We start from the raw sequence: 55,954 nt of genomic DNA, 5'->3' as shown, positions 1-55,954 counted from the left end.
AAACCATCAGAGAGCAGAAAATTCTGGCATGGACTATTTCGCTCCCTTTGCTCCTCGTGCCTCTTGCTGTACTGCAGGGAAGTCGCAGGCGGCGATACGCAATAGAGTTTCAAAGACGCAGCCAGAAAAAGCTCCGCTTTGGTGATAGTCCTCTTCCAGAATATGCAAGGTATTATTACGACTAGGCCAAGTGCTTCAGGTGATAGTTATGCCTGACGGAACGAGAGCCCGCTATTGCCTGTTCACCGGCAGAGTATGGATATGGGGGAAAAAGGCGGGGGAAAAAGGTGACGGATTTATTTATCAGCAAACAGCTAGACCGGTCACGACTCGACCAAATCCCGGGTACAAAAAAACGGCTATCAAGGCCGTTTTTTCTAATCCACCCCCAGCGCCTTATCCGGATTCGCCGAAAGATCCTTCTTCGCCTGCACCCATCTCTCGATCCTCAAATGCAGAACGTACGGCCTCCACGACGCGTCCCGCCATGCGCTCATCTTCAAGCTGCGGGTACCCTTTCTTTAGCTTGCCGGACACCACCCAGCCGTTCTCCTTGATGGAACGGATGATGCGGTTCGCATCCAGGTCCGGCATTTCCAGTACCTCTTTCAGCTGCTCCTGAGCTCGCTGAAAGATCACCAGTACTCGGGCTTCATCTGCCATTTCCTTTCGAATCGTGTGTTCAACGACGCGTGCGGTGTACAGGACATGTTCGGTCAGATCGGGATACCGCCAGGCAAAACACGCGTCTTCGTATTCATCGAAGATGAAGTTGCTGCGAGTCCCGTCCTCGTAGGTCACGAGTTCGCCGAACCGATAGGCCGCTGCGTAACGTCGCATGAACGGTCGCGAGAACACTTCGAGCGTACGGTCATAGCCGGCCCTGAAGTCGATCGAACTCGTGATTGTGGCTGACACCGGCAGTATCACGCCGTCGGGCACGGCCTTATCGCGAATCAGGGTGTCGTTGATCAGGAAGCGATGGATCCGGCCATTGCCATCGCGCATGGGATGGATGTACACGAAGCCAAATGCCAACACAGCGGCACGTGCCAATGATTCCGCACCACGCGTTGCAACTTCAAACTCGTTGAGTCCTGCCAATAGCTGTGCAAGATCCGCGAAATGGGGGGCAATGTAATGCACGATGTCCTCGCGCATCGTGGCCTGACCCACAAACACAGGGGAGCGCCGCAAGCCCAGGCCAATGGCATCACGCCCCAGAATGCCGGCTTGCAGGGATTGCAGGCTGTCGTTGCTCAACGGGTCTTTGATATGTCCGCAATACTGGGCGATGACATGGGCAAACCGCTGGATGCGATCGGCCTGGTCGGCTTCCTTTTCGATGAGAAAGCTCGCGCGCGATTCCTTGAATGTCAGCCAACTGGCGGTACGCATCAGGATGTCGGGGCCAAAGGCCTGATCCAATTCATCCAATGCCTCGCGTAGATCGAATTGCAGGGCCTCCTGCACTGGCGCTGTACGACGAACCAAGGGGCAGAACCCCGCCGTCCCCGGCAGGTTGTTATTGACTCGCCAACGCCGCGTTCGCAGTGCCTCGCGACGAGTCAGGTAATCTTTTGGCGAAAGTACATCAACATAGCCGCCATTGGTCACGTCTGGCACATCCAGACGTTGCCCTGTCAGCCATTCGTAGAGGAATCCCGTGCGACGGGCATACTGGCCGAATGGCTCCCGTCGACACCAGTCTTCGACAGGCTGCGGACCTATGGCCGCAAACAGGCGGGCGAAGAATTCGAGGTGGATCTCTTCGTACTTGAGGCCGAATTCGAAATGTCCTGCGAAATCGTCTGCGGGCCGATAGCTTGCCGGATACCGGTTCTCCACATTTCCGTCACTTTCTCGACTGACACGTACAGTGCCGATCATCGAGTCGACTCGTAGAGGCTGTGCCAGTGCGATGTCGTAACGGTTCGCGAGGGTCTTGAAACCGACTTGCATTGACGAAATCCTTTACTGGGGCAAGAAAAACGCTAACAGAACGTCGATCATATGCGAAAACGCTAATTTCCGTATATATGAAAATATTAACGCTTGATGAAATTTGATAATAAATCCGTATTTTTCGAAAAAAACGCTAACAGACTTCAGGGTAGTCGTTAACGCCCCGAGAGCACTTACTCATCGATCAGTGGGCAATGGACGAAAATGGGGAGATGCCTCAGAGCCTGATTCCACCAAACCCCAGACACAAAAAAACCGGCCATCAAGGCCGGTTTTTTCTTTACCTGCATCCCCCGTCAAAAAACAACGTGAGACTGAAATCTGATTGGAGCGGGTGAAGGGAATCGAACCCTCGTTATCAGCTTGGGAAGCTGGAGTAATGCCATTATACGACACCCGCTCAGAGCGGCTGACTTTGTACCAGATGTCGGCGTGAAAATGAAGTTTTTCTTTGCGCGCGATGGCTTTAGCACGGGTGAAACGAAAGCAGAGACCGCATTGCGGTCATTCGCGGGCAAGCCTCGCTCCTACAGGAATGCGCTTAACGCTGCAGGGCTGAGCTTGCTCGCGATGACTCTGTTTCAGATTGCAAATGCATGGTGGTCCTGGACGTACTGGTAACGCGGTCGGCTTTCGAGTTGCGCCGGTTTCAGGAAGCCCAGCAGTGCGTTACGGCTGTCTTGGCAAGCGGTTTTGTGTTCCATGTCGAGGAAGTGGCCGGTAGCCTGAAGGGTGCTGAAGGTGCTGTGCTCCACATGGCCGGCGAACAGCCTGGCATCGGCGGGGGCGGTGTACTCGTCCCATTCGCCGTTCATGAACAGCACTGGCACGTTGATTTTCTTCGCCGCGTTCAGGTAGCAGTTGCGATCGCTGTTGAGCACGTCGTTGATGTGAAAGTGCATCTGCCCGTATTCATGTTCGGCCAACGAACTGACGTGACGGTAATTGAAACGCTTGAACAGCGAGGGCAGGTGTTTGCCGATGGTGCTGTTCACCAAGTCACCGACCCGGTTACCGTCCCGGCTGCCGAGATAATCGACACCGCGCTCAAGATAGTCGAGCATGTGCTCGTTGACCACCGGCGAGAACGAGCTGATCACGGCCTTTTCGATGCGCCGTGGTCGTTGGGCCAGGGCGACGAGCGTGGCGGCGCCACCAAAGGAAAACGACAGTACGTGTTCGGCGGCGAAGTGGTCGATCAGCTCAAGGAGGATCTGCCCTTCGATTTCCTTGGTCAGCATTTTCTCATGCAGGTTGTGAGCCTTGGACTTGCCCGCATAGGGCTGGTCGTAGCACACCACATTGAACTGCGGATAAAGGTTTTTCACGGTTTGGGCAAACGACGCAGTCGTGGACATCGAGCCGTTGACCAGAATGATGGTCTTTTCTGCGGCGTCTGCGCGATAGAACTCCGTGTAAACCCGATACTGACCCTGTATATCCAGCACAGCGATTTCTGGCCTCATGACATAAGACTCCTGGCAAGCGGGTATGCGCGCAAATCAGATTGCACGAGCTTTGTGACAGGTAGGCATACGCCTGGAATTTTTGAAGGCCCATGTCGATCCATTGCACGCTGGTCGACGGGTATTGTTATAAGCGGGCAGTTTGCCGGGGGAAGGCGGAACCTGAGGGTTCTCTGCCGGCAAAAAGTTTCTTAGAGTAGTTTTGGTGACTCGTCGGTCACATTTCGCGCCGACGTCCTGATTCAAGCAGGGGTCACGTCATCGCGCAAGTATCTTTCGTAAATTGTTCAGCAGTTTTCTGCTGAGCGGTCATCCGCTTAGATCAATCGGATCTCTTCATTGCTCAACGGCCGGTATTCGCCCGGCTTCAACGCATCGTCGAGCACCAGCGGTCCCATGCGTTCGCGGTGCAGGCGCATCACCTTGTTGTCGAAGTGGCCGAACATCCGTTTTACCTGATGATAGCGGCCCTCGACGATGCTCAGGCGCGCCGATTTCGCCCCGAGCACGGCCAGTTCGGCAGGTTGGGTGGTGAGGTCTTCGAAGGCGAAATACAGGCCTTTGGCGAACGTGATCGCGTACTCGGCAGTGATGTCCTGCTGTGTCTCGACGTAGTAGACCTTGGGCAGTTTGGTCTGCGGTTGGGTCAGGCGTCGTGACCAACTGCCATCGTTGGTGATTAGCATCAGGCCGGTGGTGTTGAAGTCCAGGCGACCGGCGATGTGCAGGTCATCCTTGTCCGGTTCATGGATCAGGTCGAGTACGGTCGGGTGTTGCGGGTCGCGGGTGGCGCTGACACAGCCGGGTGGTTTGTGCAGCATGAAGTAGCGTGCCGGTTTGCCGACTTGCAGCACCTCGTTGTCGACTTCCACGCGGCTGAACTCAAGCACCTCGGCGTGAGGATCGCTGACGATAGTTCCGTCGACCCTGACGCGCTTTTCCACCAGCAACAGGCGTACCTGCTTGCGGTTGAAGCGGGGCAGGTTGCTGAGGAAGCGGTCAACGCGCATGGCTAGGGTTCGGTGGGAGGATTCGGTGGGAGAGTGCCGCGCATCTTACGTGATCGGCCAGGCGGCTGCTTGCAACTGCGCCTCGACCCGGGCGCAGGCCGGGCACAGGCAGGACTTGTCGCGCAGCTCTGCCGGCAGCGTTTCGAACACCGCCGGGTCGATGCTGACGCCGTAGCACCAGCACGCACGATCGACCGTTCGTGGGTCAGCCAGGCTGCAGTCGTTGGAGGCGCCGCAGGCCGGGCAGAGGTCAGGTTTATTCATCAAGGGGTCATTCGGTGATGGCCGGTTCGCTTGGCCCGAGCAGCGCATGATCGGTCGGCAGGCACTCATGTGCAAGCCGGCGCCTGCACAAATCACGCAGGAGCCGGCTTGCCGCAGATTCGAGAAATCAACCCAGGCTTTTCAGATACGCACGCCATCCACCCAAATGACTGATCTCCAGCGCGCCCTCCAACCCATACGGCTCACAGATAAACCCGCTTTCCCAGCGCCCATCCGCCAGTTGCACCTTACCCAGTCCCAGCGGCGCCGGGATCCCGGTCAGGAACGAACCCAATTCACTGCTCGGTAACTCCCACACTTCCACCGCTATTGCCATGCCGCCTTCTTTCACGCGGACCATGCCGGGGCGATACGGTGGGCCGCCGGCCAGGGCATACAGCTGATAGTTTGGCGAACTCTGAGTCGTTTCGACCAGCCGGGCTCCACGCTGCTTGAGCTGCCAGTTCAGTGCCAGGCCATCCAGATGTGCACCACAGACCACCAGCCGAGCCCGGTCATTGCGTGCGATGGCGGCCGGGGCAAGTGAAGCCAGGCCCTGCTGACGTTGCAGAGCATCCGCCACGCTCAACAGATACTGATCGGTAAACGCGCGACCAAACAAGGTCACGCCCCATGGCAAACCATTGCCCATCAATCCGCTGGGCACGGCGACGGCAGCGTAATCGAGCAGGTTCATGAAGTTGGTGTAGTAGCCCAGTTCCGAGTTGCGCAGTACCGGTTCGGCGGCAAGTTCCGCCAACGTCACCGGACGGCCAATGGTTGGCGTCAGCACGCAGTCGAGGCCCACCAATGCTCTGTCGCACAGCGCCTTCAAGGCTTGCAGCCGGTAGTGGGCGCAGAAGGTTTGCACGCCGGTCACCGCCGGGGCCTTGGCCAGCACCGCACGAATCACCGGCAGCACGGCTTGAGGATTTTGCTCCATCAACTTGCCGGCCACACTGTAACGCTCGGCCACCCACGGCCCTTCGTAGAGCAACCGCGCCGCTTCAAGGAAGGGCGACAAATCCAGTTCGACCGCTTCACCGCCCATGGCTTTGAGCTGGTCGATGGCATCGCCGAACAACAATGGGCCTTCAGGGCAGCCGAAGAACTTAAGGTCTTGCGCGCGCGGCACACCGAAACGAAACGCGCGCGGTGTGCCGAAAGCTGAGCCGTCATTCCATAGTGGGTTGTTGCGGCTGTATTCGTCCCGTGGGTCGAGATGAGCGGTCAGTGCCAACAACTGACTGGCTTCCCGAGCGGTTGAAGTGAAGGTGGTCACGCAGTCCAGCGTGCGACAAGCCGGAACCACCCCGGCTGTGGAGATCAGCCCCTTGGTGGCTTTCAAACCGACCAGATTGTTCAGTGCCGCCGGTACGCGCCCGGAGCCTGCGGTGTCCGTGCCCAGGGAAAAACTCGCCACGCCGAGTGCCACCGCCAGTGAAGACCCGGCGCTGGAACCGCCCGACGGATATTCCGGCAACACGCTGTTCGGGCAAGCGCCATACGGCGAGCGGCTGCCGTTGAGGCCGGTGGCGAACTGGTCGAGATTGGTCTTGCCCAACGGGATCGCGCCCAGCGCCAGCAGTTGTTCGACGATGGTTGCCGAACGCTCCGGCACGTAGGCAAACGCCGGACATGCCGCCGTGGTGGGAATGCCCGCCAGATCGATATTGTCCTTGATCGCGAACGGTACGCCGTACAGCGGCAGGCTGGCCGGGTCACGCTCGTCGAGCGCGCTGAGGTACGGTTCCAGCTCCTCGACACTGAGCAAATGGATGAACAGGTGATAGTCCGGGTTCAGCGCAGCAGCTTTTTCCCGCAGGCTCGGCAGCAGTTGCCGAGGCGTGATTTGGCCGTCACGGTAAGCGTTGCGCAGGGCGTCGAGTTGCAGATTGATGTTCATGCTTCAGATCCTTGTTGGAATGGCTTCAGTCGAGTTCAAGCACCACGACACGCTGTCCGGCGCGCACCGCCGAACCCGGTTGCACACGAATCTCGCGCACCACCCCGGCCATGGGCGCGAGCAGCGGGATTTCCATCTTCATCGACTCCAGAATCACCAGCACATCACCCGCGACCACTCGGCTGCCGGCCTGCACCTGAACCTGCCAGAGGTTGCCGGCGATGTGGCTGTCGATGCTCTGTTGACCGTCGGCCAACGGCGCCTCTTCAGTCACTTGCGATGCCAGTTCTTCGCTGTCGAAATGCGCCTGGCCGCTGGCGATCCAGCGTTCGCGCTCGGCATCGAACGCACTTTTTTGCTGATTCCGAAACGCTGCAATGCTCTGGGCTTCTTTCGCCAGAAACGCCTGGTAATCCGCGAGGTTCAACTGGCTGTGCTCGATGTTCAGAGCGAAGCGTCCGAGCGGGAAATCCCGTCGAATGCGCAGCAGTTCATCGGCGCTTACCGGGTAGAAACGGATCTGATCGAAGAACCGCAACAGCCACGGTTTGCCATCGAACGCGGCGACCTCGCGGTAGCGGTTCCACATCTGCAAGGTACGGCCGACGAACTGATAACCACCGGGGCCTTCCATGCCGTACACGCACATGTAGGCGCCGCCGATGCCTACCGAATTTTCCGCGGTCCAGGTGCGGGCCGGGTTGTACTTGGTAGTCACCAGACGATGCCGAGGATCGAGCGGGGTGGCGACCGGTGCGCCGAGGTAGACATCGCCCAGCCCCATCACCAGATAGCTGGCGTCGAACACCGTGCGTTGCACTTCGTCGAGGTTCGGCAGGTCGTTGATGCGCCGGATGAACTCCAGATTGCTCGGGCACCATGGGGCGTCCTTGCGCACGGTGGTCATGTATTTCTCGATGGCCAACTGGCAGGTCGGGTCGTCCCAGGACAACGGCAGATGCACGATGCGCGAAGGGACCTGCAAGTCTTTGGCGGCGCACACGGCGTCCCATTCACCGGCGACAATGCCCAGCAGATCGGCGAGCGGCAGTTGTTCGGGTTGGTAATGCACTTGCAGCGAGCGAATGCCCGGTGTCAGGTCGATCACGCCGTGCAGGTTTTTGCTTTCCAATGCCTGCATCAGCGCGTGGGCGCGGAAGCGCAGGACCAGGTCCAGTTCCGGGGCGCCGATTTCCAGTAACAAATGAGTATCGCCCGACAATCTCGCCACCAGCCGGGTGTCGTCCTGCCCGATATCCAACACCACAGGCGACACAACCCCCTGTGGGAACACATTACCTGTGGCGAGGGGGCTTGCCCCCGTTGGGTCGCGCAGCGGCCCCAATACCTGCAATCGCGCAGTATCAGATGTATCGAGTTGACTGATTGGCGACTGCTTCGCAGCCGAACGGAGCGATGCGGCGTTCCGACAAGCCCCCTCGCCACAATGGTTCTGCATTGCCAGAGAGCGAGCGGTTTTCAGATCGACCGGCAAAAACTGCACCTTGTCTCCAGCCTTCAGTTGCCCGAGTTGCCAAAGGTCCGCTTCGATCACCGTCACCGGGCAGACAAATCCACCGAGACTCGGGCCATCGGGACCGAGGATCACCGGCATATCACCGGTGAAATCCACCGCGCCAATCGCATACGGATTGTCGTGAATGTTCGATGGATGCAGCCCGGCCTCGCCGCCGTCGGCCCGCACCCATTCAGGCTTCGGCCCGATCAGTCGCACACCGGTGCGGCTGGAGTTGAAATGCACTTCCCATTGGGTCGCGAAGAAGGTGCCGATGTAGTTTTCGGTGAAGTATTCCGGTGCGCCGTGGGGGCCGTAGATCACCCGGATTTGCCGCACGGCCGATAACTCGCAGACCTGTTCTTCAGGCAATTGAATGCCCGCACTGCGGTCGCTCAAGGCTGGCACATGCAGCACGTCACCGGCTCGCAATGCACGACCGCCATGCCCACCAAACTGACCCAGCGTGAACGTACTTTTGCTACCCAGATAATCCGGCACTTGCAGACCACCGCGCAGGCACAGATAGCTGCGAGCGCCTGCACCGGCGATCGTGCCGAGATGCAATGTGGCACCGGCCGGAACCCGCAGCGTGGTGTTCATCGGCGCCGTTTCACCGTTCAGCGTCAATGGAATCTGCGCACCGGTCACCGCCACAACCGCATCACAATTGAAGCGCAACATCGGCCCGCTCATGGTGATTTCCAGCGCTGCGGCACCTTCGTCGTTACCCAGCAAAAGGTTGCCTGAACGCAAAGCTCGGCTGTCCATCGGCCCCGACGGAGGCACGCCGACTGCCCAATACCCGAGACGCCCCGGATAATCCTGAACGCTGGTCTGGGTGCCGGCGCTGATCACCTCAAAGGTGTTGGCCTGATAGACCAGCCCCTCCAGGCAACGGGTCCACGGCTGGCCGCTGGCGAAGGGCGCATCGAGCAAAATCTGCCGCAGGTAATCGCGGTTGGTTTCCACTCCGTACAACAGGCTGTCGCCCAAGGTTTGGAGCAGGTCAGCGCGGGCTTCTTCGCGAGTCGGCGCCCAGCGGATGACCTTGGCAATCATTGGATCGAAGTACGGCGGGATCTCGCAACCGGCCTCGACCCACGTGTCGATGCGCAGTTGTTTGCCATCGGCGACGGGAAAATTTACCGCTGTCAGCAACCCGGGACTCGGTTGAAAATCCCGCCCAGGATCTTCGGCGTAGAGCCTTGCCTGAATCGCGTGGCCGTCGGCTTGCAAACCTTGACTCAACTCGCTCAATGGCGGTAAATCTCCGGCCGCCAGCGCCACCATCCAGCGCACCAGATCCACGCCCCACACTTGTTCGGTGACGCCGTGCTCCACCTGCAAACGGGTGTTCACTTCAAGAAAATAGAAACGCTGGGTGTCGCTGTCGAAGACGAACTCTACGGTGCCGGCGCTGCGGTAATTCACTGCTTTGGCGAGTTTGATTGCTGCCGCGCAGAGCGCTTCGGCCATGCCGTCGGGCAGGTTGGGTGCCGGGGTTTCTTCGAGGACTTTCTGGTTGCGCCGTTGCACCGAGCAGTCGCGCACGCCCAGAGCAATCACCTCGCCCTGGCCGTCGCCGAATACCTGCACTTCCAGGTGCCGGGCGCGCTGGATGTACTTCTCGATAAACACGCCGGCGTCGCTGAAGTTGTTCTGACCGAGGCGTTTGACGGCTTCGAATGATTCGCTCAATTCAGCGGCGCTGCGGCACACGCGCATACCGATACCGCCACCGCCGGCGGTGCTTTTGAGCATCACCGGGTAACCGACCTGTTCGCTGGCGATCAGGGCTGCATCGAGGCTGTCGAGCAGTTCGGTGCCTTCGAGCATCGGCACGCCGTGTTGTTTGGCCAGGGCGCGGGCGGTGTGCTTGAGACCGAAGACTCGCAGTTGCTGTGGCGTCGGGCCAATAAAGGCAATGTTGGCGGCTTCGCAGGCTTCGGCGAAGGCGGCATTTTCCGAGAGGAAGCCGTAGCCGGGATGGATCGCCGTGGCGCCGGTGGCTTTGGAGATGGCGAGGATTTTGTCCACGGCCAGATAAGTGCCGGCGGCTGCGCCTTCGCCCAGGCTGTGGGCTTCATCGGCTTGCAGGATATGCAGGCTGGCGGCGTCGGCTTCGGAGTAAACCGCGACGCCCTTGACCTGCAATTCTTGCAGGGTACGCAGGATGCGGCAGGCGATGGCGCCGCGGTTGGCGATGAGGACTTTTTCGAACATGGCATAACCCCTGGAGGCGATAGCGCATCAGCCTCGACCTGGGATGCGGGCCGTCCCGCAGTTTTTTGAGATGCACCCGGGCCGTCCCGGATGAACAAAATTCACGCTTTTTTGTGGTGAGGGAGCTTGTCGGATCGCCACACCGTCCCGCTCGGCTGCGCAGCAGTCGCGAAACCTGCTGCTGCGGTCCGTCAGACATAGCGCTATTGCAGGGTTTGGGGCCGCTTCGCGACCCAGCGGGAGCAAGCTCCCTCGCCACAGGGATCAGCGTTGTTTGAGGCACTGGCCGGAGCGGGCCTGACACAAGGCAAACAACCACCGCCGTAAACGCGCCAATTTCAGTTCCATACCAAAAGCTCCGCAGGGGTGGGGTTGTAGGCGTTGCATGGGTTGTTCAGTTGCGGGCAGTTGGAGATCAGTACGATCACGTCCATCTCGGCGCGCAGGTCGACGTATTTGCCTGGCGCTGAAATCCCGTCTTCAAACGTCAGCCCGCCATCGGCCGTCACCGGCACGTTCATGAAGAAATTGATGTTCGGCCCGATATCGCCCTTGCCCAGTCGCCCGTCGTGGGCGCAGGCGCGCAGGTAATTGTCGCGGCAGCTGTGCATGTAGCGTTTTTCCAGGGCGTAACGCACGGTATTGCTCTCTTGCGCGCAGGCACCGCCGAGGGTGTCGTGACGCCCGCAAGTGTCTTCGACGATGGTCAGCATCGGCTTGCCGAGGTTGGAATAGAGCACGCTGCCAGTGCTCAGGTAGACGCTGTTCTGCCGCCGCAACGTGCGCTGCACGTCATAGCGCTCCTTGGGATTGGCGAGGCTGTAGAACAGAGTGTCGACCGCCTGATTGCCTTCCAGGTCGAGGATACGCAGGGTCTGGCCGGCCTTGACCTCCATCAGCCAGGGTTCGCCGGCGGGGATGGTGGCGCGGTAGACCGCGGTTTCTGGTTGCTTGTGAACAGTAGCGATTGCAAGTGACATGGCAGCGATCCTCAAGCGAACAGGCGGTCGGTGTTGATGAATCCACGCACGTTTTCCGGGCGCGAGGTGCGACAGTGTTCGGCGATGCTGGCGTCGGCGTTCATCCAGCTGAGCTTCAGCGGTTTGGGTGCGTACTCAGGCGCCGGATCCATCGGGTGTTGCAGCGCGGTGAGCACCACCAGGGTGTCCATCGGCGCATACAGCTCGATGTAATCCCCGGCCTTGGAATTGCCCTCCACAAAATGGAAGCGACCGGTCTCATCGACATTGACGCGGCTGAACAGGTTAAGGGTCATCAGCAGGTCGGACAGGCCCAACCCCCACTTGCCCAGCTCTACCAACAGGTTGTCGGTGCCGTTGCGAAAGAAGCCGTTGCGCAGTTCCTGATAACGGCCTGAGCCGTACTTTTGCGCGACTTCTTCAGCGCACAGCACGCCGCCGAGGCTATCGCTCCAGCCGCAGGTATCGGCCGTGATGGCCGCCAGTACGCGACCCATGTCCGAATACAGGCAATGGCCGCTGGTGAGCTTGGCGGTGTGTTGGCATTTGAGGCTGTCGGGCAGGTTCAGGCGTTCGGTTTTTTCATTGGCGTTGAGCAGCGTCAGGCTGACATTGGCGCCGCCGCGCAGATCGGTCAGGCGCAGTAATTGGCCGCGTTTCAATACAAAGGAGCGATGGCCGCCGCCGGGGAGCATTTCTTCTGCAAAGGGCGGGAACAGTTGGGTTGAGTCAGTCATGTGCAAATTCCTCTAGGCGATGCGAAGCGTGCCAACCAACTGAGCTGGCAGTGCGTCGACGGCGGCACGGTGGGCGCGGCGGTCGCTGTTCAAAGGGATGTCGTAGGTGATGCGCGCGCCATAGGCGCCGGGGGCGTGCGGGTCGACGCGGACCTTGTCGAATACCAGCAAACGGGTGCCGAGATTGAAACCTTCGGACAAGTCGTGGGTGACCATGAACACCGTCAGTTGCGTCTCGCGCCACAGCTCCAGCAGTAAGGCGTGCATGTCTTTGCGGATGCCCGGATCGAGGGCGCCGAACGGTTCGTCGAGGAGCAACACGCGGGGTTTCATGATCAGCGCCTGGGCAATCGCCAGTCGTTGCTGCATACCACCTGAGAGCTGCGCCGGGTACTTGTCCAGCGAATGGCCGAGACCGACTTTGTGCAGCAATACCGCCGCCTGTTCCCGAGCGTCTTTTTTTGCATGGCCGAACAACCGCCCGAGTAAGGGGGAGCGTGGCAGTTCGAGGCCGAGGGCGACATTGTCCAGCACGGTCAGGTGCGGGAACACCGAGTAGCGCTGGAACACCACGCCACGGCTCGAATCCGGTTCGCCAGCCAGCGCTTGACCGTCCAACAGAATCTCGCCGCGACTGGCGCGTTCCTGGCCCAGTAATAGCCGCAGGAACGTCGACTTGCCGCAACCCGACGCGCCGACCAAGGTGCAGAACTCACCTTCGTTGACGCTCAGGTTCAGTCCTTCAAGCACCACCTGATCGGCATATTGCTGCCAGACGTTTTTTACGCTGATGAAGCTCATGCCCGCGCCCCTTCATAACTCATTTGGAGGCACCTTGGTGCCAGGGAAAAGCGCGCTGGGTCAGGCGCTTGAGGCCCCAGTCCATCAGCCAGGCGAGCAGAGTGATCCACACCACGTAGGGCAGAATCACGTCCATCGCCAGGTAGCGGCGAACCAGGAAGATCCGGTAACCCAAACCGTCCGTGGAGGCGATGGCTTCGGCGGCGATCAAAAACAACCACGCCGAGCCGAGCATCAATCGCAACGAGATCAACAGGCGCGGCAGCAATTGCGGCAGCACCACCCGCAGCATCAAGGTCCAGGTCGAGGCGCCAAGCGTCTGCGCCTTGATCAGTAACTCGACGGGGATTTCCCGGGCGCGCTGTTCCAGATCACGGGCCAGACACGGGGTGATGCCGATCACGATCAGCATCACTTTCGACAACTCCCCCAACCCGAACACGATGAACAAAATCGGCAGGATCGCCAGTGGCGGCACCATCGACAGCACTGTCAGTACCGGCGATAACGGTGCGCCAAACAGCGGCAGCGTACCGGCGGCAATGCCCAGGCAGAGCCCGGCCACTGCACTGATACCGAGACCGATGGCCAGCCGTCGCAGGCTGGAAGCGGTGTCTTGCCAGAGCAGGTATTCACCGGTGCGGGTGTCGGCGGTGAAGGCCAGGCGTTTCACCGCGTCGCTCATCTGCACGGCACTGGGCAGCAGTTTGTCGTTGGGGTTGTCCGTCAACCGCTCGGCCGAGCCCATGAAGTAGGCGAACAGCACCAGGGCGAACGGCAGAATTACCAACAGCAAGCGACTCGGGCGATCCGGGTGGCGATTGATCAGGCGCATGGCCAGCTCCTCCTGTCTTACAGCTGGGCGTCGGCGGCCATCTGCACGTAAGTCGGGTCGAAGCGCAGCTTGAGGTTGCCTTTGTCGCCGCTGGTCACGCCATTGGCGAAGGCCATGCCGATGGCGCTGGTGTCCTTGGCGCCTTCACCCAGCAAACCGTGTTGGAAGGAGAACTCGGCGACTTTGCGCATGGTGTCCGGCAGTTGCTTGCTGGTGGAGAACGCCAGGGCTTCTTTGGGGGTGGCAAACAGTTTGGTGGTGTCCAGTTGGGCCTGGAAACCTGCCAGATCAGTGCCCGAAGCTTTGGCCATGTGTTCCAGCGCGGCTTTGCTCGCGGTGTTTTTCGCGTTCATCAACTCAACCACTTCAAACCAGGCTCCGGTCAGGGCTTTGCCCAGGGCCGGGTTGTCTTTGAGGGTGGCGCTGTTGACCACCATCATGTCCATGATTTCGCCGGGGACCTGGCTGGAGTTGAAGACTTCAGTCACGCCGGGCTTGGCCTTGATGTCCGAGAGCATCGGGTTCCAGGTGGTGACGGCGTTGACCTGATCGGTGTTGAAGGCGGCCGAGATGTCGGCGTCGGAAGTGTTGACCACTTTCAGGTCTTTCTCGGTGAGATCCACCGAATCGAGCGCCCGTGCCAAGAGGTAATGAGAGACAGAGAGCTCAACCAGGTTGACGTCCATGCCCTTGAGGTCGGCGACTTTCTTGCCTTCGCCCTTGAGCACGATGCCGTCGTTGCCGTTGGAGAAGTCGCTGACGATCAGCGCCGTGCTGTCGACGCCACCGGCAGCCGGAATGGTCAGCGCATCCATGTTGGTCATGGTGCAGCCGTCGAACTGGCCGGCGGTGTACTGGTTGATGGATTCGACGTAGTCGTTGAGTTGCACCACATCGATCTTGATGCCGTACTTTTTCGCCCATTTGTCGACGATGCCTTGGCTGCCGGCGTATTCCCAGGGCATCCAGCCGGCGTAGATAGTCCAGCAGACGCTGAAGTGGTCTTTCTGGGCGGCCTGGGACGAGATGCTCACGAGGGCTGCAAAGGCAGCGGCGAACAGGGCGGGTAAACGAAGTCGGGACATGGTGTGGTTCTCCAGTTGATCAAGGGCGGACAGGAAGGCAGCGGCACCGCGAACGGTGGCTTGTCTCCCGGGCTTTTGTCCCGCCGTGTAACCTCAACTGGAGGTCGCCAACTCTCGGACCAGCCACTCGCGATTGCGAGCCGGAACCCTAGTCAGCCATTGCAAATTGTGGTGCCGCGAACCTGTGATGACTCCTGCACGTCTTTGGTTAAGCGAGAGCCGTGCCAAGTTGGCTCGAGCCCTCTGGCTGGGGGCATGGAAGGGAGGGGGAGATAAACAGGGCAGGGCGCTTTGCCTTGTCATGGTGCGCTGGCGCCTGGACATGCACCGTAGAAGGACGGCTGGCCGCTGATCTGAAGGCCGGCGGGGTCTGGCACTCGGTGCAGGTTTGAAAGTCCAAACAGGTGTGAGTCGACTGCTGTTGCAGGTCTTTCAGGAGGCCTCCATGTTCTGTCAAAAAAAGCTCCGCCAAATATTGCTCAGTGTGTTTTTTGGTTTGGGCCTGGCCAGCTGTTACTACTATGTAGGTGGCGCCGATATTTATCCGACACCCTATTACTACCCCGGTTACTACTACTCACCTTACTACTACGGCGGCCCGCGTTTTTACGGCGGCTATCGCTACTATTATTTCAGTGGGCCCCGTCATTACCACGGTGGCCCCTATCGTGGGCACCACTGATCGGCCCATGAAGACAACGGCGCATCCGGCCTCCCGGACGCGCCGTTTTCTTATGGGGTAGATGAAAAACCTTTCATCGGCTACTTGTTTCAACTTGTTGCGAAAACGCACCAGATTCCGATTTCACTGTCTGATATTTCGACAGTCACCGAACCATTGACTGTCGCCTGCCAGCGTCGCTGGTATGGCTCACTCGCGGTCCAGGAGGCCGCCATGCTCTGTCGAAAAAATCTCCGCCAAATTCTGCTGATTGTTCTATCGGGATTGTCTCTTGGTGCGTGCGTGCCCTATTCCGATGGAGGAGACAGCTACTACCGTTCCGAGGTCTACACGTCCCCAGCGCCGTATTACTCCGGCGGTGGGGCCTACTACTCCGATGGTGGTTACTACACGGCTCCGCGCAGGTATTACTCACCGCCTGCACGGTATTACCAGCCATCGCCGCGTTATTACTATCAGCCGCGGGTTTATCAACCGGCACCGCGCTATTACGACTACCGCGGCTACCAGAATCGCGGATGGGACCGTCATGACCGCGGTGGTTGGGACGGCCATAACCGAGGTGGCCGGGGCGATGACTATCGAGGCCATAGTGGTCGGGATCACCGTGGCGGAAGAGGCGATCACGATGGCCGAGGAGGCCGCTGGTAAATTGTTCAATAAAAAGCGGCGCATGAAGCGCCGCTTTTTTTGTGCCCGATTTTCAGTATTCCGACAGATCGGCCAGAGGATGCCGACCTTCCCAGACCTTGTGAAAATGCGCCTCCACCGCGGCCTCCGGCACATTATTGATGTCTGGCCAGTGCCAGTGAGGTTTCTGGTCCTTGTCGATCAGCCGAGCCCGCACCCCCTCGCTGAACTCCGGATGACGACAGCAATTGAGACTCATGGTGTATTCCATCTGAAAGACTTGAGCCAGTGACAGATGCCGGGCACGGGCGATCTGTTCCCACACCAGATGAGCGGTCAGCGGCGAGCCTTCAACCATGGTCCTGGCGGCACGACTGAGCAGCAGGTCGGAGTGATCGCGCAGCCCGCCGATGGCCTTCCAGGCACAACAGACATCGCTGACATCCAGCAGCTCGTCGATGTGCTGGCGTCGTGGCAGCCATTGCGCGTCGGGCATCTGCGCGAGCGCTTCCTGCTGCAAGGCCTTGAGCAGGCTGTTGAGCTGCATGGGTGTCTGTTCCTGCCAGTTCAATTGCAGCAAGCCTTCGATCAGTTCCTGCTGTTGTTCATCGAGCAGAAAGCGGTCCGCCAGGTCCAGATCGATCGCATCGCGACCGTTCATCTGTGCGCCAGTCAGGCCGAGAAACAATCCGAGCTTGCCGGGCAACCGTGACAGAAACCAACTGGCGCCGACGTCCGGGTACAAGCCGATGCCGATCTCCGGCATCGCCAGCCGGCTGCTTGGCGTGACAATCCGAATGCTCGCCCCTTGCAGCAGCCCCATGCCACCGCCCAGCACGTAACCATGTCCCCAGCAGATCAGTGGTTTCGGGTAGGTGTGCAGTTTGAAGTCGAGGCGATATTCTGCGGCAAAGAAGTGTGCAGCCAAGGGCGGCACTTCTCCGGGATGGGCACGACACGCCTCCACCAGGCTGCGTACTTCACCGCCAGCGCAAAAAGCCTTGGCGCCATTGCCGCGCAGCAGCACGCAAACGATCTGTGGTTCCTTGGCCCAGGCATCCAGTTGATCGCGCAAGGCGTTGATCATCGGCAAAGAGAGGGCATTGAGGGTCTTTTCGGCATCCAGGCTGGCAATGCCGATGCGTGCGCCGTCGGTGCCGGTGAGTTCTTCGAAGTGCAGATTCATCGTGACCTCGATCGGGAATTTGAGCGTTCAGTATGATCGCTCTATAGGAAAATGCCGGATCTGCCTCAGATCAATTGACAAGGGAGATAGGGTTTCCTAGGGTTCGCCCCATTGTTTTTGCCGGATGTAACCATGACTGCTGACGACCGTATCAAACTCGAACCGAGCTGGAAGGAGGCCCTGCGTGCTGAATTCGACCAGCCCTACATGGCAGAGTTGCGCACATTCCTGCAGCAAGAGCGCGCGGCGGGCAAGGAGATCTATCCGCCGGGGCCGTTGATTTTCAATGCGCTCAATTCCACGCCACTGGACAAGGTCAAGGTGGTCATCCTCGGTCAGGACCCTTACCACGGCCCGGGTCAGGCCCATGGGTTGTGCTTCTCGGTGCAACCGGGCGTACCGGCGCCGCCATCGCTGGTGAACATTTATAAAGAGTTGAAACGCGACCTGAACATCGACATCCCCAATCACGGTTACCTGCAGAGTTGGGCGGAGCAGGGCGTGTTGATGCTCAACACCACCATGACCGTGGAGCGCGCGAATGCCAACGCCCATGCGGGCAAGGGCTGGCAGTACTTTACCGATCGGATTATCGAAGTGGTCAGCGAGCACCAGCCACATCTGGTGTTCCTGCTGTGGGGCGCACATGCCCAGAGCAAACAGAAACTCATCGATGCCACCAAACACCTGGTGCTGACCTCAGTCCATCCATCGCCGCTGTCCGCCTATCGCGGCTTCCTCGGATGCGGGCACTTCAGCCGGGCGAACAAGTTTCTGGAACAGAATGGCGAGACGCCGATCGAGTGGCGGTTGCCGCCAGTCTGAAGATTGTGGCGAGGGGGCTTGCCCCCGTTGGGTCGCGCAGCGGCCCCAAAACCAGCCACACCGAAGCCCTCAGATTTTACGACTGCTTCGCAGCCGAACGGGGCGATGCGGCGTTCCGACAAGCCCCCTCGCCACAGGACTCATATCAGGGAGAATCCGGCTCCCGGTTCCAGTACCGAAACAACGGCTCCGCCAGAAACAACACAAACAACAACCGCATCACCTGCATCGCCGTCACCAACGGTACCGACAATTGCAGGGTTTGCGCCGTCAAACTCATCTCGGCAATCCCGCCGGGCATCATGCCCAGAGTCAGCGAACGCAGATCCAGCTGGGTCAGCGCACTCAACCCCAGCGCCGCCAAGGTGGCGATCAACATGGTCAACACCGTGCCGAGCAGGGTCCGGCCCATGAAGGACGGTGCCCGCCGGAAGAACTGCCGATTGAAGTGGCAACCCAAGCCGCTGCCGATCAGCCACTGGCCGATCTGACTGCCGCCATTGGGCAACCCGATGTGCAAGTTCCAGCCAATGCTGACCGCCGCACTCACCAGCAGCGGTCCGAACAGCCAGGGGTTGGGTTGTCGCAGCCGTTCCCAGATCCAGGCGGCAAGGGCGCCCGCCGGGAACAGAATGGCCAGCCACCACCAGTCCACGGTCGTTGGATGCAAGACCGGCGCACCGTCGCCCAACAGATACTTGAAGGCCGCCGGCACACACAGCACCACCACCAGCACCCGCAGACTCTGCCCCGCCGCGACACGGCTGAGCACCGCGCCATTGCGGGCGCCAAGGTTGACCATCTCGCCGGAACCGCCGGGCATGCTGGAAAAGAATGCGGTGGCGCGATCCTCACCGGTACGCCGCATCAACCACACCCCGACTACAGCCGACAGGCTAGTGACCAACGCACCGAAGAAGATCAGGCCGAAGTGGCTCAGCACCTGCTCCATCACCACCGGGGTGAAGTGCAGTCCGATGCCGATGCCGACGACCCACTGGCCGCACTTGCGCCCGCCCGGAATTTCCGCCAATTGCCAGGGGGTCAGGCAACGCACCAGGATGATCGCCAGCAACGAGCCGACCATCCACGGTAGCGGCCAGCCGATCTGGCTGGCGAGGTAACCGCCCAGCAGACCGACCAGCGGTGTTCCCCACCAGCTTTTGAACGGGGGGCGATCAGACATCGGCAATAGCGCGCCGGGCGACCGAACGTTTGCGCCAGATACGCAGCAGTGGCATCAGCAACATGATTGCAGTCAGCACCCAGCAACCGAACGTGATCGGGCTCGACCAGAGGATTTCCAGTGCACCATTGGAAATCGACAGCGCGCGACGCAGGTTTTGCTCCATCAACCCACCGAGAATGAAGCCCAGCAGCACGGGCGACAACGGGAAGTCCAGCTTGCGCAGAATGTAGCCGAAAATGCCGATGCCGATCATCAGGAACAGGTCGAAGGTGGTGGCGTGCACCGCGTAGACGCCGATCCCGGTGATGATGGCGATCACCGGCACCAGCGCCCAGTTCGGCACGGCAAGGATGCGGGTGAAGATGCGGATCATCGGGATGTTGAGGATCACCAGCATCACGTTGGCAACGAACAATGACGCGATCAGGCCCCAGACGATGTCCGGTTGCTGTTGGAACAACAGCGGGCCCGGGGTGATGTTGTACAGCGACAGCGCGCCGATCATCACCGCCGTGGTCCCCGAGCCCGGAACGCCAAGGGTCAGCATCGGCACCAGGGCACCGCAGGCTGCGCCACCGATAGCGGTTTCCGGCGCCGCGAGGCCACGCATGTCGCCTTGTCCGAAAGTGCCCTTGGTGCCGGCGATACGTTTCTCGGTCATGTAGGCCACGGCGCTGGCCAACGTCGCGCCGGCACCCGGCAACACGCCCATGATGAAGCCCAGCACACCGCAACGGATGTTCACCACGAACACCGCCGAGGCTTCCTTGAAGTTGAACATCATGCGCCCGGTGGCTTTTACCGCTTCCTGGCCGTGATGGGTTTTTTCCAGCAGCAGGAGGATTTCGCTGATGGAGAACAGGCCCAATACCAGCACGACAAACTGAATGCCGTCGGTCAGATGAATGTTATCCCCGGTAAAACGGTATACACCGCTGTTGGCATCGATCCCGACACTCGACAGAAACAGACCGATCAGCGCCGCAATGAAGGTCTTGAGCGGTCGGTCGCCGGCCATGCCGCCGAGACAGACAATCGCAAACACCATCAGCACGAAGTACTCCGCCGGCCCGAAGGCAATCGCCCATTTCGCCAGCAGCGGGGCGAACAGCACCATGCCGCACGTCGCGATGAATGCACCGATGAACGAACTCCACGCCGACAGCGACAGCGCTACACCCGCCAGACCCTTGCGGGCCATCGGATAACCGTCGAGGGTGGTCATCACGGTGGAGGCTTCGCCCGGAATATTCAGCAGGATCGAGCTGATCCGGCCGCCGTATTCGCAACCCAGGTACACCGCCGCCAGCAGGATCAACGCCGACTCCGGTGGCAGGCCGAGGGCAAACGCGATCGGAATCAGCAACGCCACGCCGTTGATCGGCCCCAGCCCCGGCAACAGGCCGACGACGGTGCCGATCAGAGTGCCGCACAACGCGGTCACCAGGTTATACGGGCTCAGCGCGACGCCGAAGCCCTGACCCAAATAGCCAAGAGTATCCATGTCAGTTCTCCAGAACGTCGAGCACGCCCAGTGGCAGTGGCACGTCCATCAACTTGTCGAACAGCAGATAAAGACCGATAGCCATCAGGCTGATGATCACCGTACTGGGCAGCCAGCGGCCGCCATACAGGCGTGCCATCGGGATCCCGATCAGAATGCTGGCGACGATGAAGCCAAGGGGTTCGAAGGTCCCGGCAAACACCAGCAACAGCACGATGCAGAGGCCGATTTTGATCAGGGTTTCGCGGTCCAGTTGCGGCTCGTCGTCGCTGTGCACGATTGGCGCCGGCCGAAATACCATGTACAGCAAAGCCAGGCCCATCAGGCCAAGCATCAGCAAGGGGAAGGCCCGAGGACCGACAGGCTCATAGGAAAAAGGCGCTTGATACGGCCATGCCATCAGTGCCAGGCCGACACAGGCCAGCAACAGCACCGAAGCGAAAATGCGTTGTAAGAGCATGGGAAACTCCTGGGCCGCGACCCCGAGAACCGGGGCCGCAGCCGCTAGACAGAGGCGATCACTGGATCAGGCCGAACTCTTTGGCCAGCACTTTGTAGTCCGCGACCTGCTTCTTCACGTAGGTGTCCAGCTCCGGGCCGGTCATGGCGAACGGGAACAGTTCACGCTGATCGCGCAGCTTGGCGAAATCCTCGGAGGCCAGCAGTTTGTCGAAGGCGTCTTTCCACCAGGCGTAGTCTTCGTCACTGACTTTTGGCCCGAGGTAGAAGCCGCGAACCACCGGCCAGACGATGTCGTAGCCTTGCTCTTTAGCGGTCGGAATGTCTTTCATTTCCGGCTCGTCCAGACGCTTCTCGGAGAACACCGCCAGCAGACGCATGTCGCCGCTCTGGATGTGTGGCATGGAGTCGGAGATGTCGGTGCTGCCAACCTGGATGTGGCCACCGAGCAAGGCGGTGGCAATTTCGCCACCACCTTCGAGGGCCACGTAACGCAGGTCGCGCGGGTTGATCCCGGCCGCTTTGGCGATCAGGGCGGTTTGCATCCAGTCCTGGCTGCCGACGGTGCCGCCGGAACCGATCACCACGGAGCTCGGATCTTTCTTCAGGGCTTTGACCAGATCGTCCAGGGTCTTGTAGGGCGAGTCGCTTTTCACTGCGATGGCGCCATAACTGGTGCCAACGGCGGCCAGCCAGCGCACTGCACTTTCATCGAAACGCCCGAATTTGCCTTGGGCCAGGTTCAGCAGCGAACCGCTGGACCACGCCACCAGCGTGCCGGCATCAGCCGGGCGCTGGGCGACCACCGCGTTGTAGGCCACCGCGCCGACACCGCCGGGCATGTAGGTCACACGCATCGGTTTGGTCAGCAGTTTTTCGTTGACCAGCGCGCTTTGCGCCAGTTTGCAGGTGAGGTCGAAACCGCCGCCCGGCGAGGCCGGGGCGATGCATTCCGGGCGTTTGGGTTCGGCAAGCAATTGGCCGGCAAACAGCATGACGCCGGCGGCCAGAGCAACTTTACGCAGTGATAAGTTCATTCAAGTCTCCTTGGAGTTTTTGTTATGGACGTACTGAATTACCAAAGTGCAACGCTATAGCTCACCAGCAGACGCACTTCATCGGCATCGCGAGCGGAGTAATTGGAACGGTAGGTGGCATTGCGCAGGCGGACGGCGACATCCTTCAAGGCGCCGCTTTGTACGACGTATTTGATCTCGGTGTTGCGCTCCCACTCTTTGCCTTCGTCACCGTTCTTGAGCTTGATGTTGTCGCCACTCACATAACGGCTCATGAAGCTCAGGCCGGGAATGCCGAGTTTGGCGAAGTCATAGTCGTAACGCGCTTGCCAGGAGTGTTCTTCGGCGCCGGCAAAGTCATTGATCTGCACGAAGTTGACCAGGTATGGATCGCTGCCATCGACATACGGGAAGGCACTGTCGCCGGACATGTGCTGATAGCCGGCGCTGAGTTTATGCCCGTTCAAGGCGTAGCTCACCAGCCCGTTGAGGGATTTGTTGTCGATCTTGCCACCCCGGGCCGCGCCCTCGTCGTCACTGATGGCCAATCGCAGATCGGTGCCGAAAGTGCCAGGGCCGAACGGTTGCGAAGCGACTACGCCGAGGAAGTGCTGGTTGTAGACTTCATCGAGTTGGGCGAAGTGGTAGCTGCCGGTGATCTTGTCGGTGAACTTGTAGTCCACGCCGCCAAAGTCAAAGTGCTTGCCGGCCACGGTACCGGCGAAGCGGCTGTTCTTGTTGTTGAGGGCGATGTCCTCGAAGTCGGTGCTGTCGCGATCCTTGGCTTTCTCCAGACGCCCGCCGGTAAAGGTCAGGTTCTTGATCTCTTTGGAGGTCAGCAGGCCGCCTTCAAAGGTCTGCGGCAAAATGCGCCCGTCGTTGGGCTTGAGGATCGGCAGTTCCGGAATCAGGCTGCCGATTTTCAGTTCCGTGGCGGAGATTTTCACTTTGCCGGTCAGGCCGAGCTTGGAGTATTCGTCGGCCGCGCGACCGTCGTCATGGGTCGGTAACAGGCCGGTGCCGGTGCGGTCCGGACTCGAATCGAGTTTTACCCCCAACATGCCCAGCGCATCGACGCCGAACCCCACGGTGCCGTCGGTGTAACCCGATTGCAGATTGAGCATGAACCCCTGGGCCCATTCGTCTCGCTTGGATTGCTGGGCGCTGGTGCCGTCGCGAAAGTCGCGGTTGAAATACATGTTGCGGGTTTCGAAGGTTGCCGTACTGTCTTCGAAGAAGGCAGCCTGGCTCAACGGTGAAAAGCCGGCGAGGGCGGCGGCACTGGCAAGGGCGGTCTGGCTGAGGCGGGAAAAACGAACAGGCGGGCGAGCCTGAAGCTGCATGGACAGCATGGTGATCTACTCCGTTTATTGTTCTTATTGGCGAAAACGCTTCGGGGCGTTTTTCGTACAGCGACGGCAGTCGAAACTGTCCGTGGCTGGACTCTAACCGGCCAACCTTTCGCTAACCTTTCAGCTGACTTTCACGGTTTTCGGGCTTCACAGCGACGGATGCGGCTGTAAACTCCGCGCCAAAGAATGGCGTCGACCATCCCTGAATGAGGTAAAGATCCATGCGTGTTCTGCTCGTCGAAGACCATCTGCAGCTTGCCGAAAGTGTCGCCCAGGCGCTCAAGAGCACTGGGTTGACGGTGGATGTGCTGCACGACGGTGTGGCGGCCGACCTGGCCTTGAACAGCGAGGAGTACGCCGTGGCGATCCTCGATGTCGGCTTGCCGCGCATGGATGGTTTTGAAGTGCTGGCGCGCTTGCGGGCCCGGGGCAAGAACCTGCCGGTGTTGATGCTCACCGCTCGAAGCGACGTCAAGGATCGGGTCCATGGCCTGAATCTGGGGGCTGACGATTACCTGGCCAAACCCTTCGAACTGACAGAACTCGAAGCCCGGGTCAAAGCCTTGCTGCGCCGCAGTGTGCTCGGCGGTGAGCGCCAGCAGCGTTGTGGCGTGCTGGCCTATGACCTGGACACCCGGCGCTTCACTCTTGGCGAAGAGCTGCTGACCCTGACCTCCCGCGAACAGGCGGTACTCGAAGCGCTGATCGCCCGTCCGGGTCGAGTGATGAGCAAGGAACAACTGGCCGCCCAAGTCTTCGGTCTGGACGAAGAAGCCAGTCCTGATGCCATCGAGATCTACGTCCACCGCTTGCGCAAGAAGCTCGATGGTCAGCCGGTGGCCATTGTGACGTTCCGCGGCCTTGGTTATTTGCTGGAAAGCCGCGATGCATAAGCTCAGCAGCCTGCGTTGGCGGTTGCTGTGGAACCTCGCGCTGTTGCTGGTGGTGTTGATGCTCGCCAGTGGTCTGAGCGCGTACTGGAACGGTCGCGAAGCCGCCGACACCGCTTATGACCGGACCTTGCTGGCCTCGGCCCGGACCATCGCCGCAGGCCTGTCCCAACACGACGGCAGCCTCAGTGCCAACGTGCCTTACGTGGCCCTCGATACGTTCGCCTACGACAGTGCCGGGCGAATTTTTTACCTGGTCAACGACATCAATCAGAAACTGATCTCGGGCTACGAAAACTTGCCGGCACCACCGCCGGGAACGCCGCGCACCGATGACTACCCGGCGCTGGCGCGTTTCTATAACGCCACCTATCAAGGGCAGAACGTGCGAGTGGTCAGCCTGCTCAAAGCGGTCAGCGAACCGAACATGAACGGCATGGCGGAAATCCGCGTGGCGGAAACCGATGAGGCGCGGGTCCGCATGGCTCGCAGCCTGATGGCTGACACGTTGTTGCGCCTGGGCATGCTGTCGATCGGTGCGCTGCTGCTGGTGTGGTTTGCGGTCAGTGCGGCGCTGCGTCCGCTGGAACGCTTGCGTACGGCGGTGGAAGAGCGTCAACCCGATGACTTGCGACCCTTGCCGCTGGTGGAAGTGCAGCATGAGTTGGGGCCGCTGGTGCGCGCGCTCAATCACTTTACCGAGCGTTTGCGCGGGCAGTTCGAGCGCCAGGCGCAGTTCATCGCCGATGCCGCGCATGAACTGCGCACGCCGCTGGCGGCGCTCAAGGCACGACTCGAACTGGGCTTGCGCTCGAACGAACCCGAAATCTGGCGCAGCACCCTGGAAACCGCCGCCCAGGGCACGGATCGCCTGACCCATCTGGCCAATCAATTGCTCTCGCTGGCACGGGTCGAGAATGGCGCCCGGGCAATCGCCGAGGGCGGTGCGCAGCTGCTCGACCTCAGTCAGTTGGCCCGTGAACTGGGCATGGCCATGGCGCCGTTGGCCCATGCACGCGGCGTGGCACTGGCGCTGGAAGCCGACGAACCGGTATGGCTGCGCGGTGAACCGACGCTGTTGAACGAACTGTTGAGCAATCTGGTGGACAACGCATTGGCTCACACGCCGCCGGGCGGCAATGTGATCCTACGGGTCATGGCACCGGCGGTACTGGAGGTCGAGGACGATGGCCCGGGGATTCCCCTTGAAGAGCGGGACCGGGTGTTCGAGCGTTTTTACCGGCGTAACCAGCAGGTGGCCGGGTCGGGACTGGGCCTGGCGATTGTTGGCGAGATCTGCCGCGCCCACCTGGCGCAGGTCAGCCTGCACGATGGTGAGCGGGCGGGGCTGAAGGTGCGGGTGAGTTTTATTGCCGGAGAGTGAACACAGTTGCTGGTGTTCACAATCAGTAAAACATCGACCGCGACCCTTCCAGATCCTTGCATATCGCCTCGTTATCCGGATCGATCCCCAGCTTCTTGAAGGCCGGCACGCTGAGCGGGTCGATACGCGCCAGTGGATGATCAGTGTCCTTGTGGCAGTACAGGCTGGCCACTTGCACCAGATCGACATAATCGACCCGCTCCGATTGCCGCTTGAAATCCAGATACTGCCCAGGCAGTTGCACCAGCATTTCCGGAAACTCCCAGACCCTGAGCAATTTATCGCCGAGCAGCGGATGAATCCGGTCGATCACATGGTTGAGGCTGACCGGGTCAGACAGCAATTCATAGTGATCTTCGGCGTAGGTCAGGATCGGCAACACACCAATCTGATGCACCAGGCCGCCAAGGGCTGCCTGATCAGGCTTGAGTTGTGTGTAACTGCGGCACAACGCATAGCTGACGCCGGCGATTTCCAGGCTTTTGCGCCAGACCTCGCGCATTTTCTGTTCGACCACTTCGGAACGGGCATTGAAGATCTGTTCCATCACCAGGCCGATGGCCAGGTTGCTGCTGTAATTGACCCCCAGCCGGGTGATGGCCGTGTGCAGATCAGTCACTTCCTGGGTCGCGCGCAGCAACGGGCTATTGACCACTTTGATCAGTCGCGCGGACAGCGCGGTATCGCGACCAATCACTTTGCTCAGGGTGCTGACACTGATTTCCGGGTCTTCGGCGGCCTTGCGAATCTGCAGGGCCACTTCCGGTAACGTTGGCAGAACCAGGTCATCATTATCGATGGCCTCAACCAAATCCTGTTGGACCTTATCCGCCAGCTCACTCATTTCTTTTCTCTAGGGTATTGCGACAAGTGCTGCTGTTAACGCTGGATTTCGCGATCACGATCCAGTTGGTAAGGCAGGTCGAGCAGATGCAGGCCCGGACCTTCGAGTGCGCCAAGGTGCAGGTTGCCATCTTCTGCAGCTTCGGCTTGCAGCACCGCCAGGAGTTCAATGTTTTGCTCGGCGCGAGCAGCGATCACCACTTCACCGATCGAACTACCATGGGTCGGGGAGAACAGTGGGGTGCCGGGCTCCGGCAATTCGCTGGCCTCCAGTTGCAGACGATACAAGCGGCGCTTGAGTTTGCCCAGGTACTGCATGCGCGCGACGATTTCCTGGCCGGTATAGCAACCCTTTTTGAAGCTCACACCGCCAACGGCTTGCAGATTGAGCATCTGCGGGATGAACAGTTCGCGGGTGCTCGGCATGACTTGCCCGATCCCGGCGCGGATCTGGCCCAGCAGCCATTGATTCAGATCACCTTCGGCCAACAGGGCGGACAGCTTGCCCTTGATGGTGTTGGCTTGATCGGCACGAACCCAGAGTTCAGCGCGATCCGGCGAGACGCGAAGGGCGATCAGACCGTCATTGCGCACGACGCTGTCGGTTTCTGCCGGCAGCGCCAGGCCCAAACTGGCCAGTGCCGCATCGCCATGCTCGAGGCCGAAACGAATCCAGCCGGCGCTTTCATCGGTCAATTTGGATTTGGAGAACACTGCGTACTTCTTCAGGTCCGCCAGTTGCGGCTCCAGCAGTTCAGTGGCCATCGCCATGAGCACACCGTCGCCTTCCAGCAGAATGCGGAAACTCGACTGCATCCGGCCTTTCTGCGTGCAGCGCGCGCCAAGGCTGGCCTGGGTGTCGCTCAGGTAATTGAGGTTGCAAGTCAATTGGCCTTGCAGGAATTTGCTGGCATCCGCGCCGCGTACCGCGAGAACGCCTTCGTGAGACAGGGTGCAGAAAAAAGCAGAATCGGCCATGGGTCATCGCAGGGTAAAGAGTCCGAGGGACATCATAAGGGGGCGCCCTTGAAATGGGTAGTTCACAAAGGATCGTCGGTGCCTGACCAAAGCCGACTGTTCGGCTCGTCTTGGGGCTGTATACTTGCGGCCTATTTGAGGAGCGCTCCATGGTCGAAGATGTTGAACTGAATCGCCTCTACTGGCACAGCCGCCGCGGCATGCTTGAACTTGACGTGTTGCTGGTGCCGTTTGTGAAAGAAGTTTACCCGCACCTCAACGAGGTTGATCGCGCGTGCTACGTCAGGCTGCTCGAATGCGAGGATCAGGACATGTTCGGCTGGTTCATGGAACGCGCCGAATCGGAAGATCCGGAGCTTCAGCGTATGGTTCGCATGATCCTGGATCGTGTCCAGCCCAAGTAACGCGTTCGAATGCCGCTGGCATGCCTCACGGCAATTGCTGGCGGCCTATCTTCTGGCCCAGCTGTTCGCGCTGGGTTCGTTGCTTCTTCTTTCTATACCGCCCTGGGCCAGCCTGCTCGGCCTTGTGCTGTGCGTGGCTCACGGTTTTTGGGCGTTGCCGCGGCACATTCTGCTGACACACGCGCACGCCTTTCGCGGCTTGCGTCGCGATGCCGATGGCTGGCAGTTGTGGAGTCAAGCGGTGGGTTGGCAGCCCGTGCAGCTGCGGCCGGACAGCCTGGCGCTGCCGCTGATCGTGGTGCTGCGCTTTCGTCTGCGGGGCGAGCGACGCATCAGGGCGATATGCGTGCCGCGGGATTCGCAGGCGGCGGATGTGCACCGACGCCTGCGGGTTCGGCTCAAGTTCAGTCGGCGTAGGTGGGTGGCACCAGAATAGTGTCCAGGGCAACCGGCAACATGTTCGGGTAATCGAGGGTGTAATGCAGGCCGCGACTTTCCTTGCGCTCCATGGCTGACTGAATCATCAACTCGGCCACCTGCGCCAGGTTACGCAGCTCGATCAAATCCCGACTGACCTTGTAGTTGCTGTAGAACTCGTCGATTTCGTCCAGCAGCAGGCGTACCCGGTGCTGAGCCCGTTGCAGACGCTTGTTGGTGCGTACGATGCCGACGTAGTCCCACATGAATCGCCGCAGTTCGTCCCAGTTGTGCGCAATGATCACGTCTTCGTCGGAGTCGGTGACCTGGCTCGCATCCCAGACGGGCAGGGCGACCGGAATCGACACCTGTGGCAACTGTTCAAGGATGTCCGCCGCCGCCGAACGGGCGTAAACGAAACATTCCAGCAGCGAGTTGCTGGCCATGCGGTTGGCGCCATGCAGGCCGGTGAAGCTGGTTTCACCAATCGCATACAGACCCGGTACGTCGGTGCGGCCCCGCTGATCGACCATCACGCCGCCGCAGGTGTAGTGCGCCGCCGGAACCACCGGGATCGGTTGCCTGGTGATATCGATGGAGAATTCCAGGCAGCGTTCATAGACCGTCGGAAAGTGCGTCTTGATGAAGTCTTCGGGCTTGTGGCTGATGTCCAGATAGACGCAGTCGATACCCAGGCGCTTCATCTCATGGTCGATGGCGCGGGCGACGATGTCCCGAGGTGCCAGTTCGGCCCGTGGGTCGAAGCGCTGCATGAAGCGTTCACCATTGGGCAGCTTCAGATGCCCGCCTTCGCCGCGCAGGGCTTCGGTGATCAGAAAACTCTTGGCTTGCGGGTGATAAAGGCAGGTGGGGTGGAACTGGTTAAACTCCAGGTTCGCCACCCGGCAACCCGAACGCCAGGCCATGGCAATGCCATCACCGCAGGCGCCGTCGGGGTTGCTGGTATAGAGGTAGACCTTGGCCGCGCCGCCCGATGCAAGGATCACGAAGCGCGCGCCGTAGGTGTCGACTTCACCGGTGCCGCGGTTGAGTACGTAGGCGCCGAGGCAGCGGTCGCCTTCAAGGCCGAGGCGCTTTTCGGTGATCAGATCAACCGCGACCCGCTGCTCCAGCAGTTCGATGTTGGGACGCTGTTTAGCCTGGTCGAGCAAGGTTCTGAAGATCGCTGCGCCAGTCGCATCGGCGGCGTGAATAATGCGCCGATGGCTGTGGCCGCCTTCGCGGGTCAGGTGAAACTCGAAACCACCGTCTTCAGTGCCGGATTGTTCATCGCGGGTAAAGGGCACGCCTTGGTCGATCAACCATTGGATCGCCTCTCTGCTGTGCTCGACGGTAAAGCGCACCGCGTCTTCATGGCACAGGCCACCACCGGCGTTGAGGGTGTCATCGACGTGGGATTCGACTGTATCGGTATCATCCAGAACGGCAGCGACGCCGCCCTGGGCCCAGAATGTCGAGCCGTTGGCGAGGTCGCCTTTGCTCAATACAGCGATACGCAAATGACCGGGCAAGGTCAGCGCAAGGCTCAAGCCGGCAGCACCGCTGCCAATTACCAGAACATCGTGTTGAAACTGTTGGCTCATTTCAGGATTCCGCTCAAAGCGACCCGGATCGGGGTGGCGCTGGACATCTGGACAGGCGAGGTCAGACAACCGCACAGCCCCCTAGTATATAGAGGGGGGGAGCGGCACAATAGCCGGGCTCACATGGCATTGTGAAACTACTGTGACGGAAAAGGCTGGACGCTTCGTCGGAAGTTTTCTGGCTGCTTAGGCGACAAGGTAACTGTATCGTGGATTTAACAGTCTTTTTCTCTTCAAAGTTACACAATGTTGGATTGAAGCCGCTATAAATATGGAACTTTTGCCAAAGGCCCAAGATCAATAGACGGTTGTCTGAAACAAGGGACAGTATCGGTTTCGGTGCGGGACTTGCGGTTGGGGTCCTTGCTGATGAATCCGATGGACAAGATTATTCGCGCAGCCGGGTCATGCCGCACTGCGCTTTTCGTGCGTGCCAGGTCAGAGCCCGCAGGAAACTTGCTTGGAGGGGGAGAACTTTTGCGAAAAGCCCGAGTCTATGTTTGCAAGTCTGGTCTTTCAGTGATGCAAGCCTCCTCCGAGCTTATCGAGGAGTGTTCATGCTAACCCAGGAAGAGGATCAGCAGCTGGTCGAGCGCGTTCAACGCGGCGACAAGCGAGCTTTCGATCTGCTAGTGCTGAAATACCAGCACAAAATTCTCGGGTTGATCGTGCGTTTCGTGCACGACACCCATGAAGCCCAGGATGTCGCACAGGAAGCCTTTATCAAGGCCTACCGTGCACTTGGTAATTTTCGCGGAGACAGCGCGTTTTATACGTGGCTTTACCGTATCGCCATCAACACGGCGAAAAACTATCTGGTTTCACGCGGCCGTCGGCCGCCGGATAGCGATGTCAGTTCCGAGGATGCAGAGTTCTACGATGGCGATCATGGCCTCAAGGATCTCGAGTCGCCAGAACGTGCATTGCTGCGGGATGAGATCGAAGGCACCGTCCATCGAACCATTCAGCAACTGCCGGAAGATTTGCGTACGGCTTTAACTTTACGTGAATTCGATGGTCTGAGTTACGAGGACATTGCCAGCGTCATGCAGTGTCCGGTGGGTACCGTGCGCTCCCGAATCTTCCGCGCTCGGGAGGCCATCGATAAAGCCCTGCAGCCGTTGTTGCAGGAAAACTAAAGACAGCGGCGACAGCCAAGAGAGGAACGCCATGAGTCGTGAAGCCCTGCAGGAATCGCTGTCCGCAGTGATGGATAACGAAGCGGACGAATTGGAATTGCGTCGGGTGTTGAATGCCTTCGACGATGTTGAAACCCGTGAAACCTGGGCTCGTTATCAGATCGCTCGGGCAGTCATGCACAAGGACCTGCTGCTTCCTCGTCTGGACATCGCTGCGGCAGTCTCTGCTGCGCTGGCTGACGAAGCCGTGCCGGCAAAAGCCTCCCGCGGTCCATGGCGCAGCCTGGGTCGTCTGGCAGTTGCTGCTTCGGTGACCGTTGCCGTACTGGCGGGTGTTCGTCTGTACAACCAGGACGAGATCGCTGGCGTCGAGCTGGCTCAGCAATCCAGTCAACCGGGTCTGGCCGTTCCTCAGGTCAAGGGCCCTGCTGTATTGGCAGGCTACAATGAGAGTTCGGATGCCACTGGCCCTATGGCCAACGGTGTATTGCAAGGTCAGCCAGGCTGGCATGATCAGCGTCTGCCAGGCTACTTGCGCCAACATGCTCAACAGGCTGCACTGAAAGGAACTGAGAGCGCTCTGCCTTACGCTCGTGCAGCAAGCCTGGAAAACCGCTAAGGAGGATCATGCGCGCCATACCTCTACTTTCGCTTCTGCTTGGTGGCTGGTTTATTGTTCCAGCCCATGCCGATGAAGCCCAGGACTGGCTGAAACGTCTGGGGCAGGCCGAGCAACAGCAAAGCTTTCACGGTACTTTCGTCTACGAGCGTAACGGTAGTTTCTCTACCCATAACATCTGGCACCGCGTCCAGGATGGCAAGGTCCGCGAGCGCTTACTCCAGCTCGACGGCTCGGCACAAGAAGTCGTGCGCATTGATGGACATACTCAATGCGTGAGCGGCACCCTGATAGCAGGTCTGGGGGATTCATCCAACTCCACCGCTCGTGCGCTCGATCCTCAAAAGCTAAAGAATTGGTATGACCTTGCTGTCATCGGCAAGTCGCGTGTGGCTGGGCGTTCGGCAGTGATCGTGTCATTGACGCCTCGCGATCAGCACCGCTACGGTTTCGAGCTGCACCTGGACAAGGAAACCGGCCTGCCGTTGAAGTCGTTGCTGCTCAATGAAAAAGGGCAACTGTTGGAGCGGTTTCAGTTCACCCGACTGGATACTGCCGATGTGCCTTCCGAAGGCGATTTGCAGGCAGGTCCTGATTGCAAAGCCATTTCCCTCGACAGTGACCAGGCTTCCGCCGTCAAAACCGCGCAGGTGTGGCATTCGGACTGGCTGCCGCCAGGTTTCGAGCTGACCAGCAGCACTTCGCACAAGGATCCGGAGACCAAGGCGCAGGTCAACAGTCTGATGTACGACGATGGCCTAGCCCGATTCTCGGTGTTCCTTGAGCCATTGAATGGGGCGTCAGTCACCGACACGCGCACCCAGCTGGGGCCAACCGTTGCTGTTTCCCGTCGTTTGACGACTCCGCAAGGCGAGATGATGGTGACCGTGGTCGGTGAAATACCGATTGGCACCGCCGAACGGATTGCGTTATCCATGCGCAACGATGCCGCGGTTTCGAGCAAGCAGTGAGCTGATCAGCCATGCTCATCAATCGAGGTTTGGATTGGGTGGGGGGGCTGCAATGTCTGCCCCGCTATTGATGCCTCGAAATGTTTTGCCGAGCATTTTCATTTGCAAATATTCCGAAAATTTTTTATAGGTCAGAGCCCCTCGGCTCTGGCCTTGTTTGTTGTTCCCGGAACAAAAATACCGGCGTATCGTTTCCGGTGTTCCTTGCTCCATATCGCTTAACCATGCTCGTCGTAACGGGAGCCGTATGTCGATACCACGCTTGAAGTCTTATCTCTCCATTTTTGCCACCGTGCTGCTGCTCGGTCAGGCGGTCGCTGCGCAAGCGGTCGAGTTGCCTGACTTCACGCAGTTGGTCGAGCAAGCCTCGCCCGCGGTGGTTAACATCAGTACTACCCAGAAGCTGCCGGACCGTAAGGTCTCCAGCGAGCAAATGCCTGACCTTGAAGGCTTGCCGCCGATGCTGCGCGAGTTCTTCGAGCGGGGCATGCCGCAGCAGCCACGCTCCCCTCGCGGCGATCGTCAGCGTGAGGCTCAATCCCTGGGCTCGGGTTTTATCATCTCGCCTGATGGCTACATCCTGACCAACAACCACGTAATCGCCGATGCCGACGAGATTCTTGTGCGCCTCGCCGATCGCAGTGAATTGAAGGCCAAGCTGATCGGCACCGATCCGCGTTCCGACGTCGCTTTGCTGAAAATCGAAGGCAAGGACCTGCCGGTTCTGAAGCTCGGCAAATCGCAGGACCTGAAGGCCGGTCAGTGGGTCGTGGCCATCGGTTCGCCGTTCGGTTTCGATCATACCGTGACTCAAGGTATCGTCAGCGCCATCGGCCGCAGCTTGCCGAATGAAAACTATGTGCCGTTCATCCAGACCGACGTACCGATCAACCCGGGTAACTCCGGTGGTCCGCTGTTCAACCTGGCTGGTGAAGTGGTCGGCATCAACTCGCAGATCTACACCCGCTCCGGCGGCTTCATGGGCGTGTCGTTCGCAATCCCTATCGATGTGGCGATGGACGTTTCCAATCAACTGAAGAGCGGCGGCAAAGTCAGTCGTGGCTGGTTGGGCGTCGTGATCCAGGAAGTGAGCAAGGATCTGGCCGAGTCGTTCGGTCTCGAGAAACCGGCCGGTGCGCTGGTGGCTCAGATCCAGGATGACGGTCCGGCTGCCAAGGGTGGCCTGCAAGTGGGTGACGTGATTCTCAGCATGAACGGTCAACCCATTGTCATGTCCGCCGATCTGCCACACCTGGTGGGCGCGCTGAAGGCTGGCTCAAAAGCCGATCTTGAAGTGATTCGCGAAGGCAAACGCAAGAACCTCGAGCTGACCGTCGGCGCTATCCCCGAAGAAGGCAAAGAGCTGGAAGCCCTGCCGAAATCCAGCGTTGAGCGCAGCAGCAATCGCTTGGGTGTTTCCGTGGTCGAGTTGACCGATGAGCAGAAGAAAGCCCTCGACCTCAAAGGTGGTGTGGTTATCAAGGATGTTCAGGATGGCCCTGCTGCCCTGATCGGCTTGCAGGCGGGTGATGTGATTACTCACCTGAACAACCAGGCGATCGGCTCCGCCAAGGAGTTCACGGAGATTGCCAAGGCGCTGCCAAAGAACCGCTCGGTGTCGATGCGGGTTTTGCGTCAAGGTCGCGCCAGCTTCATCACCTTCAAACTGGCTGAATAAACCGGTTGTCGGCTGAATAAAAAAACCGCCTCGAAAGAGGCGGTTTTTTGTACCTGGATTTTTTGTTTCTGAAGCGGTCAGCCCATCATGTCCTTGACCATGCGTTCCTGCTCCATCAACTCACGTTGGCGCGCGTCGATCCGCGATGACAGCGGGAAGTTGCTGCCCGCCTTACGCTTGGCGAAGTCCAGTTGCTGGATTGCCTGGCGATAATCGCCGACCAGCGCAAAGTATTCCGCGCGAGCCTGATGCAGGCCGATGATGTTGCCTGACAGGCCACGAGTTTCGGCCACCATGTACCAGACGTCTGGATCATCGGGTCGGCTCTTGAGCAGGTTCTCCAGCGCTTTTTCCGCATCGGCTGCTCGATTCTGCTTGAGCAGCAGGTCGACACGTACCTGATTCAGCGGGTAGTTGCCTGGATACTGCGTGAGCATCCGGTCGACCCGTGACTGAGCATCGGGCAGGCGATTGTTGGTGATGTCCAGATCGACCTGGGCCAGGTTGTAAATGATTTCGTTCGGCGATTTGGCCAGTAGCGGCTTGAGGTTCTCACGAGCCTCATTCAGCTGGCCACCCTTGATCTGGGCGATCGCCAAGCCATAGCGCGCGACGTCGTTTTTCGGGTTTTCATCCAGTTGCGCCCGAAAGCGCTTGGCGCCAAGGCCTGGGGTTTCTTCATAGATCAGCTGCACGCGAGCACGAATCAGCTGATAACGCATGCTGTCTTCGATACCGCCCGGTTTAGCCTGTTCGGCGCGGTTGCGGGTGTCGGCGATCCGCGATTCGGTCACCGGGTGAGTCAGCAGGAATTCCGGTGGCTTGGCGTCGAAGCGGTACTGGCGCATCAGCCGTTCGAACATGGTCGGCATCGAACGCGGATCGTAACCGGCCTTTTCGAGGTTCATGATGCCGATACGGTCGGCTTCCTGCTCGTTCTGGCGCGAGAAGCGTCGTTGTTCCTGAATCGCCGCTGCCTGAGTGCCTGCAATGGTCGCGATACCGGCATCACCTGCACCGGCCGCGGCAATCACGATACCGGCCAGCAGCGCAGCCATCATGGGCACCTGCATGCGTTGCGAAGCTTCGACACCCCGTGCGAAGTGACGCTGCGACAAGTGAGCCAGTTCGTGGGCCAGTACCGAGGCATATTCGCCCTCGGTCTGGGCATTGAGGAACAAGCCGCCGTTGACGCCGACGATCCCGCCCGGGGCGGCAAAAGCGTTGAGCTGCGGGCTGTTGATCAGGATGAACTCCAGGCGCCGGTCATTGACCTGGCTGGTCTCCACCAGCCGGTAGACGCTGGATTCGACGTAATCCTTGAGCTGAGGATCGTTGAGCTGCGACACCTGGCTACGCAACAGCGCCAGCCAGGCACGGCCCAGTTGGTGTTCCTGTTGCGGTGAGACGATGGCAGAGCTGGCGTCACCGAGTGACGGCAAGTCGTCGGCGAAGCCCGGTGAGGCGAGCAGGCAAGCGAGCGTCAGCAGGGTAGGGCGCAAAAAAGTCATGCACAAAGCCTTAGTCGACAAAGACCTTACTGTAGCCGGACACTACGCTTGGGACCAGATATTCTAAGTGGCTCAACCCCCAGCCCCGGAGTGATTCGATGACTGACGCTGTAACCCACGACGCCGAACTGGACGCCAGCGGTCTGAATTGTCCGTTGCCATTGCTCAAGGCCAAACTGGAACTCAACCGATTGGCCAGCGGTGCGGTGCTCAAGGTGATCGCTACCGATGCGGGCTCCCAGCGCGACTTTCGCACCTTTGCCCGATTGGCCGGTCATACGCTGCTTCGTGAAGAAGATGAGGCGGGCGTTTACCGCTACTGGTTGAAAAAAGCCTGAAATCTGCTGCGCTCGTTTCTAAGGATTATTGATGTTCAAAGTGTTACGCGACTGGATTCAGCGCTACTTTTCGGATGAAGAAGCCGTTGTGCTGGCGGTGTTGCTGTTTCTGGCATTTACCGCGGTGCTTACCTTGGGGGGGATGCTTGCGCCGGTCCTGGCCGGGATGGTGCTGGCGTATTTGATGCAGGGGCTGGTGGTGACTCTCGAACGCCTGCGCGTGCCCGGTGGCGTGGCGGTAGGGCTGGTCTTCGCGTTGTTCATGGGGGTATTGCTGGTATTTATCATCGTCGTGGTGCCGTTGCTCTGGCATCAGCTGATCACACTGTTCAACGAATTGCCGGGCATGCTCGCCAAGTGGCAGTCGCTGCTGTTGCTGCTGCCCGAGCGCTATCCGCACCTGGTGTCGGATGAGCAAGTGTTGCAGGCCATCGAAGTGGCGCGGGGCGAGATCGGCAAGTTCGGCCAGTGGGCACTGACGTTTTCGCTGTCGAGTCTGCCGCTGTTGGTGAACATCATGATCTACCTGGTGCTGGTGCCGATCCTGGTGTTCTTCTTTCTCAAGGATCGGGAGATGATCGGCCAATGGGTCCGCGGTTACCTGCCGCGCGAGCGGGCGCTGATCACCCGGGTCGCCCAGGAAATGAACCGGCAGATCGCCAATTACATTCGTGGCAAGGTCATCGAGATTTTCATTTGCGGTGGCGTGACCTACATCGGGTTTGTGGCGCTGGGGCTCAACTACGCGGCGCTGTTGGCGTTGCTGGTGGGGGTGTCAGTGGTAGTGCCCTATGTCGGGGCCGTGGTGGTGACCGTGCCGGTGCTGCTGATTGCGCTGTTCCAATGGGGCTGGAGCGATCAGTTCATCTATTTGATGGCGGTCTACGGGATCATCCAGACGCTGGACGGCAATGTGCTGGTGCCGCTGCTATTCTCGGAAGCGGTCAACCTGCACCCGGTGGCGATCATCTGCGCGGTGTTGCTGTTTGGCGGCTTGTGGGGGTTCTGGGGAGTGTTCTTTGCGATTCCTCTGGCGACGCTGTTCAAAGCGGTGCTGGATGCCTGGCCGCGCAAGGAGCCGGTGGTGGCGCCGTTGCTTTAACGGTCGGTGCTGGTTATGCGGTGAGGCTGATGGCCACATCCCGAGCAGGCTCGGTCCTACAGGGTTTACGCAAATCCTGTAGGAGCGAGGCTTGCCCGCGAAGGCGTCCGAACAGACGCCAGAATAATCAGGCCTTGTTCAACGCCTGAGCAGCAGCCAAAACCGCATCCACATGCCCAGGCACCTTCACGCCGCGCCATTCCTGGCGCAGCACGCCGTCCTTGTCGATCAGGAACGTGCTGCGATCAACACCCATGTATTCCTTGCCGTAGAGCTTTTTCAGCTTGATGACGTCGAACATCTGGCACAGTGCTTCTTCCTTGTCGCTGATCAGCTCGAAGGTGAACGCCTGTTTGGCTTTGAAGTTTTCATGGGATTTCAGGCTGTCGCGAGACACGCCGAAGACTTCGGTATTGGCGGCTTTGAAGGCTTCAAGCTGATCACGAAAACCCTGACCCTGGGTGGTGCAGCCCGGTGTGCTGTCCTTCGGATAGAAGTAAATCACCACTTGCTTGCCTTTGAGGCCCGCGAGGCTGACGGATTGCCCGCTGGTGGCGGGTGCTTCGAAGTCGGCAACCGGTTGGTCGATGGCTACGGCCATGAAAGCTTCCTTACATTGGGTTTTGTGGGCGCCACGGTTCAATCAGTGCGTCCAGGTTCATGGCGTCGGCGAAATCCAGGAACTGGTCACGCAGCCAGCTGATCTGGGTGCCTGCCGGCAAAGTCACGGTGAACGTGGCGTTGAGCATGGTGCCGCCGGTCTGTGGGGCCTGATAGGTGTCGCAGGTCAGGTTCTCCAGCTCGACGTTGTGGTCCATGAAAAACTGGCACAGCTCGTTGATGATGTCCGGGCGGTAGGCCGAGCTGACGTAGGCGACGTACGGCAGGGCCTGGGGACGGTTCTCCAGGGCTGCGCTACGCACCACGTTGACGGTGAAGGCGTGCCGTTTGGCCAGCACTGGCAGGCTGCCTTCGAGGCGCGCCAGGGCGTCCCAGCTGCCGGAGATTTCGAGGATCAGCGCACTGCATTCGCCATGGCGCGTCAGGCGAGAGGTGACTACGGCGCAGCGGTTTTCATGGCTGGCGCGGCACAGGACGTTGGTCAGCTCCATGGGGTTGGCGCCGAGGGCACTGATGACAAGGAATTGTTCGCGAACTGTGGGGGTGGACATGCAGCATTCCTAAAGCGATGAGCGGTCGATACTTCTATGCGCTTTTTTACCGGGGACGAGCCAGCGGATGCGAATTCAGAAAACCCGGCCGAAGGTTGCAACGTGCTCCAATATGGCGAGAGCGAGGGGTGGCAACGTTGAATCGGGGCTTGTGATGCCGAAAATGAAGGCTGGAACGCGGCGTACGAGCTTATCAGTACCGATCAAAGTCTGAAGGGTAGCGAAAAGCAGCGCCAAGGGGAATGGCGGCAGCGCAGTACTTCGCTTGTACAAGCATCTTGGCGCCAGTACCATTACCGCTCTCTTTTTCCGGCAGGAGCGGTTGCATGATTGCGGGCAGTATGGTGGCACTGGTCACACCCATGGATGCACAAGGTCGCCTCGACTGGGACAGCCTGAGCAAACTGGTGGACTTCCATCTGCAAGAGGGCACCAACGCCATCGTGGCGGTCGGCACTACGGGTGAGTCGGCCACGCTTGACGTGAACGAGCACATCGAAGTGATCCGTCGCGTGGTTGCCCAGGTTGCAGGACGTATTCCGGTGATCGCCGGTACGGGCGCCAATTCGACGCGCGAAGCGATCGAACTGACCACCAACGCGAAGAACGCTGGCGCCGACGCGTGCCTGCTGGTAACCCCTTATTACAACAAGCCGACGCAAGAAGGCTTGTACCAGCACTTCAAGGCGATCGCCGAAGCCGTCGATATCCCGCAGATTCTGTACAACGTGCCAGGCCGTACCGCGTGCGACATGCAAGCCGAGACGGTAATCCGCCTGTCGACCGTGAAAAACATCATCGGCATCAAGGAAGCCACGGGCGACCTGCAGCGCGCCAAGGACATCCTGGCGGGCGTGAGCAGCGACTTCCTGGTTTATTCCGGTGATGACGCGACCGCGGTCGAGCTGATGCTGCTCGGCGGCAAGGGCAATATTTCGGTGACCGCCAACGTCGCTCCGCGTGCCATGAGCGAACTGTGTGCCGCGGCCATGGCCGGCGATGCCGTCAAGGCCCGGGCGATCCACGAAAAGCTGATGCCGCTCAATAAAACCCTGTTTATCGAATCCAACCCTATCCCCGTGAAATGGGCACTGCATGAAATGGGCTTGATGCCGGACGGTATCCGTCTGCCGCTCACCTGGCTCAGCGCTGCCTGTCACGAACCGCTGCGGCAGGCCATGCGCCAGTCCGGCGTCCTGGTTTAATTGAGGAAGTACAACGCATGAAGCGAATGGCCGGACTTTCCGCACTTGCCTTGATTATCTCCAGCACCAGTGGCTGCGGATGGATCTGGGGCCCGGAAGGTTACTTCCGTGACCGTGGTAGCGATTACCTGGAAGCGCAACAGACTGCACCGATGCAACTGCCTCCGGATGTCAGCACCGCCAAGCGTCTGGATCCGCTGTTGCCGATCCCGCGCAATGTGGCTGACGATACCGCCAAGGGCGAATACACCGTGCCTCGTCCGCAGCCGCTGTCGGCAGCGGCTGACATCAGCGCCTACTCACTGCAGAAGAGTGGTGATTCGCGCTGGATCATGGCTCAGAATCCACCGGCCGAAGTCTGGCCCGTGGCCGTGCAGTTCTTCCAGGACAACGGTTTCCGCCTGGATGAACAACGCCCGCAAACCGGTGAATTCACCACCACCTGGCAGCATTCCGACGAACTGTCCGCCGCGATGGCCAAGCGCCTGAGTGCGGCGGGTGTCGGCGCCGACAGCGAAACCCGCGTGCGGGTGCGTATCGAGCCGGGCGTGCAGCGCAACACCAGTGAAGTCTATGTGGTCAGCGCCGAGCGTCCTGCCGGCAGCACCGCCAATGTGGATTTCACCAATCGTTCGGTTAACACAGGCCTGGACGCAGCACTGGTCGACGACATGCTCGCGAGCATGAGCCGCACGTCGGAGAAGGGTGGTTCCGTCTCCATGCTGGCTTCGCGTGATTTCGATACACCAAGCCGTGTCAGCCTGACCGAGGACGGCAGCGGCAACCCGGTACTCAACGTCGGTACCGACCTGGATCGTGCCTGGTCGAGTGTCGGTCGTGCGCTGGAGCAGGGCGAATGGCGTGTTGAGGACATCAACCGCAGCCTGGGCCTGTACTACATCAACCTCGCCGAAAAAGCCGAGAAAAAGGACGAGCAGCCAGGTTTCTTCGGCAGCCTGTTCGGCAGCAAGCCGAACAAGGAAGAAGTTGAAGCCCGCGCCGAGCGTTATCAGGTTCGCCTGAGCAAGGTTGGCGAGAACGTACAAGTCACCGTCGAGAAAAACATCAATACCGTGGCGCCAGCAGAAGTGGCGCGTAAAGTGTTGACCGTGATTCAGGACAACCTGGGCTGATCCCATGCGTTTTGCCGTTCTCGGCAGCGGTAGCCAAGGGAACGGCACGCTGATAGCCAGCGATGACACGTATGTACTGGTGGATTGTGGTTTCTCCCTGCGGGAAACCGAAAAACGCCTGCTGCGTCTGGGTGTGAACCCATCGCAGCTGAGCGCGATACTCGTGACCCACGAACATGCCGACCACGTGCATGGCGTGGGTTTGCTGTCTCGGCGTTACAATCTGCCTGTCTACCTCAGTCGCGGGACCCTGCGCGGGATGCGCAAACCGATTGAACCCGCAGGCCTTCTGGCTGGCGGCGAGCAACTGCAAATCGGCCCTCTGAGCATCGGTGTCATTGCCGTGGCGCATGATGCACAGGAGCCGACGCAGTATGTCTTCAGCGACGGTCAGCGGCGTTTCGGCCTGCTGACCGACCTGGGTTCATACTGCAACAAGGTACTGGACGGCTATCGGGACCTCGATGCGTTGATGATCGAGTCCAACCATTGCCGTGACATGCTGGCTCGCGGTCACTACCCGTACTTTCTCAAGCAGCGGGTGGGCGGTGAATTGGGACATTTGAACAACCATCAGGCGGCATTCCTGGTGGCCGAGTTGGGCTGGCAAGGCCTGCAACACCTGGTCCTGGCCCATCTGAGCAGCAAGAACAACCTGCCGCAGCTGGCCCGGCAATGTTTTGTCGACACCCTCGGGTGCGACCCGGACTGGCTGCAACTGGCCGATCAAGATTCAGGGCTTGACTGGCGACACATCGCCTAGCCCACCTACTTAGCAAGCGGAGCCCATCATGGAAAAACGTGAAGAACTCTACCGCGGCAAAGCCAAATCGGTTTACAAGACCGATGACGCTGACCGCTTGATCCTGCTGTTTCGCAACGACACCTCGGCGTTCGACGGCAAGCGCATCGAGCAGCTCGACCGCAAAGGCATGGTGAACAACAAGTTCAACGCCTTCATCATGCAGAAACTCGAAGCAGCCGGCGTGCCGACTCAATTCGACAAGCTGCTGGGCGACAACGAATGCCTGGTGAAAAAACTCGACATGATCCCGGTCGAGTGCGTCGTGCGTAACTACGCCGCCGGCAGTCTGGTCAAGCGTCTGGGCGTGGAAGAGGGCATGAAGCTCAACCCTTACACCTTCGAACTGTTCCTGAAGGACGACGCCAAGGGCGACCCGTTCATCAACGAATCCCACGTCGTGGCATTCGGTTGGGGCACTGCCGAGCAGCTGGTTCGCATGAAAGAACTGTCGCTCAAGGTCAACGAAGTCCTGAGCAAACTGTTCGACGACGCCGGCCTGCTGCTGGTCGACTTCAAACTCGAATTCGGCGTTTTCTCCGACGGTTCCATCGTCCTGGGCGACGAGTTCAGCCCGGACGGCTGCCGTCTGTGGGATAAAGCCACCGGCAAGAAAATGGACAAGGACCGCTTCCGTCAGGGCCTCGGTGACGTCATCGAAGCCTACGAAGAAGTCGCCAACCGTCTGGGCGTACCGCTTTAATCGACGCAAGCATCTGATAGCACGGAAAAAAATCGCTTAAGGGGGGTTCGCTTCCGGCGATTGTGCTGTTATGATGCGCGCCGTTGGAGAGATGCCAGAGTGGCCGAATGGGACGGATTCGAAATCCGTTGTACCTTCACCGGTACCTAGGGTTCGAATCCCTATCTCTCCGCCATACATAGAAAGCCCCGTAGATGAAAATCTACGGGGCTTTTTCGTTTGTGCAGATTTTTTATCCCCGCCATCCCAGGTTTTCAGCGTCGGATAAATCAGCCCAACAGCGTAAGAAAAAGATGCCTGTTCGCGAGAAAAGTGCCTCCACCGGGTCGCTTTAATTACCACCCCCTGTATTTGTTGATCGCTTCGTGAATCAAGGTTTTCCCTTCGAAATATCCCCTGACATTGAAAGACCTTGCCGCAAAAATTCCTCATCTACTCTGGTTCAGCAGGTCACTGACCTGTCGTAATCAGCAGTCGCAAGGAGCGATCAATGTATTTTGAGATTTACAGGCAAACCCGTGGTACCGCACAAACCGGCAAAGGCCAATGGCGCTGGCGATTGCGGGCGGGGAATCATGAAACGATTGCCAGTGGGGAGGCTTACGTCAACAAGTCTGATTGTGTGCATGCCATCAGTTTGATCAAAGGAACTCACGATCAGACTCCGGTCAGGGAAATATAGGCCCCGGGACGATGAAGCTGCTCAATGGGAGCAGCTTCGTTTTAACCGGGCGGTCTTACGGTTGTGAGTGGCCCAGTTTTCTTTTGATCAGGTCGTAGACTTCCTTGTGGGTCGCTTCCTGCCAGACGAACGACGTAATCAGGAAGGGACTGTAAGACGAAGCCGCTGTCTGCATTTGGATAAAACGCAAACTGCTTGAGTCGCATAGACGCCGATCGCGACACCTACCTAAACTGTCACCCGTCTGGGATCGGGGTGTAACGGATGAATCGCAACGAACTACGCAAGGCCGACATCAACCTGATGGTGGTGTTCGAGACATTGATGCTCGAACGCAATGTCACCCGGGTGGCGGAGAAGCTGTTCCTCGGTCAGCCGACCATCAGTGCGGCGCTGAACCGCTTGCGGACGATGTTCAACGATCCGCTGTTCATTCGAGTCGGGCATCGCATGGAGCCGACGGCGCGGGCCGAGGAGATCATTCAGCACCTGTCGCCGGCGCTGGATTCGCTGTCGGTGGCCTTGAGCCTGACCCACGATTTCGACCCGCTCAGCAGCACCATGACGTTTCGTATCGGGCTGTCGGACGATGTCGAGTTCGGCCTGTTACCACCGTTGCTGCGCACGTTGCGCCAGGAAGCGCCGAAGGTGGTGTTCGTGGTCCAGCATGTCGATTACTGGCGTATTCCCGACTTGCTGGCGTCTGGTGATATCACCGTTGGTATCAGCCAGACCCGCGGCCTGCCGGCCAATGCCAAGCGTAAATTGTTGCGACACATCCAGCCCAGTATTTTGCGCGCAGACGCCTCGGACACGCCGTTGACCCTCGATGAATATTGCGCGCGGCCGCACGTGCTGGTGTCCCACACCGCGAATGTCAGTGGCTACGCCGATGAATGGCTGGCGGAGATCGGTCGTACACGCCAGGTAGTGCTGTCCGTTCCGCAGTACAGCTCGTTGCCGGCTTTACTCGCCGGCACCGATCTGATCGCCAGCCTGCCGGATTACACGGCCGAGGCGATGGCCGCGTCCGGCCAACTGTTCAAGGAGCCGTTTCCGTTCAAGACACCGACCCTGGACCTGTCCATGGTCTGGCTCAGTCATGTCGACAGCGATCCGGCCGAACGCTGGCTACGCTCGCGTCTGGAGGCGTTCATGAGTGAGCGTGCGACTCTCGCGCCGTCCCAGTGAGTAGGGCGGCTCTGTGTTATATGTACGACCTTTCTTCCAATTTTCAGGAGCCCCTTATGCCCCACCTGCACATGGAATACACCGCCAACTTGCCCGAGTTGAATGCCGATCTGGCGTTGATGCGACTCAACAACGCGTTGGTCGCGTCCGGCCAGTTCGGTGCTGAGTTCGATATCAAGTCTCGTGCCGTGAAGGTCGAGACTTTCAGGGTGGGCACGGCACTGGGCGAGCGGGCGTTCGTGCACGTGAAGCTGGCGCTGTTGAGCGGTCGTTCGCCGGAGATCAAAAAGCAGTTGTCTGAAAGCCTGCTGGCCGTGGTGCAGGATGTGTGTGAGTGGCCGGCAGAAGTTGAGGTCCAGCTGTGTGTTGAAATCCTCGACATCGATCGAGAGTCCTACACCAAGACCGCCATCGGCCACTGAGTTTCAGGCCATTTCCTGTTCGGCACAGGCTTTGATCACTTGTTCGCGCAGCCAGGTGTTGGCGCTGTCCTGATCGGCGCCTTGACTCCATTGCATGTCCAGGGTGAAGCCCGGCAAGCCATTGGGCGCTTCGCAGTGATTGAAAATCGCCTCGTTGGTCAGCAATTGCTGGATGCGTCGGGGCAGCGTCAGGATGAAGTCGGTGCCGGTGATCATCTTCAACGCCGCGCTGTAGCTGTTGGAGCGCGCCACAATTTGCCGTTTGTGCGCCTGCCGTGCCAGCCAGCCGTCGACCATGTTGGTGGTGGACGTCCAGGGCGTCGGGAACACGTGCCGACGTTCAATGAACGCTTGCATGCTCAAGCGTGGTTCCAGCGGCGTGGCGCGTTTGTCGAAGACACAGACCAGATCATCCTTGAGCAGCATCCTGGAGTTGAAATCGGTATGGCTGCGATGAAAATTCGGGCCAAAACAGATCACCAGATCGAGACTGCCGTCACGCAGTTCTTCGTCCGGGATGTCGGTTTCGAACTTGTGCATGTTGATCACGACTGGCAGGTCGGCGAAATCGAAGCGCTTCAACAGGCGCGGCAGAATCAACTGCTCGAAGTATTCCGGCGCGCAGATGTTGAAGGTGATCGGTTGCAAGGTCGGATCGAATGTCGGTGCTGCGGCGTGACACAGGTTGATGCTTTCGAGGATCTTCAGCACATGGGTGTACATGCTGCTGGCTTTTTGGGTGGGGCGCATACCCGTGCGGGTATTGATGAATAACTCGTCTTCGAAACTGGTGCGCAGTTTTTTCAGGCAGTAACTCACGGTGGACTGGCTGACGCAGAGTGCTTCCGACACACCGGTGACGCTGCTTTGCTCATACACGGCGACGAACACCATGAGGTCTTGCATGTCGAGCTTTCTAAGCAAGTTACTGTTTAGCATCCGTTCTGTCTCGCTGTGCTCCTTGCGCTGACTGTGCGCAAACGTGTGCGAACGATCCTAACGGAACGATGGTGCCAAGAGAATGCCTTGTAGGACGTTTCATGGTCAGTTGTGGGACAGAAAATGTTGTGAACACGACCTCTGAATTCAATCCCCCGAAACATGGCCAGAGGCTTTTAACACCGTTTGCTGCGCAGGCATCGCGTTGCGGCTGGATATTAGCAGCGTCAACGTGCCGACGCCCACCAGCAATGCGCCGATGATTTCCAGGGCCAGTGGCGATTGGCGTAGCCAGAACCAGTGGAACAGCGTGATGAACAGGGTACTCAGGTAGATGTAGGAAATGACCGAGGAAGGGGCAATGACGCCAATGGCGCGATGCAGCAGCCAGAACGTCGCCAAGGTGGAGAACAGTGCCAGGTAGACCAGCCACCAAAGATCGCTCGCGGTCAGCAACGACACCGAACGCCAGCCGCCGCTGAACCCGCAGAACGCTAATAGAAACAGCGCGCCGAAGAGCATGTTCCAAAAGGTCATGCCCACCGGGCCGCGCCCCTTGAGGCTGTTGGCTTTGAGCCGTTGACTCAGGGGAGAGTAGAGCGCCATTGCCAGGCAACCGGCCCCGTACACCGACACCGCATACAGCGACGGCAGCTCGCCGGGGCCTGCGCCTTTCAACACCAGCAACACGGCGCCGGCCGCGGCAACCAGCATGGGCAACACGCGTTGTTTCAGGCTGCTGTCGGGTATAAGGAAGGCTTCGAACAGCAGCGTCAGCAACGGCACTAGAGTGAACATCGTCCCGGTGTTGACCGCCGAGGTGTAGCGCAGCGCTTCGAATAACGAGCCGAAGTACAACGCCAGCAGCATGCCAAGTACGGCATGACCGAACAGGCCGCCGACGGTCATGGTGGTATCACCCTTGAACAGCAGCAAAGGCAGAAACACCAGGGCGCAACACAGCAGACGCAACCCGGTCAGCAGAATCGGGTCGATAGCCTGGTTGACCTGGGCTGCGGCGGAAAACGAGACGGCGATCAACAGAGCCCAGAGCAGCATGCCGAGGTGAGCGGTAGCAAAACCTGTGCGTTTCATGATGGGGGTTCCGGGTCAGTGAATGTGTTTGGCGTAATGCCGCGGATCGAAGCGCAGAACCATCAGGATCATCAGCGCCATGACGCCCGTCAGTGACCACCAGGCCCATTCGAAACTGCCCAACTGATCGCGAATCATCCCGGCCATCAGCGGCGAGACGCCGGCAATCAAATAACCGATACCTTGCACGAAGGCGGTCAGCCCGCCCGCGCGCTGGGGATTGTCCAGATGATCCAGCGACACGATCAGGCTCATCGGGAACAGCCCGCCAATGCCCACTCCCAGCAGGCCCGGCCACAGCAGGCTCAGGTGTTGCGGGCTCAGAATCAGCCCGCAGAAACCGGCCATGATCAGCGTCAGCAACACCACCAGCACCAGGCGCCGGTCGCGGCTGCGATTGGCGATGGCGGGTGTTGCCAGCCCCGACAACACTTCCATGGCAGTCAAAAAGCCCAGCAACAAACCGGCCTGTTGTTCGCTCCAGCCTTTTTCCACGTAGTACGGTGCCAGCCAGGCCAGCACACAGGTGTAGGACGCCGTGCCGAGGCCGAAGAAGATTGCGAGTAACCAGGCGCGGGAATAAGTGAAAAAGGACTCTTTGCGGGTACTCAGTGTCGGCATTTCCGAGCGTTGAGCGCACCAGAACAGCAACGCCACCAGCGCCAGCGCCGCCCAGATCGCCAACCCCACGCGCCAGCTATCGGTACGGGTCATCACCAGCGGCGCAAACGACGCCGCGATTGCTGCGCCGCCCATGATCGACGTCACATAGAGGCCCATGCACACGGAAACGTTGTCGCTGAAACGGGACTTGATCAGGGCTGGCATCAACGCCTGAATCAGCGCAATGCCAATACCGGCCAATACCGCACTCAGGATCAGTTCCGCCGCCGAATCGAGGAACAGCCGCGACGCGGTGGCCAGGCCGATGATCAGCAGCGACAGCACCACGGTGCGCTGCTCGCCCAGGCGTTGACTGATACCGATACCGAAGAACATCGCCAGTCCCATGGCCATGACTGGCAGCATGGTCAACAGCGACGCGAGGCTGAAACTCAGCGGGATGTCACTGCGAATGGCTGACAGCAAAGGACCGACAGCGGCCATGGACGGACGCAAGTTCAGGGCGACAAGAATGATGCTGAACATCAGCCACAGGGCAGGACGGGAGGTTGCGCGAATGTTTTCCATGATCGGACCTGCAGGAACAAGGCGCTGATTAGGCGCGCGAGCCCCGGAGGCCGCAAATCAGAAAGTCTGGAACGGTATTTAGAAATTAAATACCTGTACCACACTCCAAAATTCCTGTGGGAGCGGGCGTTTGGATGATCGATTGTTTAGTCTGTCCACACCCAAGGTTCTTCAAATCCCGATTTAACGACTTAACCGCCCGTGTGACGCTGCGACTCACCTGTTTCCTTTGGTTTTCTCTATGGACGGTTGTCCAGTCGCACTTCCCTCCGAACTGGCCTTCTGGGCGCTGTGGCACTGCCGTCACGCTCGCCCGCCGGATTCCTGCCTCTCCCGTTGATTGTTCTGACAGGTCCCGCGCCGTGCGCCGGGATCAAATTGGCGGCGCCTGTGCGTTTGCCTGACGCGGATAGACGAGAATTCCCATGAGCTGTGCCACGACATCCTTCGCCACGAAAGAAGAAGCCCTGACCTTCCTGGAGCACAATCCCGATATCGAGATGTTCGAACTGTTCATCCTCGACAACAACGGTGTGCCACGCGGCAAGTTGCTGCATCGCGATGAGTTGCTGGCGGTGTACGAAAGCGGGCGACCACTGCCAAGTACCATTCTGGGCCTGACCATCAATGGCGATGACGTGGAAAACTCCGGTCTGGTCTGGGACGTCGGTGATATCGATTGCCGCGCCTACCCGATCAGCGGCAGTTTGCAGCGCATGCCGTGGCGATTGATTTCCACGGCGGCGGTGCAGGTCAGCATGCATCCGCAAGAGGGCATGCCCGCCACCATCGCCGATCCACGGCACGTGCTGGCCAAGGTCATCGAAGGTTTGCAGGCTGACGGTTATTACCCAGTGATGGCGGCGGAGCTGGAGTTCTATCTGCTGGATCAGCAGCGCGGCAGCAACGGTCGGCCGCAACCGGCGCGGGATGTCGATGGCGCCCGGCCTCGTGGAACTCAAGTCTATGGCCTGCGTGAACTGGAGCAGATCGAGCCGTTTCTGGCCGAGCTCTACAGTGCCTGTAAACTTCAGGGCATCCCGGCGCGCACGGCGATTTCCGAATACGCGCCGGGGCAGGTGGAAATCACCCTCGAACACCGCATCGACGCCTTGCAGGCGATGGACGACGCGGTGCGTTACAAACGCCTGGTCAAGGGCGTGGCCCACAAGCACGGGATGGCGGCCTGTTTCATGGCCAAGCCGTTCGATGACCTGGCCGGCACCGGCATGCACATGCACGTCAGCCTGGCGGACAAGGACGGCAACAACCTGTTCGCCAGCGAAGCCCCGGACGGCACGCCACTGCTCAAGCAAGCGGTCGGCGGGATGCTCGTCACATTGCTCGATTCATTGCTGCTGTTCTGTCCGAACGCCAACTCTTATCGCCGTTTCCAGACCAACAGCTACGCACCATTGGCGCCCACCTGGGGCGTGGATAATCGCACCGTGAGTTTGCGAGTGCCCGGCGGGCCGGCGTTCTCCCGGCATATCGAGCACCGAATCTGCGGTGCCGATGCCAATCCGTATCTGGCGGCCGCGGCGATCCTGGCCGGAATTCATCGTGGCATCCGCGAGCAACTTGACCCTGGGGCACCGGTCGAGGGCAACGGGTACGCCCAGGCCACGCAATTGTTGCCGACCGACTGGTTGACCACATTGCGTGCGCTGGAGGCTTCGAGCTGGGCGCGGGAGGCATTGGGGCGTGAGTTTCTTGGCGTGTATATGGCGGTGAAGCGTGCCGAATACCGGCAGTTCATGGGGGAAGTCGGTGAGCAGGACTGGCGCTGGTATCTGCATCAGGCCTGAATCAGCTTCACCAGCGTTGAAAGTTTGGGCCTGATGCTATTAGCCAACTATTCGTTGGCTTCTTTTTCACGAAAAATTGATGGTTGGCTGCTTAAGATTTGTGCTGTCGTGGTAAATGAAATTTTCACATTTACCGCAGACACTTCTTTTCAGGAACCGCCGATCATAATGTTGAAGCTCAAAGCCGTTCGCCCCGAATGGGTGACGTTGATTGCCAGCGCCTTTTTATTGGCCGGGTTCAACTTAGTACTCTGGCAGCACCTCTTCGAGATCACCGCGGCAGACGGTCAAGGCATCGTCATGCGTGTTGCTTTCGGGATGATGATCCTGGCTGCCTTCAACATTGTGCTGACCTTGCTGGCATTCCGGCCGGTGCTGAAACCTTTGTTGACGCTGATCTTTTTGATCAGTGCCGGCGTGGCTTATTTCATGAGCCAATACGGTGTGCTGATCGACGCCGGGATGTTGCGTAACTTCGCAGAAACCAACGCCACAGAGGTACGCGACTTACTGTCTGTGAAGTTGTTTATTTATATCGTGCTTCTTGGGGTTTTACCGTCGTGGTTGTTGTGGAAGACTCCGGTCAATTACCGTCGCTGGCATCGCGAATTATTAAGTAAAGTGCTGGTGAGTGTCGCATCGGTTGCGGTAATCGGCGGTGTGGCATTGGTCAATTATCAAGGGCTGTCGTCGTTATTTCGCAATCACCATGAGTTGCGTCTGATGGTGGTGCCGAGCAACTACATCGGCGCCTCGGTCGGCTACCTGCGTGAGCAAGTGGTGTCAGCGCAGCAACCCTTTATCAAACTCGGTGAAGATGCCCAGAGAAATCCCGCCTGGCAAACCCACGGCCGTAAATCCCTGACGGTACTGGTGGTGGGCGAAAGCGCCCGGGCCGAGAACTTCGGGATTCTGGGTTATGACCGCGACACCACCCCCAAACTGAGTAAAGAAGCCGGCCTGATCGCCTTCACCGATGTGCATTCTTGCGGTACGGAAACGGCCGTGTCGGTGCCCTGCATGTTCTCCAACATGGGCCGCAAGGATTACAACGCCAGCAAGGCGAAGAACGAGGAAGGTCTGCTGGATGTGCTCAAGCACGCCGGTCTCGAGGTTATCTGGCGGGATAACCAGTCGGGCTGCAAAGGCACCTGCGATCGGGTTACTGTCGACGATGTGAGTAATCTGAAAGACCCGGCGCTATGTGCCGACAGTGAGTGCCGCGATGAAATTCTCCTGCAGGGGCTGCAGCACTTTATCGACACGCTGGATAAAGACACTGTGCTGGTGCTGCACCAAATGGGCAGTCACGGTCCGGAATATTTCAAGCGCTACCCCAAAGAGTACGAACACTTCACGCCGGTGTGTGAAAGCAATGCGCTGAACAATTGCAGCCGCGAAAGTATCGTCAATGGCTACGACAATACGCTGGTCTACACCGACCACGTGCTGTCGAGCCTGATCGATCTGTTGCGCAGCAACCAGGACAAAGTCGATACCGCGATGCTGTACCTGTCGGACCATGGCGAATCGCTGGGCGAATACAACCTGTTCCTGCATGGCACGCCTTACATGCTGGCGCCGGAACAGCAGAAGCATGTAGCGATGCTGGCGTGGTTCTCCGACAGCTATCAAAAGGCCTTCTCGGTAGACACCCATTGCCTGCAACTGAGTCGCGAAAAGCCCTTGAGCCAGGACAACCTGTTCCATTCGATGCTCGGCCTGCTGGAAGTCAGCAGCAAGGTCTATGACCCGCAACTGGACATGTTTGCCGGATGCCGCGGCGCAGTGATCGATGGGGTGCTGGCCAAAAAATGAGTGATTCGACCTTTTTTTCACGTGGCGACCCCGCGCCTCCCCCATCCGCCGTCGAACTCGAGTTCGCCCGGCGCTACGATCAGGAACACGCTCGCGTCTGCCATCAGCCGCGACCGCGTGGCCTGGGGGGGCGTTTGACGTTCTGGCGCGAAGAGCAATTGGTGCGTAACGCGCTTCAGGTCGCTGGCGAACCGGGATTGATTCTTGATGTGGCCTGTGGTGCCGGGCGCTTCTGGCCGGTATTGGCCGAGCATGCGAACCGGGTGATTCTCGCGACCGATCCGTCTCAGGACATGCTTGATCACGCCCGCACCCATCATCCGCCGCACCTGCTGAAGCGGATCAAGACCTTTCAGAGTTCAGCCTTCACCATTGGTTTGTCGGAGAACGCAGTTGACTGCATTTTTTGCATGCAACTGTTTCAACGCATCGCCAGTCCCGAACACCGGTTAGCCATGCTGGGCGAGTTTCACCGGGTCAGTCGCGATACCGTGATTGTGGCGGTGCGGGTCGATACGCGTTTCATGCTCCGCCGATCATCTGCACAGGATGCACAGATCCAGCCGCAGGCCAGCAAGGCCGAGCTTGAGGCCGAGTTCAGGCAGGCGGGTTTCTGCTTGCTCCGCCATCAGGACTTCCTGCCGGGTTGCGCGCGGATGCGGGTCTACGTGCTGCGTAAGGGCAGCTAGTCTCCACCTGTCAGACAATTCTTGTTGGCCGGCAGGCATTTTCGCTAAAGCTCTTGTTCAGTGAATGCGCGGAAATCGCCGGGGGCGATATATACTGCGCGCCATTCTTCAAGGGAGAGCCGTGTGGCCATCGATATTCACTGGATTCGCGACAACGATAGCCTCGGTCGGTTTTGCGCCGAGTGGCAGCAGCTGCCATTCGTTGCGCTCGACACCGAATTCATGCGGGTCGACACCTTTTACCCGATCGCAGGCCTGCTGCAGATCGGCGATGGCGTACGCGCTTACCTGATTGACCCACTGACCATCGACAACTGGCAGCCCCTGGCGGCGTTGCTGGAAAACCCGGCCGTGGTCAAAGTCCTGCATGCCTGCAGCGAAGACCTCGAAGTCCTGCTACGCCTGACCGGCAGTCTGCCGGCGCCATTGTTCGATACCCAACTGGCCGCCGCTTATCTGAACCTGGGTTTTTCCATGGGTTATTCGCGGCTGGTGCAGGACGTGCTCGGCATTGACTTGCCCAAGGGCGAAACCCGTTCCGACTGGCTGCAGCGTCCACTGTCCGACACGCAAATCAGCTATGCCGCCGAAGATGCCTTGCACTTGGCGGAAGTTTTCGTACAGCTGCGTCCGAAGCTTTCTGACGATAAATACGCCTGGGTCCTGGAAGACGGTGCCGAGCTGGTCGCCAACCTGCGCCGCGAGGTTGACCCCTATGAGGTCTATCGCGATGCCAAACTGGCCTGGAAGCTGTCCCGCGCCCAACTCGCCGTGTTGCGTGAGCTCTGCGCCTGGCGCGAACGCGAAGCCCGCGCCCGTGATCTGCCGCGCAACCGCATCGTCCGGGAACATTCCCTGTGGCCGCTGGCGCGTACGCAACCGGATAACCTCGGTGCGTTGGCGAAAATCGAAGACATGCACCCGCGTACCGTGCGTCAGGACGGCGAATTTCTGCTTGATCTGATCAAGCGCTCTGGCAGTGTGTCGCCTGATCAATGGCCGCCGGCGGTGCCAGAGCCGTTGCCGGTGGAAGCCGCCGCGCTGGTCAAGCAGTTACGAGCGATCGGCCAGGCCGAAGCCGAGCGCCTGAACATCGCGCCGGAGCTGATGCTGCGCAAGAAAACCCTGGAAGCGCTGCTCAAGAGCGGCTTCCCCAATGGTCCCTACCAATTGCCTGATTCGCTGCGTGGCTGGCGCCGCGAATTGATGGGCCAGGCGCTGCTCGACAGCCTGGCCACCGCCGGAGAACAGCCTTGAAACGTATTTGCTCCATCTATCGAAGCCAAAAGAAAAACGAGATGTACCTCTATGTGCTCAAAAGCGATGCACTGGAACGCGTCCCGGAAAGCCTGATGGCTGCCTTCGGCAAACCGCATCATGCTTTCGATCTGGTGCTGACCCCCGAGCGCAAGCTGTCGCGTGAGGACATCACCGTGGTGCTGGAAAACCTGGAAAAGCAGGGTTATCACCTGCAAATGCCGCCGGCCGAAGACGAATACATCGAACACTTGCCGGAAGAATTGTTGCGACGCAACGACCCGATGTAATCAGCAGACAGGCTCTATTCAGAGCCTTTATGAAACACTGGAATGATTTTGGCGATGGCCAGGGCGATGGAGTGATACTCCGTCGGCGGCCGTCTGCACTGTTTTTGAAAGGTTTGAACCATGCGCGTTCTGATTGCTGAACACGACCACCCTGTGTATGCCCAACTGTTGCGTCAGGCGGCGCCTGATCTGGAAGTACTGACCAGCGGTGACTCCGCCGAACTGGCCCGTCAGGCCGCCGACTGCCCGGTCTGGCTCGGTCAGCCGGACCTGCTGGCGACACTGTTGCGTCAGGGCCACACGCCGGCATGGCTGCAGTCGACCTGGGCCGGCATCACGCCGTTGCTGGCCGACGGCCTGCCACGGCACTATCGCCTGACTCGCGCGGTAGGGATTTTCGGTCAGGTCATGGCCGAATACGTACTGACTTACATGCTCGGCCACGAGCGCGAAGTACTGGCGCGCCTGGTCAGCCAGGTCGAGCGCAAATGGGACAACCGCCAGGGTCAAAGTCTGGCCGGACGCAAGGTGTTGATCGTCGGCACCGGTGACATCGGTCAAACCGTGGCGCAGTTTCTGCTGCCGTTTGGCGTCGAGTTATATGGCATTGCCAGCGAAGCCCGCGAGCAGACGCCGTTTGTCGAAGTCGGTGCGCTGAGCGACTTGCCGCGTCTGGTCGGTGAAGTGGATTACGTCATCAATCTGCTGCCGAACACCCCGAATACTCATGATCTGTATAACGCAGCCCTGTTCAAGCAGTTCAAGCCGACCGGGTTGTTCATCAACGTTGGGCGTGGTGTGGCGGTGGTCGATGCGGACCTGGTGGAGGCCTTGAAGGAAGGGCATCTGGCCGGGGCCGTGATCGACGTCTGCCGTCAGGAGCCGCTGCCACAGCGTCATCCGTTCTGGACCGCATGGGGGCTATTGTTGACTGGCCACAGTTCGGCGCCGACCTCACCACCGATGATGGTGGATCTGTTTGTCGAGAACCTGCGGGCGTATCAGGCGGGCAAAGCATTGCGCGGGGAAGTGGATTTCGCGCGCGGGTATTGAATCCACCGCTTACTTGAATATTGTGCAAAACCTGTGGGAGCGAGCAGGCTCGCTCCCACATTGGTTCTATGCTGTGGCTTAGAGGGTGAAGTCGCCTTCAGTCGCCAACTCGCTCAACGGGCGACGCGGGCTTGGCTCTTCGCGCGCTTGCAGGTAATCCGCCAGCGTCGCCTTGTCACCCAGCTTGCCGATCGCTACGGCCGCGTGCAGCGCATAACCTTCAGGAATGTTCAGCTCCTTGCGGGTCAGTTCCTGATCGAAACCGGCCATGCCATGGGTATGCCAGCCGCTGATACTCGCTTGCAACGCCAGGTGGCCCCAGGCCGAACCCGTATCGAAGGTGTGCCATAGCGCTGGTGTTTCTTCAGTGGCGCCAGGTATCGCGAAGGTGGTTTTCGAAACGACGATCACCAGCGCCGAAGCGTGCTGCGCCCAGCTGCGGTTGAACTCGTTCAGCAAGCCCAGGTAACGCTCCCAGTTCGGCGTGTCGCGACGCGCATACAGAAACCGCCAAGGCTGCGAGTTGTACGCCGATGGCGCCCAGCGCGCGGCTTCGAAGAAGCTCAGCAGGGTCTCGACGGGAATGGTTTCGCCGGTGAAGGCACGGGGCGACCAGCGATCGGTGAACTGAGGGTGAATGGCGTAGTCGGCAACGCGTGGATTAGCACTCATCAAGAGATTCCTTTACGTTTGAAAGTGAGGGTCGTCTGAAACCTGCGGGCGCAGTCGAACTGAGCGATGCGGTTTTTCGAGAGCCTGGGTAGTTCACCTGAATGCAACGCAGTTGAGCGTTAATGGCATTTGAGCATGGCTCCTTGCGACGGCAAAGCTACTTGGCGACGCTATAACTGACAAGTTCCGTTGTACCGATAGTCGCCAATGCTTGGCCCGCCGGTGCCTTGGCACTAGACTGGCGGCCTTTTCACCACCTGATGTCGATGCTTGAACCATGGCCGCCAAAGTCGAACCGTTCTGGATACGCAAAACCCTCG

General features: G+C 59.4%; 55 protein-coding genes, 2 tRNA genes and 1 riboswitch (2 of these 58 only partly in view). Of the genes, 29 read left to right on the top strand and 28 right to left on the bottom strand.

The window, feature by feature from the left end:
* Positions 1-185, top strand: the 3' portion of a protein-coding gene (locus ACZ9BB_RS17760) for a DUF6216 family protein (RefSeq protein WP_476214912.1). 682 nt of this gene lie to the left of the window's left edge; only the last 185 of its 867 coding nucleotides appear in the window; its start codon lies off the left edge, out of view; its stop codon occupies positions 183-185.
* Between the two features lie 211 nt (positions 186-396).
* Here the strand turns inward: ACZ9BB_RS17760 and ACZ9BB_RS17755 are convergent, their stop codons facing one another.
* The 12 genes from ACZ9BB_RS17755 to ACZ9BB_RS17700 all read right to left on the bottom strand — a co-directional run bounded on the left by ACZ9BB_RS17755 (position 397) and on the right by ACZ9BB_RS17700 (position 14,791).
* On the bottom strand, positions 397-1,962 hold the full coding sequence (locus ACZ9BB_RS17755; protein ID WP_476214910.1) for a Fic family protein: 1,566 nt from the start codon (positions 1,960-1,962) through the stop codon (positions 397-399).
* Between the two features lie 329 nt (positions 1,963-2,291).
* A tRNA-Gly gene (locus ACZ9BB_RS17750) sits at positions 2,292-2,365 on the bottom strand.
* 181 nt (positions 2,366-2,546) lie between these two features.
* On the bottom strand, positions 2,547-3,431 hold the full coding sequence (locus tag ACZ9BB_RS17745) for an alpha/beta fold hydrolase (RefSeq protein ID WP_476214908.1): 885 nt from the start codon (positions 3,429-3,431) through the stop codon (positions 2,547-2,549).
* A 317-nt stretch (positions 3,432-3,748) separates the two neighbouring features.
* Positions 3,749-4,441: a pseudouridine synthase gene (locus ACZ9BB_RS17740; RefSeq protein WP_476214906.1), complete on the bottom strand. Its 693-nt coding sequence runs from the start codon at positions 4,439-4,441 to the stop codon at positions 3,749-3,751.
* Between the two features lie 45 nt (positions 4,442-4,486).
* Positions 4,487-4,705, bottom strand: a complete 219-nt coding sequence (locus ACZ9BB_RS17735) for a cysteine-rich CWC family protein (RefSeq protein WP_019580865.1) — start codon at positions 4,703-4,705, stop codon at positions 4,487-4,489.
* A 127-nt stretch (positions 4,706-4,832) separates the two neighbouring features.
* Positions 4,833-6,611 carry an allophanate hydrolase gene (gene atzF / locus ACZ9BB_RS17730; protein ID WP_476214903.1) on the bottom strand — a complete coding sequence of 593 codons (1,779 nt, stop codon included), beginning with the start codon at positions 6,609-6,611 and terminating at the stop codon, positions 4,833-4,835.
* Between the two features lie 25 nt (positions 6,612-6,636).
* Positions 6,637-10,353: an urea carboxylase gene (gene uca / locus ACZ9BB_RS17725; RefSeq protein ID WP_476214902.1), complete on the bottom strand. Its 3,717-nt coding sequence runs from the start codon at positions 10,351-10,353 to the stop codon at positions 6,637-6,639.
* Positions 10,354-10,691: 338 nt separating this feature from the next.
* Complete coding sequence (locus ACZ9BB_RS17720) at positions 10,692-11,333, bottom strand: urea amidolyase associated protein UAAP2 (protein ID WP_476214900.1); 642 nt, start codon at positions 11,331-11,333, stop codon at positions 10,692-10,694.
* Between the two features lie 11 nt (positions 11,334-11,344).
* Entirely contained in the window at positions 11,345-12,070 is a 726-nt protein-coding gene (locus ACZ9BB_RS17715) for an urea amidolyase associated protein UAAP1 (RefSeq protein WP_476214898.1), read from the bottom strand.
* 12 nt (positions 12,071-12,082) lie between these two features.
* Positions 12,083-12,871, bottom strand: coding sequence for an ABC transporter ATP-binding protein (locus ACZ9BB_RS17710; RefSeq protein ID WP_476214896.1), 789 nt, complete (start codon positions 12,869-12,871; stop codon positions 12,083-12,085).
* Between the two features lie 19 nt (positions 12,872-12,890).
* Positions 12,891-13,706, bottom strand: coding sequence for an ABC transporter permease (locus ACZ9BB_RS17705; RefSeq protein ID WP_476214894.1), 816 nt, complete (start codon positions 13,704-13,706; stop codon positions 12,891-12,893).
* 17 nt (positions 13,707-13,723) lie between these two features.
* On the bottom strand, positions 13,724-14,791 hold the full coding sequence (locus ACZ9BB_RS17700; RefSeq protein WP_476214892.1) for a putative urea ABC transporter substrate-binding protein: 1,068 nt from the start codon (positions 14,789-14,791) through the stop codon (positions 13,724-13,726).
* 62 nt (positions 14,792-14,853) lie between these two features.
* Positions 14,854-14,954, bottom strand: a riboswitch (guanidine-I (ykkC/yxkD leader).
* 282 nt (positions 14,955-15,236) lie between these two features.
* Here ACZ9BB_RS17700 and ACZ9BB_RS17695 point away from each other — a divergent pair.
* Positions 15,237-15,473, top strand: a complete 237-nt coding sequence (locus tag ACZ9BB_RS17695; protein ID WP_476214890.1) for a hypothetical protein — start codon at positions 15,237-15,239, stop codon at positions 15,471-15,473.
* A gap of 213 nt (positions 15,474-15,686) precedes the next feature.
* On the top strand, positions 15,687-16,124 hold the full coding sequence (locus tag ACZ9BB_RS17690) for a hypothetical protein (protein ID WP_476214889.1): 438 nt from the start codon (positions 15,687-15,689) through the stop codon (positions 16,122-16,124).
* 52 nt (positions 16,125-16,176) lie between these two features.
* Here the strand turns inward: ACZ9BB_RS17690 and ACZ9BB_RS17685 are convergent, their stop codons facing one another.
* Entirely contained in the window at positions 16,177-17,289 is a 1,113-nt protein-coding gene (locus ACZ9BB_RS17685; protein WP_476214887.1) for an enoyl-CoA hydratase/isomerase family protein, read from the bottom strand.
* Between the two features lie 132 nt (positions 17,290-17,421).
* On the opposite strand from ACZ9BB_RS17685, the gene ung reads away from it, so the two are divergent.
* Complete coding sequence (gene ung, locus ACZ9BB_RS17680; RefSeq protein ID WP_007941426.1) at positions 17,422-18,114, top strand: uracil-DNA glycosylase; 693 nt, start codon at positions 17,422-17,424, stop codon at positions 18,112-18,114.
* 145 nt (positions 18,115-18,259) lie between these two features.
* Here the strand turns inward: ung and ACZ9BB_RS17675 are convergent, their stop codons facing one another.
* The 5 genes from ACZ9BB_RS17675 to ACZ9BB_RS17655 are packed head-to-tail and all read right to left on the bottom strand — an operon-like array spanning position 18,260 to position 23,634.
* Complete coding sequence (locus ACZ9BB_RS17675) at positions 18,260-19,300, bottom strand: AbrB family transcriptional regulator (RefSeq protein WP_476214885.1); 1,041 nt, start codon at positions 19,298-19,300, stop codon at positions 18,260-18,262.
* A complete protein-coding gene (locus ACZ9BB_RS17670; RefSeq protein WP_476214883.1) occupies positions 19,293-20,807 on the bottom strand; it encodes a tripartite tricarboxylate transporter permease in 1,515 nt (504 codons plus the stop codon). Before ACZ9BB_RS17670 ends, ACZ9BB_RS17675 begins: the two co-directional genes overlap by 8 nt.
* A 1-nt stretch (position 20,808) precedes the next feature.
* The gene (locus ACZ9BB_RS17665; RefSeq protein WP_476214881.1) at positions 20,809-21,267 is read right to left on the bottom strand and encodes a tripartite tricarboxylate transporter TctB family protein; all 459 of its coding nucleotides are present in this window, start codon (positions 21,265-21,267) and stop codon (positions 20,809-20,811) included.
* A gap of 58 nt (positions 21,268-21,325) precedes the next feature.
* Positions 21,326-22,303, bottom strand: coding sequence for a Bug family tripartite tricarboxylate transporter substrate binding protein (locus ACZ9BB_RS17660; RefSeq protein ID WP_476214879.1), 978 nt, complete (start codon positions 22,301-22,303; stop codon positions 21,326-21,328).
* A 38-nt stretch (positions 22,304-22,341) separates the two neighbouring features.
* Complete coding sequence (locus ACZ9BB_RS17655) at positions 22,342-23,634, bottom strand: OprD family porin (protein ID WP_476214878.1); 1,293 nt, start codon at positions 23,632-23,634, stop codon at positions 22,342-22,344.
* A gap of 221 nt (positions 23,635-23,855) precedes the next feature.
* Between ACZ9BB_RS17655 and ACZ9BB_RS17650 the strand changes: the two genes are divergently transcribed.
* The gene (locus tag ACZ9BB_RS17650) at positions 23,856-24,527 is read left to right on the top strand and encodes a response regulator (RefSeq protein ID WP_476214876.1); all 672 of its coding nucleotides are present in this window, start codon (positions 23,856-23,858) and stop codon (positions 24,525-24,527) included.
* Positions 24,520-25,908: a sensor histidine kinase gene (locus tag ACZ9BB_RS17645; RefSeq protein ID WP_476214874.1), complete on the top strand. Its 1,389-nt coding sequence runs from the start codon at positions 24,520-24,522 to the stop codon at positions 25,906-25,908. Before ACZ9BB_RS17650 ends, ACZ9BB_RS17645 begins: the two co-directional genes overlap by 8 nt.
* Before the next feature lie 22 nt (positions 25,909-25,930).
* On the opposite strand, the gene ACZ9BB_RS17640 is transcribed toward ACZ9BB_RS17645, so the two are convergent.
* Both ACZ9BB_RS17640 and ygfZ read right to left on the bottom strand, forming a co-directional pair.
* Entirely contained in the window at positions 25,931-26,752 is an 822-nt protein-coding gene (locus ACZ9BB_RS17640; RefSeq protein WP_476214872.1) for an HDOD domain-containing protein, read from the bottom strand.
* A 35-nt stretch (positions 26,753-26,787) separates the two neighbouring features.
* The gene (ygfZ, locus tag ACZ9BB_RS17635; protein ID WP_476214870.1) at positions 26,788-27,729 is read right to left on the bottom strand and encodes a CAF17-like 4Fe-4S cluster assembly/insertion protein YgfZ; all 942 of its coding nucleotides are present in this window, start codon (positions 27,727-27,729) and stop codon (positions 26,788-26,790) included.
* Between the two features lie 149 nt (positions 27,730-27,878).
* Here ygfZ and ACZ9BB_RS17630 point away from each other — a divergent pair, with 149 nt between their 5' ends.
* Both ACZ9BB_RS17630 and ACZ9BB_RS17625 read left to right on the top strand, forming a co-directional pair.
* The gene (locus ACZ9BB_RS17630) at positions 27,879-28,133 is read left to right on the top strand and encodes an FAD assembly factor SdhE (protein ID WP_007898624.1); all 255 of its coding nucleotides are present in this window, start codon (positions 27,879-27,881) and stop codon (positions 28,131-28,133) included.
* Complete coding sequence (locus tag ACZ9BB_RS17625; protein ID WP_476214868.1) at positions 28,117-28,569, top strand: protein YgfX; 453 nt, start codon at positions 28,117-28,119, stop codon at positions 28,567-28,569. Before ACZ9BB_RS17630 ends, ACZ9BB_RS17625 begins: the two co-directional genes overlap by 17 nt.
* Here the strand turns inward: ACZ9BB_RS17625 and nadB are convergent.
* Complete coding sequence (gene nadB / locus ACZ9BB_RS17620; RefSeq protein ID WP_476214866.1) at positions 28,538-30,154, bottom strand: L-aspartate oxidase; 1,617 nt, start codon at positions 30,152-30,154, stop codon at positions 28,538-28,540. The two genes, ACZ9BB_RS17625 and nadB, sit on opposite strands and share 32 nt — an antisense overlap.
* A 557-nt stretch (positions 30,155-30,711) precedes the next feature.
* On the opposite strand from nadB, the gene rpoE reads away from it, so the two are divergent.
* From rpoE to ACZ9BB_RS17600, 4 genes are all read left to right on the top strand, one after another.
* Positions 30,712-31,293 (top strand): RNA polymerase sigma factor RpoE/AlgU, encoded by a 582-nt coding sequence (rpoE, locus tag ACZ9BB_RS17615; RefSeq protein WP_003172477.1) that lies wholly within the window; start codon positions 30,712-30,714, stop codon positions 31,291-31,293.
* Positions 31,294-31,324: 31 nt separating this feature from the next.
* Entirely contained in the window at positions 31,325-31,912 is a 588-nt protein-coding gene (locus tag ACZ9BB_RS17610) for a sigma-E factor negative regulatory protein (RefSeq protein WP_476214864.1), read from the top strand.
* Between the two features lie 8 nt (positions 31,913-31,920).
* A complete protein-coding gene (locus ACZ9BB_RS17605; protein ID WP_476214862.1) occupies positions 31,921-32,883 on the top strand; it encodes a MucB/RseB C-terminal domain-containing protein in 963 nt (320 codons plus the stop codon).
* Between the two features lie 247 nt (positions 32,884-33,130).
* The gene (locus ACZ9BB_RS17600; RefSeq protein WP_476214860.1) at positions 33,131-34,561 is read left to right on the top strand and encodes a DegQ family serine endoprotease; all 1,431 of its coding nucleotides are present in this window, start codon (positions 33,131-33,133) and stop codon (positions 34,559-34,561) included.
* 77 nt (positions 34,562-34,638) lie between these two features.
* Here ACZ9BB_RS17600 and ACZ9BB_RS17595 read toward each other — a convergent pair whose 3' ends face one another.
* A complete protein-coding gene (locus ACZ9BB_RS17595; protein ID WP_476214858.1) occupies positions 34,639-36,072 on the bottom strand; it encodes a M48 family metalloprotease in 1,434 nt (477 codons plus the stop codon).
* 98 nt (positions 36,073-36,170) lie between these two features.
* On the opposite strand from ACZ9BB_RS17595, the gene ACZ9BB_RS17590 reads away from it, so the two are divergent.
* Both ACZ9BB_RS17590 and ACZ9BB_RS17585 read left to right on the top strand, forming a co-directional pair.
* Positions 36,171-36,410, top strand: coding sequence for a sulfurtransferase TusA family protein (locus ACZ9BB_RS17590; protein WP_007898654.1), 240 nt, complete (start codon positions 36,171-36,173; stop codon positions 36,408-36,410).
* Between the two features lie 31 nt (positions 36,411-36,441).
* Positions 36,442-37,512, top strand: a complete 1,071-nt coding sequence (locus ACZ9BB_RS17585) for an AI-2E family transporter (protein ID WP_476214855.1) — start codon at positions 36,442-36,444, stop codon at positions 37,510-37,512.
* A 127-nt stretch (positions 37,513-37,639) separates the two neighbouring features.
* Here the strand turns inward: ACZ9BB_RS17585 and ACZ9BB_RS17580 are convergent, their stop codons facing one another.
* Together ACZ9BB_RS17580 and ACZ9BB_RS17575 are read right to left on the bottom strand one after the other, a co-directional pair.
* Positions 37,640-38,113 carry a peroxiredoxin gene (locus ACZ9BB_RS17580; RefSeq protein ID WP_476214853.1) on the bottom strand — a complete coding sequence of 158 codons (474 nt, stop codon included), beginning with the start codon at positions 38,111-38,113 and terminating at the stop codon, positions 37,640-37,642.
* Between the two features lie 10 nt (positions 38,114-38,123).
* Complete coding sequence (locus ACZ9BB_RS17575) at positions 38,124-38,684, bottom strand: glycine cleavage system transcriptional repressor (RefSeq protein ID WP_007898662.1); 561 nt, start codon at positions 38,682-38,684, stop codon at positions 38,124-38,126.
* A gap of 326 nt (positions 38,685-39,010) precedes the next feature.
* Between ACZ9BB_RS17575 and dapA the strand changes: the two genes are divergently transcribed.
* The 8 genes from dapA (at position 39,011) to ACZ9BB_RS17535 (ending at position 44,822) form a co-directional block, all read left to right on the top strand.
* Complete coding sequence (gene dapA, locus ACZ9BB_RS17570; RefSeq protein ID WP_007898664.1) at positions 39,011-39,889, top strand: 4-hydroxy-tetrahydrodipicolinate synthase; 879 nt, start codon at positions 39,011-39,013, stop codon at positions 39,887-39,889.
* 17 nt (positions 39,890-39,906) lie between these two features.
* Positions 39,907-41,022 (top strand): outer membrane protein assembly factor BamC, encoded by a 1,116-nt coding sequence (gene bamC / locus ACZ9BB_RS17565; RefSeq protein ID WP_476214851.1) that lies wholly within the window; start codon positions 39,907-39,909, stop codon positions 41,020-41,022.
* Between the two features lie 4 nt (positions 41,023-41,026).
* Positions 41,027-41,785, top strand: coding sequence for an MBL fold metallo-hydrolase (locus ACZ9BB_RS17560; RefSeq protein ID WP_476214849.1), 759 nt, complete (start codon positions 41,027-41,029; stop codon positions 41,783-41,785).
* Positions 41,786-41,813: 28 nt separating this feature from the next.
* On the top strand, positions 41,814-42,527 hold the full coding sequence (gene purC, locus ACZ9BB_RS17555) for a phosphoribosylaminoimidazolesuccinocarboxamide synthase (protein WP_007898671.1): 714 nt from the start codon (positions 41,814-41,816) through the stop codon (positions 42,525-42,527).
* Between the two features lie 85 nt (positions 42,528-42,612).
* Positions 42,613-42,702: transfer RNA gene (locus ACZ9BB_RS17550), tRNA-Ser, on the top strand.
* 315 nt (positions 42,703-43,017) lie between these two features.
* Positions 43,018-43,209 carry a YegP family protein gene (locus ACZ9BB_RS17545; RefSeq protein WP_095630958.1) on the top strand — a complete coding sequence of 64 codons (192 nt, stop codon included), beginning with the start codon at positions 43,018-43,020 and terminating at the stop codon, positions 43,207-43,209.
* 264 nt (positions 43,210-43,473) lie between these two features.
* Positions 43,474-44,400, top strand: coding sequence for a LysR family transcriptional regulator (locus tag ACZ9BB_RS17540; protein ID WP_476214846.1), 927 nt, complete (start codon positions 43,474-43,476; stop codon positions 44,398-44,400).
* A 56-nt stretch (positions 44,401-44,456) separates the two neighbouring features.
* Positions 44,457-44,822, top strand: coding sequence for a 5-carboxymethyl-2-hydroxymuconate Delta-isomerase (locus ACZ9BB_RS17535; protein WP_476214845.1), 366 nt, complete (start codon positions 44,457-44,459; stop codon positions 44,820-44,822).
* Positions 44,823-44,825: 3 nt separating this feature from the next.
* On the opposite strand, the gene ACZ9BB_RS17530 is transcribed toward ACZ9BB_RS17535, so the two are convergent.
* From ACZ9BB_RS17530 to ACZ9BB_RS17520, 3 genes are all read right to left on the bottom strand, one after another.
* Positions 44,826-45,761, bottom strand: coding sequence for a LysR family transcriptional regulator (locus tag ACZ9BB_RS17530; protein ID WP_476214843.1), 936 nt, complete (start codon positions 45,759-45,761; stop codon positions 44,826-44,828).
* 147 nt (positions 45,762-45,908) lie between these two features.
* Complete coding sequence (locus ACZ9BB_RS17525) at positions 45,909-46,856, bottom strand: DMT family transporter (RefSeq protein ID WP_476214841.1); 948 nt, start codon at positions 46,854-46,856, stop codon at positions 45,909-45,911.
* Positions 46,857-46,871: 15 nt separating this feature from the next.
* Complete coding sequence (locus ACZ9BB_RS17520) at positions 46,872-48,047, bottom strand: cyanate transporter (RefSeq protein WP_476214839.1); 1,176 nt, start codon at positions 48,045-48,047, stop codon at positions 46,872-46,874.
* A 425-nt stretch (positions 48,048-48,472) separates the two neighbouring features.
* On the opposite strand from ACZ9BB_RS17520, the gene ACZ9BB_RS17515 reads away from it, so the two are divergent.
* The 6 genes from ACZ9BB_RS17515 to ACZ9BB_RS17490 all read left to right on the top strand — a co-directional run bounded on the left by ACZ9BB_RS17515 (position 48,473) and on the right by ACZ9BB_RS17490 (position 54,962).
* Entirely contained in the window at positions 48,473-49,855 is a 1,383-nt protein-coding gene (locus tag ACZ9BB_RS17515) for a glutamine synthetase family protein (protein ID WP_476214838.1), read from the top strand.
* A 168-nt stretch (positions 49,856-50,023) separates the two neighbouring features.
* Positions 50,024-51,673: a phosphoethanolamine transferase gene (locus tag ACZ9BB_RS17510; RefSeq protein WP_476214836.1), complete on the top strand. Its 1,650-nt coding sequence runs from the start codon at positions 50,024-50,026 to the stop codon at positions 51,671-51,673.
* Positions 51,670-52,362 carry a class I SAM-dependent methyltransferase gene (locus ACZ9BB_RS17505; RefSeq protein ID WP_476214834.1) on the top strand — a complete coding sequence of 231 codons (693 nt, stop codon included), beginning with the start codon at positions 51,670-51,672 and terminating at the stop codon, positions 52,360-52,362. Before ACZ9BB_RS17510 ends, ACZ9BB_RS17505 begins: the two co-directional genes overlap by 4 nt.
* Positions 52,363-52,485: 123 nt before the next feature.
* Entirely contained in the window at positions 52,486-53,619 is a 1,134-nt protein-coding gene (gene rnd, locus ACZ9BB_RS17500; protein WP_476214832.1) for a ribonuclease D, read from the top strand.
* Positions 53,616-53,909, top strand: coding sequence for a YcgL domain-containing protein (locus tag ACZ9BB_RS17495; protein WP_476214830.1), 294 nt, complete (start codon positions 53,616-53,618; stop codon positions 53,907-53,909). The genes rnd and ACZ9BB_RS17495 overlap by 4 nt, the downstream gene beginning before the upstream one ends.
* A gap of 120 nt (positions 53,910-54,029) precedes the next feature.
* Positions 54,030-54,962, top strand: coding sequence for a D-2-hydroxyacid dehydrogenase (locus tag ACZ9BB_RS17490; protein WP_476214828.1), 933 nt, complete (start codon positions 54,030-54,032; stop codon positions 54,960-54,962).
* A 78-nt stretch (positions 54,963-55,040) separates the two neighbouring features.
* On the opposite strand, the gene ACZ9BB_RS17485 is transcribed toward ACZ9BB_RS17490, so the two are convergent.
* Positions 55,041-55,634 (bottom strand): nitroreductase family protein, encoded by a 594-nt coding sequence (locus tag ACZ9BB_RS17485; protein WP_476214826.1) that lies wholly within the window; start codon positions 55,632-55,634, stop codon positions 55,041-55,043.
* A gap of 277 nt (positions 55,635-55,911) precedes the next feature.
* Here ACZ9BB_RS17485 and ACZ9BB_RS17480 point away from each other — a divergent pair, with 277 nt between their 5' ends.
* Positions 55,912-55,954, top strand: partial view of a YcgN family cysteine cluster protein gene (locus tag ACZ9BB_RS17480; protein ID WP_052966452.1) — the 5' portion only. 407 nt of this gene lie beyond the right edge of the window; 43 of the gene's 450 nt are visible here — the first part of the coding sequence; the start codon lies at positions 55,912-55,914; its stop codon lies off the right edge, out of view.

Source organism: Pseudomonas sp. TE3552 (assembly GCF_056278945.1).
This window is presented reverse-complemented; position numbering and strand designations above follow the sequence as displayed.

Coding starts and splice junctions, on each gene's coding strand:
- ACZ9BB_RS17520 (WP_476214839.1), bottom strand. CDS start 48,047: ATGGAAAACATTCGCGCAACCTCCCGTCCTGCCCTGTGGCTGATGTTC.
- ACZ9BB_RS17605 (WP_476214862.1), top strand. CDS start 31,921: ATGCGCGCCATACCTCTACTTTCGCTTCTGCTTGGTGGCTGGTTTATT.
- ACZ9BB_RS17705 (WP_476214894.1), bottom strand. CDS start 13,706: ATGCGCCTGATCAATCGCCACCCGGATCGCCCGAGTCGCTTGCTGTTG.
- ACZ9BB_RS17670 (WP_476214883.1), bottom strand. CDS start 20,807: ATGGATACTCTTGGCTATTTGGGTCAGGGCTTCGGCGTCGCGCTGAGC.
- ACZ9BB_RS17630 (WP_007898624.1), top strand. CDS start 27,879: ATGGTCGAAGATGTTGAACTGAATCGCCTCTACTGGCACAGCCGCCGC.
- ACZ9BB_RS17685 (WP_476214887.1), bottom strand. CDS start 17,289: ATGAATCTGCACTTCGAAGAACTCACCGGCACCGACGGCGCACGCATC.
- ACZ9BB_RS17735 (WP_019580865.1), bottom strand. CDS start 4,705: ATGAATAAACCTGACCTCTGCCCGGCCTGCGGCGCCTCCAACGACTGC.
- ACZ9BB_RS17645 (WP_476214874.1), top strand. CDS start 24,520: ATGCATAAGCTCAGCAGCCTGCGTTGGCGGTTGCTGTGGAACCTCGCG.
- ACZ9BB_RS17665 (WP_476214881.1), bottom strand. CDS start 21,267: ATGCTCTTACAACGCATTTTCGCTTCGGTGCTGTTGCTGGCCTGTGTC.
- ACZ9BB_RS17515 (WP_476214838.1), top strand. CDS start 48,473: ATGAGCTGTGCCACGACATCCTTCGCCACGAAAGAAGAAGCCCTGACC.
- ACZ9BB_RS17710 (WP_476214896.1), bottom strand. CDS start 12,871: ATGAGCTTCATCAGCGTAAAAAACGTCTGGCAGCAATATGCCGATCAG.
- ACZ9BB_RS17490 (WP_476214828.1), top strand. CDS start 54,030: ATGCGCGTTCTGATTGCTGAACACGACCACCCTGTGTATGCCCAACTG.
- ACZ9BB_RS17590 (WP_007898654.1), top strand. CDS start 36,171: ATGACTGACGCTGTAACCCACGACGCCGAACTGGACGCCAGCGGTCTG.
- ACZ9BB_RS17600 (WP_476214860.1), top strand. CDS start 33,131: ATGTCGATACCACGCTTGAAGTCTTATCTCTCCATTTTTGCCACCGTG.
- ACZ9BB_RS17700 (WP_476214892.1), bottom strand. CDS start 14,791: ATGTCCCGACTTCGTTTACCCGCCCTGTTCGCCGCTGCCTTTGCAGCC.
- ACZ9BB_RS17535 (WP_476214845.1), top strand. CDS start 44,457: ATGCCCCACCTGCACATGGAATACACCGCCAACTTGCCCGAGTTGAAT.
- rpoE (WP_003172477.1), top strand. CDS start 30,712: ATGCTAACCCAGGAAGAGGATCAGCAGCTGGTCGAGCGCGTTCAACGC.
- nadB (WP_476214866.1), bottom strand. CDS start 30,154: ATGAGCCAACAGTTTCAACACGATGTTCTGGTAATTGGCAGCGGTGCT.
- ACZ9BB_RS17755 (WP_476214910.1), bottom strand. CDS start 1,962: ATGCAAGTCGGTTTCAAGACCCTCGCGAACCGTTACGACATCGCACTG.
- ACZ9BB_RS17560 (WP_476214849.1), top strand. CDS start 41,027: ATGCGTTTTGCCGTTCTCGGCAGCGGTAGCCAAGGGAACGGCACGCTG.
- ACZ9BB_RS17720 (WP_476214900.1), bottom strand. CDS start 11,333: ATGTCACTTGCAATCGCTACTGTTCACAAGCAACCAGAAACCGCGGTC.
- ACZ9BB_RS17650 (WP_476214876.1), top strand. CDS start 23,856: ATGCGTGTTCTGCTCGTCGAAGACCATCTGCAGCTTGCCGAAAGTGTC.
- ACZ9BB_RS17610 (WP_476214864.1), top strand. CDS start 31,325: ATGAGTCGTGAAGCCCTGCAGGAATCGCTGTCCGCAGTGATGGATAAC.
- ACZ9BB_RS17530 (WP_476214843.1), bottom strand. CDS start 45,761: ATGCTAAACAGTAACTTGCTTAGAAAGCTCGACATGCAAGACCTCATG.
- ACZ9BB_RS17505 (WP_476214834.1), top strand. CDS start 51,670: ATGAGTGATTCGACCTTTTTTTCACGTGGCGACCCCGCGCCTCCCCCA.
- ACZ9BB_RS17715 (WP_476214898.1), bottom strand. CDS start 12,070: ATGACTGACTCAACCCAACTGTTCCCGCCCTTTGCAGAAGAAATGCTC.
- ung (WP_007941426.1), top strand. CDS start 17,422: ATGACTGCTGACGACCGTATCAAACTCGAACCGAGCTGGAAGGAGGCC.
- ACZ9BB_RS17485 (WP_476214826.1), bottom strand. CDS start 55,634: ATGAGTGCTAATCCACGCGTTGCCGACTACGCCATTCACCCTCAGTTC.
- ACZ9BB_RS17580 (WP_476214853.1), bottom strand. CDS start 38,113: ATGGCCGTAGCCATCGACCAACCGGTTGCCGACTTCGAAGCACCCGCC.
- ACZ9BB_RS17640 (WP_476214872.1), bottom strand. CDS start 26,752: ATGAGTGAGCTGGCGGATAAGGTCCAACAGGATTTGGTTGAGGCCATC.
- ACZ9BB_RS17525 (WP_476214841.1), bottom strand. CDS start 46,856: ATGAAACGCACAGGTTTTGCTACCGCTCACCTCGGCATGCTGCTCTGG.
- ACZ9BB_RS17695 (WP_476214890.1), top strand. CDS start 15,237: ATGTTCTGTCAAAAAAAGCTCCGCCAAATATTGCTCAGTGTGTTTTTT.
- ACZ9BB_RS17740 (WP_476214906.1), bottom strand. CDS start 4,441: ATGCGCGTTGACCGCTTCCTCAGCAACCTGCCCCGCTTCAACCGCAAG.
- ACZ9BB_RS17655 (WP_476214878.1), bottom strand. CDS start 23,634: ATGCTGTCCATGCAGCTTCAGGCTCGCCCGCCTGTTCGTTTTTCCCGC.
- ACZ9BB_RS17745 (WP_476214908.1), bottom strand. CDS start 3,431: ATGAGGCCAGAAATCGCTGTGCTGGATATACAGGGTCAGTATCGGGTT.
- ACZ9BB_RS17545 (WP_095630958.1), top strand. CDS start 43,018: ATGTATTTTGAGATTTACAGGCAAACCCGTGGTACCGCACAAACCGGC.
- purC (WP_007898671.1), top strand. CDS start 41,814: ATGGAAAAACGTGAAGAACTCTACCGCGGCAAAGCCAAATCGGTTTAC.
- ACZ9BB_RS17575 (WP_007898662.1), bottom strand. CDS start 38,684: ATGTCCACCCCCACAGTTCGCGAACAATTCCTTGTCATCAGTGCCCTC.
- ACZ9BB_RS17540 (WP_476214846.1), top strand. CDS start 43,474: ATGAATCGCAACGAACTACGCAAGGCCGACATCAACCTGATGGTGGTG.
- dapA (WP_007898664.1), top strand. CDS start 39,011: ATGATTGCGGGCAGTATGGTGGCACTGGTCACACCCATGGATGCACAA.
- ACZ9BB_RS17510 (WP_476214836.1), top strand. CDS start 50,024: ATGTTGAAGCTCAAAGCCGTTCGCCCCGAATGGGTGACGTTGATTGCC.
- ACZ9BB_RS17595 (WP_476214858.1), bottom strand. CDS start 36,072: ATGACTTTTTTGCGCCCTACCCTGCTGACGCTCGCTTGCCTGCTCGCC.
- ACZ9BB_RS17585 (WP_476214855.1), top strand. CDS start 36,442: ATGTTCAAAGTGTTACGCGACTGGATTCAGCGCTACTTTTCGGATGAA.
- uca (WP_476214902.1), bottom strand. CDS start 10,353: ATGTTCGAAAAAGTCCTCATCGCCAACCGCGGCGCCATCGCCTGCCGC.
- ACZ9BB_RS17675 (WP_476214885.1), bottom strand. CDS start 19,300: ATGTCTGATCGCCCCCCGTTCAAAAGCTGGTGGGGAACACCGCTGGTC.
- ygfZ (WP_476214870.1), bottom strand. CDS start 27,729: ATGGCCGATTCTGCTTTTTTCTGCACCCTGTCTCACGAAGGCGTTCTC.
- bamC (WP_476214851.1), top strand. CDS start 39,907: ATGAAGCGAATGGCCGGACTTTCCGCACTTGCCTTGATTATCTCCAGC.
- ACZ9BB_RS17660 (WP_476214879.1), bottom strand. CDS start 22,303: ATGAACTTATCACTGCGTAAAGTTGCTCTGGCCGCCGGCGTCATGCTG.
- atzF (WP_476214903.1), bottom strand. CDS start 6,611: ATGAACATCAATCTGCAACTCGACGCCCTGCGCAACGCTTACCGTGAC.
- ACZ9BB_RS17690 (WP_476214889.1), top strand. CDS start 15,687: ATGCTCTGTCGAAAAAATCTCCGCCAAATTCTGCTGATTGTTCTATCG.